The sequence below is a fragment of the Serratia sp. CY56464 genome, assembly GCF_052168435.1.
Lineage (GTDB): Bacteria > Pseudomonadota > Gammaproteobacteria > Enterobacterales > Enterobacteriaceae > Serratia > Serratia marcescens.
In genome coordinates, this window is record NZ_JBJNMV010000001.1 from 2138017 (window position 1) to 2193743 (window position 55727).

Here is a 55727-nt window from a genome sequence, read left to right on the forward strand (position 1 = left end):
ATCGCGCCCGAGGGAATCTACGCCCAGCCAGTGCACCAGCGAAGGCCCCTCATTCAGCCGGTCGTAATCGAAGTAATTTTCCGCATCGAACGGCGCCAGATAAGGCGCCAGCAGCGCCGCCGCAATCAGCAGCAGCACCAACAGGCCGGCGACCAGCGCCGCCCGCTGACGGCGAAAACGCCGCCAAAACTCACCCCACGGCGTGCGTACCGCGTTAGGGTCGATAAGCGGCATCGCCTTCAGTGCGGCGTTGCGCCGCCAATGCTTAATCATGCCGCATCCTCATTGGTAACGAATCGCCGGGTTGATCGCCGCGTACAGCATATCCACCAGCAGGTTGATCAGGATGAACTCCAGCGAGAACAGCAGCACCTCGGCCTGGATCACCGGGTAATCGCGCATCTCCACCGAATCCACCAGCAAGCGCCCCAACCCCGGCCAGTTGAATACCTTCTCCACCACGATCGAACCGCCGAGCAGGAAGCCGAACTGCAGCCCCATCATGGTCACTACCGGTATCATCGCGTTGCGCAGGCCATGCTTCATCACCACCACGCTTTCCCGCACGCCCTTGGCGCGCGCGGTGCGCATGTAGTCCTCCTGCAACACCTCGACGAACGAAGCGCGGGTGAAGCGCGCCATCACCGCCGCCACCGCCGCCCCCAGGGTGATCGAAGGCAGAATGTAGTGCCGCCAGCTGTCGGCGCCCACCGTCGGCAGCCACCCCAGCTCGACCGAGAACACCTGCATCAGCAGCATGCCGAGCGCAAAGGCCGGGAACGAGATCCCCGACACCGCCAGCGTCATGCCGAGGCGATCCGGCCAGCGGTTGCGCCACACCGCCGACACCACGCCAATCGCCAGACCGAACGCCACCGCCCACAGCATGCTGGCGACGGTCAGCCAGAAGGTCGGCATAAAGCGCGAGGCGATCTCTTCGCTCACCGGGCGCTTGGACACCATCGAGATGCCGAAGTCGCCCCGCAGCGCGTTGCCGAAGAAGTGCGCGAACTGCTGCGGCAGCGGCTTATCCAGCCCCAAATCCTTGCGCACCAGCTGCACCACCGCCTCGTCGGCCTCCGGCCCCGCCGCCAGCCGCGCCGGATCGCCCGGCAGCAGGTGGACGAACAGGAACACCAGCACCGCCACAATCAGCAGCGTCGGGATCAGACCCAGCAATCGTTTCAGAAAATAATTGAGCATCTCATTCCTTCCCCCGCCCGCCGCCGTCTGGCCGCAGGCGGGGATGGGCGCCTTATTTCAGATCGGCGTTATCAAAGTTGAACGAGGTATCCGGCATCACGTAAAAGCCGCTCAGCTGTTTGCTGTTGGCCGACAACAGACGTTCGGTCGCCAGGAAGATCCAGGGCGCGTCGGCCCAGATGCGATCCTGCGCGTCCTGATACAGTTTCTGCTTCTCGGCGCGATCGGTGGTCGCCAGCGCGTCGGTCAGATCCTTGTCCACCTGCGGATTGCTGTAGAACGCGGTGTTGAACTGCTTCGGCGGCGCCGCCTGGGTAGAGAACAGCGGCGACAGCGCCCAGTCCGCTTCCCCGGTCGAGGCCGACCAGCCGGTGTAGAACAGCCGCACGCCGGTGTCTTTCACCCCGACGCTCTCCACCTGCGCCGCGCGCTGCCCGGCGTCCATCGCCGTCACCGTCACTTTCACCCCCACCTGCGCCAGCTGCTGCTGGGTGAACTGCAGCACCTTCTGCGCGGTGCTGTGGTTGTGGGAAGACCACAGCGTGGTGGTGAAGCCGTTCGGGTAGCCGGCCTCTTTCAGCAGCTCGCGCGCCTTGGCCGGATCGTACGGCCACGGCTTATAGCGGGCGGCGAAATCGATCGCCGGCGGCACCGGTCCTTCCGCCGGCACCGCGTAGCCGGCGAACGCCACCTTGATCAGCGCATCCTTATTGATGGCGTAGTTCAGCGCCTGGCGCACCTTCGGGTTATCGAACGGCTTTTGGGTGACATTCATGCTGATGTAACGCTGCAGGATCGATGGCGCGGCCACCACGTCCAGCTTGGCGTTGCCTTCCAGCACCTTGGCCTGCTCGTAAGGGATCGGGAAGGCGAAGGTCGCCTCGCCGGTCTGCAGCATCGCCGCGCGGGTGTTGTTATCCACCACCGGGCGCCAGGTGATGCTGTCGAGCTTCGGCAGCCCCGGCTGCCAGTAGCCGTCGAACTTCTTCACCTTGACGAAATCGGTCTGGTTCCAGGTCACGAACTGATACGGCCCGGTGCCCACCGGGTGGAAACCGATTTCCTTGCCGTATTGCTTCAGCGCCGCCGGGGAGATGATCGCCGCCGCCGGGTGCGCCAGGTTGTTGACGAACGCCGAGAACGGCGCCTTCAGCACGATCTTCACCGTATTGGCGTCCACCGCTTCGGTTTTGTCGATCATCTTGAACAGGTTGTAGCGCTTGAGGTGGCTGTCCGGGTTGCTGGCGCGATCGAGGTTGATCTTCACCGCTTCGGCGTTGAACGCGGTGCCGTCGTGGAATTTGATGCCCTGGCGCAGTTTGACGGTGTAGGTCAGGCCGTCTTTGCTGACCTCATAGCTGTCCGCCAGCACGTTTACCAGCTTCATGTCCTTGTCGAAGCCGAACAGCCCCTGATAGAAAGACTTGGCCACCGCCTGCGACAGCGTGTCGTTGGCGTCGTAAGGATCGAGGGTGGTGAAGTTGGAGGCCACGGCGATCACCGCGTCCTTCGCCGCCCAGACCGGGCCGGTTCCCGCCGCCAGCAGTACGGCGGCCAACAGCGCATTGCGTTTGAATGTGTGCTTCATGTCGCTTGTCTCTCCTGAGGTCTTTAAAAAGCACCGGCGATCGGGTGGCGGGCGACAAAGTGCCCGGCGCCAACCTGCACCAGCGGTGCGGTAACGGGTTCATCGCCCAGTGCGCGCACCGGGCTGGGGATCTCATCGGCCGGCAGCGGCTGCCGTTTGTGAGCATGTGCGGGATCGGCCACCGGCACCGCCGCCATCAGCTTGCGGGTATAGGGGTGCTGCGGATTGTCGAACACTGCCTGCCGCGGGCCGATCTCGACGATCTGCCCGAGGTACATCACCGCCACCCGGTGGCTGATGCGCTCCACCACCGCCATGTCGTGTGAAATGAACAGAAAAGCGATGCCGAACTCGCGCTGCAGATCGAGCAGCAGATTGACGATCTGCGCCTGAATCGATACGTCCAGCGCCGAGACCGCCTCGTCGGCGATCACCACTTTCGGGTTCAGCGCCAACGCGCGCGCGATGCAGATGCGCTGACGCTGACCGCCGGAAAACTCGTGCGGATAGCGGCGCGCATGTTCCGGCAACAGGCCGACGCGTTCCAGCAGCCAGGCCACCCGCCGTTCCGCCTCGCGGCCGCGCATCACGTTATGCACCAACAGCGGCTCCATGATGGAAAAACCGACCGTCAGGCGCGGATCGAGCGAGGCGTAAGGATCTTGAAAGATGAACTGAATATCGCGCCGCAGGTGCTGCAGCGCCGATCCCTTCAACCGATCGATTCGCCGCCCGGCGAAGGTAATGGTGCCGCTTTGGCTGTCCACCAGCTTCAGCAAAGAGCGCCCGGTGGTGGACTTGCCGCAGCCGGACTCGCCCACCAGCCCCAGCGTCTCGCCGGGGTAAAGATCGAAACTGACGTTTTCCACCGCGTGCACCCGGCGAGTGACCCGATTGAACAGCCCGCCGCGCAGATCAAAACGCGTGACCAAATGCTCCACCCGCAGGATCGGCGCAGCGTCTGGCGGCACGGTATCCTGCGGCGCGGCATCGCCCTCGCCATCCGGCAGCGGAAACTTCGCCGGCAGCGGCCGATCGGCCATCGCCCCCAGCTTCGGCACCGCCGCCAGCAGCGCCCGGGTATAGGCCTGTTGCGGCGCGGCGAACAGCTCGCGCACCCGATTTTGCTCCACCTGCTCACCGCGGCGCATCACCAGCACCCGATCGGCGATCTCCGCCACCACGCCCATGTCGTGAGTGATGAAGATCACCCCCATCTGCATCTCCTGTTGCAGCACGCGGATCAGCTGCAGGATCTGCGCCTGAATGGTGACGTCGAGGGCGGTGGTGGGTTCATCGGCGATCAGCAACGCCGGCTTGCAGGAGAGCGCCATGGCGATCATCACCCGCTGGCGCATGCCGCCGGAAAGCTGATGCGGGTAGCGCCCCAGCACCTCTTTAGCCTCCGGAATGCGCACCAGGTCGAGCATGCGCAGCGCCTCCTGGCGCGCGCTGCGGTGGTCCATGCCCTGATGCAAACGCAGCGATTCGGCGATCTGCTCGCCGACCGGAAACACCGGGTTGAGCGAGGTCATCGGCTCCTGGAAGATCATCGCCATATCGGCGCCGCGCACCGTGCGCAGCGTGCGCTGCGAGGCGCGCGCCAGATCGAGCAACCCGCCGTCGCGCCGGCGCAGCGTCATAGCGCCGCCGACGATGCGCCCGCCACCCTGCTCCACAAGACGCATCAGCCCCAGTGAAGTCACCGATTTGCCGGAGCCGGACTCACCGACGATCGCCAGCGTCTCGCCGCGATCGAGATCGAACGACAGGTTGCGCACCGCGTCTACGGCGCCGTCCGCTTGAGGAAAGCTGATGCTCAGATCGCGCACCGTCAGCACCCGCTGCGGCGGCAATGACAGCCCGTCGCCGGCGGGCCGGAATGAAACGTCGGTCATACCCCCTCCCGGTGAACGCTTAGCGATAAATCCCGACGGACGGCGCATCGCCGACATAGCCAAAACCGCGGTACATCCCCTCGCTGTTGAACGGCAGCGCGATATTGCCGTGGCGATCGACGGCGATCATGCCGCCGCTGCCGCCCAGCGCCGGCAGCTTCTCCATCACCACCCGATCGCTGGCCTCTTGCAGGCTGAGCCCGCCGTATTCGATCAGGGCGGAGACGTCATAGGCCGCCACGCCGCGCATGAAGATTTCGCCGGTGCCGGTGCTGGAGACCGCCACGGTGGCGTTGTTGGCATAGCAACCGGCACCGATGATCGGCGTGTCGCCCACCCGCCCGGCCTGCTTGTTGGTCATGCCGCCGGTGGAAGTGGCGGCGGCGAGGTTGCCCAGCGCATCCAGCGCCACCGCGCCGACGGTGCCGAATTTGCGATCGGGATCGAGCGGATCCCCGGCCTGCGCCGCGCCGTCGTGATCGAGCAAGACCCGCCCCTGCTCCGCCTGGGCGCGGTGCAGCTGATCAAAACGTTCCTGAGTAAAGAAGAAGTCGGGGGCGACCATTTCCAGGCCGTGGGCGGCGGCAAACTTCTCGGCGCCTTCGGCGGCAAACAGCACGTGTTCGCTGTTTTCCAGCACCGCGCGCGCCGCCAGCACCGGGTTGCGGATATGGCTGACGCCGGCGACGGCGCCGGCGTCGCAGGTGCGGCCGTCCATCACGCAGGCGTCCAGTTCGTGGGTGCCCTGATGGGTAAACACCGAGCCTTTGCCGGCGTTGAACAGCGGGCATTCCTCCAGCAGCCGCACCGCTTCGGTCACCGCGTCCAGCGCGCTGCCGCCCTGCGCCAATACCGCCTGCCCAGCGGCCACGATCTCGGACAGCGCCTGGATATACTGCCGTTCTTTTTCCGCACTCAGCGCCGCCCGGGTAATTGCGCCCGCGCCGCCATGAATGGCAATCACTGGTTTGCTCATTTGCCTGACACCCTGTGTTAATCCCGCCGTTGCGCAGCGAATAAGCTGAACGCGGTATCATTATTATTCAGTCTTTTTCGACTCTATTTAGTCCTACAGTGGAAGTACAGCATAACGTCCACGCCCCGCTTTTAGCGTAGCGCGCTTAGACCATTTCGCACCTTGAAATAGCTTATTGGAATAAAAACAGCAGGTTATAAAAAGCGGTAAACCGCTGACAGTGCGGCTGGGATTATTGGTAACTTCGCGAGAGGAAATAGCGGTAGAGCGTAATGAAATAAACGTTCGCGCTGAGTCACGCTTATTGCGGCGCCCGGCCTGCTGTTTTTGCCCGGCCGGGCGCAGATGATCCGACGATTAAAAACCCGATCCTGGCTGCTGTAAAAAGGCCTCTTCTTCCGGCGTGCTGGTGCGCCCCAATATCGCATTGCGATGCGGGTAGCGGCCGAAACGATCGATGATTGCCTTATGCCGCAGCTCGAACTCCAGCTGGTCGCCGTTATTGAGCTCGGTATATAACACCAGCGCCTGCTGGTGGATCAGCGGCGATTCCGAATGCATGAACGGCAGATAAAGGAAGCCGCGCTGCTCGCGGCTCAGCCGTTCGCACTCCCCGCTGCGGATCGCCTCCTGCGCCAGGACCAGCGCCATGCCGTCGCAGGCGAATGACTGCGGTGTGCCGCGAAACAGGTTGCGGCTGAACTGATCGAGCACGATCACCTCCGCCAGGCGCCCTTCGATGGTGTCGCGCCAGTGCGCCAGCTCCCCCGCCGCCGCCGCCCGCCAGATTTCGCCGAAACGGCTGTGCAGCAGACGATCGAAATCATCGTCCTTTTTGAACCACATCACCGGTTCGATCTCGTCGAACCAGAACTCGATAACCTGTTTATGCATCATGATCCTCCTCTGTTTTTCGCAGTTTATACCCGATCGCCCTGACGCCGCAGTGCGAAAGATGGCGGGCATAACCCGTTCTCCCCCCCGGCGTTCTCTGCCATAATACCCGCACTTTGTCGCTATCATTGCGCACCCTGATTACGGAGTTCCCCTTATGGATCATTGCCATACTTCCGATCTCATTTCCCTGGAGCAAGCGCTGGAAAAAATGCTCGGGCAGATCGCCCCGCTGCAACAGGCCGAATCCGTCGCGCTGACCGCCGCCGCCGGCCGCATCACCGCCGCGCCGGTGGTCTCGCCGCTCGACGTGCCGCCGTTCGCCAACTCGGCGATGGACGGCTATGCGGTGCGCCTCACCGATCTGGCGGCCAATGCGCCGCTGCCGGTCGCCGGGAAAGCCTTCGCCGGCGCGCCGTTCGACGGTGAATGGCCGGCCAACAGCTGCGTGCGCATCATGACCGGCGCGCCGATCCCGGCCGGGGCGGACGCGGTGATCATGCAGGAGCAGGCAGAAGTGAGCGAGCAGGGCGTGCGTTTTACCGCGCCGGCAGAAGCCGGCCAGAATATCCGTCTGGCGGGTGAAGACATTCGTCGAGGCGCGAGCGTGTTGCCGGCCGGCGTGAAGCTGGGTGCCGCGCAGTTGCCGCTGCTGGCTTCGCTCGGCGTCGCCGAAGTGCAGGTGATGCGTAAGCTGAAGGTCGCGGTGTTCTCCACCGGCGACGAGCTGCAGCCGGTCGGCCAGCCGCTGCAGGCGGGCCAGATCTACGACACTAACCGCTTCGCGGTGCGCCTGATGCTGGAGCAGATGGGCTGTGAAGTGCTCGATCTCGGCATTATCCGCGACGATCGCGATGCGCTGCGCGACGCCTTCACACAGGCGGACAGCCAAGCCGATGTGGTGATCAGCAGCGGCGGCGTCTCGGTCGGCGAAGCCGACTACACCAAACAGATGCTCGATGAACTGGGCCAGGTCAGCTTCTGGAAGCTGGCGATCAAACCCGGCAAACCGTTCGCCTTCGGCAAACTGGGCCACGCCTGGTTCTGCGGCCTGCCTGGCAACCCGGTTTCCGCCGCCCTGACCTTCTACCAACTGGTGCAACCGCTGCTGGCGAAGCTGGCCGGCCACAGCGATTGGCGCCTGCCGCCGCGCCTGCGCGCCCGCGCGCTGACGCCACTGAAGAAATCGCCGGGCCGCCTCGATTTTCAGCGCGGCGTGTTCAGCAGCAACGCCGCGGGCGAACTGGAGGTGAGCACCACCGGCCACCAGGGCTCGCACGTCTTCAGCTCCTACAGCCAGGGCAACTGTTTCATCGTGCTGGAGCGCGAACGCGGTTCGGTGGCGGCGGGTGAAACGGTGGAGATCGAGCCGTTCAACGCCCTGCTGAGGAGCTGAACATGTTGCCGGAATTGACCGACGCCGAAGCGCTGCGCTACAACCGCCAGATCGTGCTGCGCGGCTTTGACTTCGACGGCCAGGAGAAGCTGAAGGCCGCCCGCGTGCTGATCGCCGGGCTGGGCGGGCTGGGCTGCGCCGCCGCGCCATATCTGGCGGCGGCCGGGGTCGGCCATCTGGTGCTGGTGGATTTCGACACCGTCTCGCTCTCCAATCTGCAGCGCCAGATCCTGCACCGCGACGATCGCATCGGCCAGAGCAAAGTCGCCTCCGCCAGGCAGGAACTGAGCGCCATCAATCCGCATATCCGCATCGACGCCATCGACGGCCGTCTGGAAGATGACGCGGTCGCGGCAGAGATCGCCGCCTGCGATCTGGTGCTGGACTGCACCGACAACGTGGCGGCGCGCGACGCGCTGAACCGCCTGTGCCACGCGCAGCGCAAACCGCTGGTTTCCGGCGCGGCGATCCGCATGGAAGGCCAGCTCAGCGTGTTCACCTATCAGCCGGGCGAACCCTGCTACCGCTGCCTGAGCCGGCTGTTCGGCGACAGCGCCCTCACCTGCGTCGAAGCGGGCGTGATGGCGCCGCTGGTCGGCACCATCGGCACCCTGCAGGCGATGGAAGCCATCAAGCTGCTGGCCGACTATGGTCAGCCGCTGCGCGGCAAGTTGTTAATGTTCGATGCGATGAGCATGCAGTTCCGCGAAATGAAACTGCCGAAGGATCCGCACTGCGAAGTGTGCGGCCGGGAATGACGGATAAAAAAAGGGCGGGATAATTCCCGCCCTGATGCGTTGCCGCGAGGGTTATACGATGCCCTGGCTGCGCAGATAGTCTTCGTAGTTGCCGGTAAAGTCGATCACCTTGTTCGGGGTGATTTCCAGAATCCGCGTCGCCAGCGAGCTGACGAACTCACGGTCGTGGGAGACGAAGATCAACGTGCCTTCGTACATCTCCAGCGCCATGTTCAGCGATTCGATGGATTCCATATCCAGGTGGTTGGTCGGTTCGTCCATCACCAGAATATTCGGGCGCTGCATCATCAGCTTGCCGAACAGCATGCGGCCCTTCTCGCCACCGGACAGCACCTTCACTTTCTTCTTGATGTCGTCCTGGCTGAACAGCAGACGGCCCAACACGCTGCGCACCGCTTGCTCGTCGTCTTTTTCCTGCTTCCACTGGCTCATCCAGTCGAACACGCTCAGGGTGTCGTCGAACTCGTATTCGTGATCCTGCGCGTAGTAACCGATACGGGCGTTTTCTGACCATTTCACGGTGCCACTGTCCGGCTGCGCGTCGCCCACCAGCGTTTTCAGCAGGGTGGTTTTACCGATGCCGTTGGCGCCCAGCACCGCGACCTTCTCGCCCACTTCCACCATCAGGTTCAGCTTGCTGAACAGCGGGCCATCATCGAAGCCCTTGGTGAGCGCTTCCACTTCCAGCGCATTACGGAACAGCTTCTTGTCCTGCTCGAAGCGGATGAACGGGTTCTGGCGGCTGGAGGCTTTCACCTCTTCCAGCTGAATCTTGTCGATCTGGCGAGCGCGCGAGGTGGCCTGCTTGGATTTGGAGGCGTTGGCGCTGAAGCGGCTGACGAACGATTGCAGCTCATTGATCTGCGCCTTCTTCTTGGCGTTGTCCGCCAGCAGACGCTCACGCGCCTGGGTGGCGGCGGTCATGTATTCGTCGTAGTTGCCCGGATAAACGCGCAGTTCGCCATAGTCCAGATCCGCCATGTGGGTGCAGACCATGTTCAGGAAGTGACGGTCGTGCGAGATGATGATCATGGTGCTGTTGCGCTCGTTGAGCACGTTTTCCAGCCAGCGAATGGTGTCGATGTCCAGGTTGTTGGTCGGTTCGTCGAGCAGCAGGATTTCCGGATCGGAGAACAGCGCCTGCGCCAGCAACACGCGCAGCTTCCAGCCCGGCGCGATTTCGCTCATCGGGCCGTAGTGCTGCTCCACCGGAATACCCACGCCGAGCAACAGTTCGCCGGCGCGCGCTTCGGCGCTGTAGCCGTCCATTTCGCCGTAGGCCACTTCCAGATCGGCCACTTTATAGCCGTCTTCTTCGCTCATCTCCGCCAATGCGTAGATGCGGTCGCGCTCTTCCTTCACCGCCCACAGTTCGGTGTGGCCCATGATCACGGTATCCAGCACGCTGTACTGCTCAAAGGCAAACTGATCCTGACGCAGTTTACCCAGGCGCTCGTTCGGATCGAGGAACACGTTGCCGCCGCTCGGCGCCAGATCGCCGCCGAGGATTTTCATAAAGGTGGACTTGCCGCAGCCGTTGGCGCCGATCAGGCCGTAACGGTTGCCGCCGCCGAATTTGACAGAGATGTTTTCAAACAACGGCTTGCTGCCGAACTGCATGGTGATGTTGTTAGTGCTTAACACAGCGCTCGCTCTTTATACATAGGGAATGTGATTTGGCGCGCATTATGCCACAACGGGGTGCAGAGATCGCGGGAAGTTTCGGTGACATTTTGAGCATCTGCGGCATCCGATCCTTTTCACAGGCAGCATGGCTGAATTAACGCGGCGGGAACTTCGCGGCAATCATCGCCGCCGTCGGCTGCACGCCGCCCAGGCTCCATTGTTCAGGCGCATGTTCATCGATTCGGACCCAAACCGACTGCCTGAACGCCGGATCGCCTCGCCCTTCTATCTCTACCAGCAGTTCGGTAATGCGGGACAGCAATTCGCTTTTTTGCCGTTCATCCAGCATGCCTTTCACCGTTTGCACATTAACAAATGGCATTATACTCTCCTTGAATATAGTTAAGTCTAAAAACAAGACTTAGATTAGCGAAGGAAAATGCCCATGTCAAAATCTCCCGATCTCCCTACCGTTTCTCTTGCCCTGTGCGGGCTGGCACAGGCCGCGGATCTGCTTGGCGATCGCTGGACGTTGCTGATCCTGCGCGAATCATTCTACGGCGTCCGCCGTTTTGAAGAGCTGCGCGAGAATATCGGCGCTTCGCGCCAGGCGTTGAGCAACCGTCTGAATGCCATGGTAGAACAAGAACTGTTGGCCAAACGCGCTTACCGGGAGCCGGGCGAGCGCGAACGACATGAATATGTCTTGACGGACAAGGGGCGCAGCCTGGGGCCCATCCTGGTTGCGCTGATGGCGTGGGGCCACCGGCATATTCTGCATGACAGCCCCCACGTTCAACTGGTGGATAAACGCAGCGGGCTACCGGTGCAGCTGGCATTTATCGATGCGCAGACCCGCGTGGTGCCTGAAGACGCGCTGCAAATGTCGGCCGTTGAGCGCCCCCCGGCCTGACTTACTCATTCTGGTCTACGCTTGATACCAGACTGATTTAGGACAAGGAAGCTGAACCATGCCACACCTCTATAACACCGCGCTGCTGATCGGCGCCGCGCTGAGCGCCATCGCCGCCCTGCTGCATATTTGGGTGATCGCCGCCGGGCCGCGCGGCTATCGGCTGTGCGGCGCCGGCGATCGCTTCATTAAGGCGGTGGAAGCGGGTAAAAAGTTCCCGGCCGTCGTCACCGCCGGTATCGCGCTGGTGCTGTTTATTTGGGCGCTGTATGCGCTATCCGGCGCGGGCCTGATCGCGCCGCTGCCGCTGCTGCGGCCCGCGCTATTTATCATCACCTTTATCTATCTGCTGCGCGGTGTCGCCGGCCCCTTCGCCCTGCGCGATACCGGCCGCAGCCAGCGTTTTATCGTCGTCAGCTCGCTGATTTGCCTCGGCTTCGGACTGGTGCATCTGCTGGGGATGACGCAGCGCTGGAGTGCGTTGGCGTAACGCCCTGTTGCTGCAGGACGGCGATAAACGCCTGCGCGGCGGCGCTGCGGTAAGCGTCTTTACGCTGCAGCAACACCGCCTGCCGAGCCGGCATGGCGTTGGCCAGCGCCACCTTTTTCAACTGCCGGTTCTCGCGCGCAATCGCGGCCGGCAGCAGCGTGGCGAGCTGCCCGCGCCGCACGATCTCGACAATGGCGCCCAGCGCATTGGCCTCCACCGCCACCTGCGGCCGAAATCCCAGCTGTGTGCAGTAGCGATCGATAAACTGCCGCGTGGCGAAGTCGCCGCTCAGCAAGGCCAGCGGCAGATGTTGCCACTCCGCCAGCGTCAGCGGCCGACGCCGCGCCGCCAGGGGATGATCGGCGCCGACCATCAGTTCCAGCGTCTCACTGAACAACGGCATGGCTTCTACCTCCGCCGACTGCGCCATCTCGAAGGCGATCCCCAGATCCAGTCGATCCTGCGCCAGCAGCGCCTCGATCCGCTCTTGCGCCATCTCCTCAATGCTCAGCGTAATCCCCGGGTAGCGGCGGTAGAACGCATCGATCGCCGGCCCCACCAGATAGGCGGTGAACGTCGGCGTCATCGCCAGCCGCAAATGGCCGCGCGCCAGCGTCGCCACGTCATGGATCGCCCGCGCGCCGGCGTCCAAATCCTGCAGCGCCAGCCGCGCATAGCGCATCCACGCCTCACCGGCGTCGGTCAGGCGCACGGCTCTGCCGCTGCGATCGAACAACGGCGCTCCCAGCGTATCCTCCAACTGTTTGATCTGTTGGGAGAGCGTCGGTTGCGAGACGTGCAGCGCTTCGGCGGCGCGGGTGAAGTTGCCCTGTTCGGCAACGGCCAGAAAATAACGGATGTGTCGCAGCAGCATAGCGCCCCAGCTATTAGTAAAACCTATAGCCGACATTATAAATGGGTCTTAGACCCTATAGCCAGAAGCGTTCATCATGCCGCCATCGCATAACGACACCCAATGGAGAAACGGATGAAAGAGGTGATTGAAGGCTTCCTGAAGTTCCAGCGCGAAGCCTTTGTTGAACGCACGGCGCTGTTTCAGCGGCTGGCGACCCGCCAAAACCCGCGCACCCTGTTTATCTCGTGTTCCGACAGCCGCCTGGTGCCGGAGCTGGTCACCCAGCGCGAGCCGGGCGATCTGTTTGTGATCCGCAACGCCGGTAACATCGTGCCTTCTTTCGGCCCCGAACCCGGCGGGGTGACCGCCTCGGTCGAGTACGCCGTCGCCGCACTGGGCGTGGCAGATATCGTGATCTGCGGCCACTCCGACTGCGGCGCGATGACCGCCATCGCCACCTGCCAGTGCCTGGATCACCTGCCGACGGTGGCCGGCTGGCTGCGTTACGCCGATTCCGCCAAGGCGGTCAATCAGGCTTATCCGCATGCCTCCGACGAGGCGCGGGTCGCGTCGATGGTGCGCGAGAACGTCATCGCCCAGCTCAACAACATCAAAACGCACCCTTCCGTCGCCCTGGCGCTGGATCAGGGCCGCCTGGCGCTGCACGGCTGGGTCTATGACATCGCCAGCGGCGCTATCGAGGCGCTGGACGGCGAAACCCGCCGCTTCGTGCCGCTCGCTACCCATCCCGAGGTGACCGCCACCCCGGCGATCGCCCGTTTTTAAGCCGACAATAAGGAGCTAACATGACACACTCTCTGCACAACGCCGCCCCGCGCGAAGCGCTCACCGACACCATCATGGCCGCCAAGATCCGCCATAACCTGACGTTCGAAGCGCTGGCCGAGGGCACCGGCCTCAGCCTGGCGTTTGTCACCGCCGCCCTGCTGGGGCAGCACGCGCTGCCGGAACCGGCGGCGCGCACGGTGGCGGCCAAGCTGGGGCTGGACGAAGAGGCGGTGCAGCTGCTGCAAACCATCCCGCTGCGCGGCAGCATTCCCGGCGGCGTGCCGACCGATCCGACCATTTATCGCTTCTATGAAATGCTGCAGGTCTACGGCTCCACGCTGAAAGCGCTGGTGCACGAGCAGTTTGGCGACGGCATCATCAGCGCCATCAACTTCAAGCTGGATATCAAGAAGGTCGCCGATCCGGACGGCGGCGAACGCGCAGTGATCACCCTGGACGGCAAATACCTGCCGACCAAGCCTTTCTGATTGGCCTTGCGCCGGCGGCCCGCGTCGCCGGCAAATTGACAGCCAACCGGCCATTGGCTACATTAACTGCGCTGAAACGCCGCCCTGGCGTTTTTCACTGCCCGAGGCCTGTATGTTGGAGATTGTAACCACCCGATAGTCGCTTCCTTGCCGTATGGCGAGGGACTCTGACGTATCCGACGCGCGTTTGCGCGGGGATGCGCGTATCTGGGGTTATTACAGGATCTCCCAACATGAACATTTCCAAAGCGGAACAACGCGTGCTGCACGTGTTGGCCAAAGGCGGCTATATCGCCTTCACCCGCAACGACGCCGGTCGCGTCACCCACGTCGAATGCTACACCCGCGAAGGGCTCGGCCTGGCCGACTGCTCGCTGGCCGTTTTCACCAAGCTCAAAACCAAACGCCTGATCCTCTCTCGCCAGGGGCGCCCTTATCGCGTCACCTTCGCCGGGCTCAAGGCCGTGCGGGCGCAGCTGGACAACCGTTAATCATCGATACCGGCCGGGCAGGCAGTCCGGTCGGTTCAGCGTTTTTAATCAGGATACAACCATGAACATCACGTTACGCCACGAAACGCCGGCCGACGTCGGCGCCATCACCACCCTGACCGCCGCCGCGTTCCTGCACGCCGAACACAGCAGCCACACCGAACAGTTTATCGTCAATGCGCTGCGCGCGGCGGGAGCCCTCACTCTGTCGCTGGTCGCCGAGCAAAATGGCACACCGATCGGGCACGCGTCCGTCTCGCCGGTCGTGCTCAGCAACGGCGCCGCCGGGTGGTACGGGCTGGCGCCGGTGTCGGTGCTGCCGGCCTGTCAGAACTTGGGGATCGGCAGCCGGCTGATCCGCCAGCTATTGGCCGAACTGCAAGAACGGCATGCCGCAGGCTGCGTGGTGCTGGGCGATCCGAACTATTACGGCCGTTTCGGCTTCCAGGCGCAAAGCGCGCTGACCCTGCCGGGCGTGCCGCAAGACTACTTCCGCGCCATCGCCTTCCAGGGCACGCTGCCGTGCGCGGAGGTCGCCTTCCACAACGCGTTTAACGCCGAAGCCTAACCCTGTTGCCGGCGCCGTCATGGCGCCGGTTTTTCAGTCCCGTTCGCCATAACGCAAGACGGTCATCCCTTCCTCTTCCGCCGGGGGAACAAAGTACTGCGCCAGGCGCTCAAACTCCGCTTCGCTCAGTGTAAACGGGTGCTCGCCGCGCGCGTTTCTCAGCGTTATCCGGCTCAGGCACTGCGCATGGCTGGCGTCGAGAAAATGCAGGCAGTGCGCGACGCCGGCCTCCTCCGCCAACGCTTTGGCCCAACGCCGCCTGTCCGGCGTATTCATCGGGAAATCGAGCGCCACGGACCAACCGCCGCGCAGCAGCTGAACGAGGTGCCCGCCAAGCGCCCGCCGCAACCGGTCGGAACAGCGCGCATAGTCTTGCAGGCTGGCCATCTCCTGTTCATACAGCGTCGCCAGCCAAGCATCTTCGACCAGCAACAGCGTTTGCGGTTGCTGCGCCAAACGCTGCGCCAGCGTCGATTTGCCTGCGCCGGCCTTGCCGCACATCAGGTGTAAAACTGCAGGGTAGGTTTTCATGCCGTTCTCCGGTCATTGCCGGAAGGGGATAAAAAAACCCGTCTTGCCGGCGGGTTTTTTATTGGCGACACACGCGCTATCCCACCACACGAAGCATGGTGATAATAATTTGCGCGAATGGGCGATAGGATCTTTTCATAACTAAGGAATATGACAACCGTGCGCCGTTGTCAATTCGCCGTCATCAATCCCTGTTCTCGCACAAACTCGGTGAATAAACTCACTTTCTGCTGCAGATGCCGGCGCGTCGGGTAAACCGCGAAAACCTGATGCACGTCGGCAATCTGTTCAGGGAACAGCCGCACCAGTCTGCCGGCGGCGATTTCGGGATCCGCCACGAACGACGGCAGCGAACCGATGCCCAGTCCCGCCATCAGCATATCCCGCAGCATCAGGCTGTTGTTGGCGATCAGCCGGGGAGTGAACGTCACGCTCAGGCTCTCCTCGCCGGCGGTGAACTGCCACTGCCCCGGCTTTTCCGCCAGGGAATAGGCCAGACAGCTGTGTCGCTGCAATTCATTGGGCGTTTGCGGCACGCCGTGCTGCGCCAAATAGCCGGGCGCGGCGCAAATTCGCTGGTGCACTTCACCCAGTGCCCGGGCACTGAGGGAAGAATCCGGCAGTCGGCGGCGAATGCGCAAGGAAATATCGAAACCGGCCGCCACCACGTCCAATACCCTGTCGTCCAGCGTCAGTTCCACCTGCAGCTGCGGGTAGCGTTGCATAAACGGCGGCAGCAGCGGCGACAGCACCGTCAGGCCGAACGAGAGCGGCGCATTGACCCGCAGCGTGCCGGAGACCTGCTGCGCGCTGGCGGCAACCGTCTGCTCCAGCGCGTCGAACTCGCCAAGCAACCGGCAGGCTTCCTGGTAATAGAGCTGCCCGGCTTCGGTCAGGCTCATGCTGCGGGTGGTGCGCACCAGCAACAGCGTCCCCAACCGACTTTCCAACTGCTTAATCTGCTTGCTCAACGCCGCCGGCGTGATCGCCAGATCCTCCGCCGCCTTATAGAAACTGTTGCGCTCAACCACGCGGCGAAAGGCGCGCATCGTCAGTAGCACGTCCATATTATGTCCTGCTAGTTAATTATAAATTCAATAAAACACAGATTATTAACCCCAACAACCTCAGTAGACTTTATCCAACCGCTTCCCTGAGTGGTAAGTGAATTTAATCTACTGATAATCATGGAGTTAATAATGAAAAAGACCCTGTTCGCCCTGATGCTCGGCCTGAGCGCCGCCACCGCCCCCGTCGCCGCGCTGGCGCAATCCCCCGCCGCCGATAGCCGCCAGGCGGGTTATGTGCAACCGCTGACCGCCGACAACAGCCTGTTGCTGCTGGTCGATCTGCAGGACATGTTCGGCATGACCATTTCCTCTATCGATCAAACCAATCTGGTGAATAACGCCGCCGGCATCGCCAAGGCCGCCAAGGTGTTCAACGTGCCGACCATTCTGGCCTCGGCCAACGCCAAAAGCTTCGCCGGGCCGGTATTCCAGCAGGTGACGCAGGCACGCCCGGACCTGCAGGTGTACGATCGCACCGCCATCAACGTCTGGCAGGATCGGCGCGTGGTGGATCTGATCAAACAATCCGGCCGCAAGAAAATCATCATCGGCGGATTGTGGACCGCCAGCTGCGTGATGCTGCCGGCGCTGTCCGCTCTGGGCGAGGGGTATGAGGTTTATATCCTGTCGGACGTCACCGGCGACATTACGCCAGACAGCCAAAACAACGCCATGCAGCGCCTGATACAGGCGGGCGCCACGCCCATCAACTGGGTGGCGTTGATGCTGGAATGGCAGCAGGACTGGAGCCGCAAAGCCACGGCGGGAGGCGTATTGCAGATCGCCCGCGACCACGGCGCCGCCTGGGGGATGGGCGCCAGCTACGCCGGGGCGATGAAGGTGGGCAGCGAAGCGAAATAACGGACGAAGAAAGCCCGCCGCCGGCGGGCTTTTTTCAGGTGCGGTGATAGCCACGGCTATCCTGCGGCGCCTGTTCGCGGCTCTCCAGCCCGTAGTCCCGCACCACCTCCGCCACCCGCAGCCGGTACTGCGCCAGCACCTCGCCACGGCCGCACGCCTGCGCCGCCCGGTGCTGTTCGAGATTGCGCCACTGCTGCACCGCCGCCTCGTCGCGCCAGAAGGAGAGCGACAGCAGGCGCGCAGGATCAGCCAGGCTTTGAAAACGCTCGATGGAAATGAATCCGTCGATCTGCGCCAGCAGCGGCTTCAGCGCCGCCGCCAACTCCAGGTAAGTCTCCCGCTGCCCGTCGGCGGCCTGCAGTTCAAAAATCACGGCGATCATCCTCGTCTCCTCTCAACGGTAAAATTCCGGCACGCGCGCATTGTAAGAATGGCGCCCAACGCCCGCTCATCAATATCCAGCGAACGCAGACACACAGCACCAGAATGCGATAGCCACAGGCTAGCGATGGACGCGCAGTCATACTTCGTCTAACCTCGAAGTATGCATAACATCGAGATAGAAGCTCGTTTAGCGGCGCTGAGCGCTGCCATCGCTGACCGCACCCGGGCGCGCATGCTGTGCCTGTTGATGGACGGGCGCGCCTACACCGCCACCGAGCTCAGCGCGGCGGTCGAGGTCGCCCCGTCTACCGCCAGCGCACACCTGGCGAAACTGCTGGAGCAGCGGCTGATTGCCTGCGTCAAACAGGGGCGCTACCGCTATTTCCGGCTGGCCGGGCAACCGGTGGGCGCAGCGCTGGAAGGCCTGATGGCGCTGGCGGGCGTGCCGCGCCCGTCGGTGAAGAGCAGCACGCCTACCTCGCTGCAGTATGCTCGCACCTGCTACGACCATATGGCGGGCGAGGTGGCGGTGAAGCTGCACGATCGGCTGCATGCGCTGAACTGGCTGACCGGCGAAGCAGACTACCGGTTAAGCGACGCCGGTCAGGCCGCGCTGACGCGGCTGGGCGTCGATTGCTCGCCCGCCCCCACCCGCCGCCGCTTCGCCTGCGGGTGCCTGGACTGGAGCGAACGCCGATCTCACCTCGGCGGCGCGCTGGGCGCAGCGCTGTTGGCCGTCTTTATCCAACGCGGCTGGATCCTTCGCCGGCTCGACAGCCGTGAGCTGCAGCTGCCCCCCGCCGGTAAAAAAGCGCTGGCCGCACATTTTGACCTCACGGTGTAACCCGGCGACAGGGTAGTTTTACTGCAATACTCTAGGGGTACGCTTAAGCGACCCCGCCAACCCGAGGAGTTTCCATGCTCGATTCCACCCAATTCCCGATCGTCAAACGCTGGCCGGCTCAACATCCGGAACGGCTGCAGCTCTACTCTCTGCCGACGCCGAACGGCGTCAAAGTGTCCATCATGCTGGAAGAGATCGGCCTGCCTTATGAAGCGCACCTGATCGACATCGGCAACAACGAGACCTGGACGCCGGAATTCCTGGCGCTGAACCCGAACGGCAAGATCCCGGCGATCATCGATCCCGACGGCCCCGGCGGCCGGCCGCTGCCGCTGTTCGAATCCGGCGCCATTCTGCTCTACCTGGCGGAAAAGAGCGGCCGTTTCCTGCCGCAGGATCCGGCGCAGCGTTACGAAACCATTCAGTGGGTGTTCTTCCAGATGGCCGCCGTCGGCCCGATGTTCGGCCAGCTCGGTTTCTTCCATAAATTCGCCGGGCGCGAATATGAAGACAAGCGGCCGCTGGAGCGCTACAAAAACGAATCGAAACGCCTGCTCGGCGTGCTGGAAACGCGCCTGGAGGGCCGCGACTGGATCATGGGCGCGGAGTACACCATCGCCGATATCTCGCTGCTGGGCTGGGTGCGCAACCTGATCGGCTTCTATGAGGCGCGCGAACTGGTGGCGTTCGACAGTTTCCCCCGCGTCGCACAGTGGTTGGAGCGCGGTCTGGCGCGGCCGGCGGTGCAGCGCGGGCTGGCTATTCCGGCGCGCACGGCCTGAGACGCCAAACGGGGTGGCCGCCGGGCCATCCCGCCTTTCGCTGTCATAAAATTGTCATCCCTCTGCTCTACTCTCCTTACGTAACAATTTGATGTTATTTATATTGTTGTATTACGACAAGGAGCTTACCCCATGCAACCTGCTGTATCCCTGCTCGCCGGCGCCGTGCTGTCCGCCCTGCTCTGTTCCTCCGCCATCGCGGCGGAAACCTCGCCCAATGCTGATGGCCTGACCGAGCGCGCCGCACGCGGCAACCTCGCCGAGCCGGGCGGAGCCCGTCGTCTGGCCGGCGATCAGACCGCCGCGCTGAAGGCGTCGCTGTCGGACAAAACGGCGAAAAACGTGATACTGCTGATCGGCGACGGCATGGGGGATTCCGAGATCACCGCCGCGCGCAACTACGCTGAAGGCGCAGGCGGTTACTTCAAGGGCATCGACGCCCTGCCGCTGACCGGGCAATACACCCACTACTCGCTGGACAAGAAAACCCGCAAGCCGGATTACGTGACCGACTCCGCCGCCTCCGCCACTGCCTGGACCACCGGGGTGAAAACCTATAACGGCGCGCTCGGCGTGGACGTGAACGGTAAAGATCAGCCGACGCTGCTGGAGATCGCCAAGGCGGCCGGCAAGGCCACCGGCAACGTCTCCACCGCCGAGTTGCAAGACGCTACGCCGGCGGCGCTGGTGTCGCACGTCACCTCGCGCAAATGCTACGGCCCGGAGGAAACCAGCGAGAAATGCGCCGCTAACGCACTGGAAAACGGCGGCCGCGGCTCCATTACCGAGCAGTTGCTGAAGACCCGCGCCGACGTCACGCTGGGCGGCGGCGCGAAGTCCTTCAACCAGCTGGCGAAAAGCGGCGAATGGCAAGGAAAATCGCTGAAAGATCAGGCGGCGGCGCAGGGTTACCAATGGGTGAGCAACGCGGATGAGCTGCAGGCCGTTACGTTGGCCAACCAGCAAAAACCGCTGCTGGGCCTGTTCGCCGACGGCAACATGCCGGTGCGCTGGTTGGGGCCAAAAGCCAGCTATCACGGCAACCTCGACAAGCCTGCGGTAACCTGCGAAAACAACCCGGCGCGCACCGCGGCCACGCCAACGCTGGCGGCGATGACCGAAAAAGCGATCGCGCTGTTGAAAGATAACCCGAACGGCTTCTTCCTGCAGGTCGAGGGCGCGTCGATCGATAAGCAGGATCACGCCGCCAACCCGTGCGGGCAGATTGGTGAAACCGTCGATCTGGACGAAGCGGTGCAAAAAGCGCTGGCCTTCGCCCGCGCCGACGGAAACACGCTGGTGATCGTCACCGCCGACCATGCGCACTCCAGCCAGATCGTCGCCGCCGGCGCCAAAGCGCCGGGCCTGACCCAGCTGCTGACCACCAAAGACGGCGCGCCGATGACCCTCAGCTACGGCAACTCGGAAGAAGAATCGCAGGGGCACACCGGCACCCAATTGCGCGTCGCGGCCTACGGCCCGCACGCCGCCAACGTGGTGGGATTGACCGATCAGACCGATCTATTCTTCACCATGCGCGATGCGATGGGCATCCAGTAACCGCCTGCCGCACGATGGCCGCCCGCAACGGCGGCCATTTATTATTGGTTACCGATAGGTATTTGCAATTTAACCGCAATTATTGTGTGATAACGAAATAACGTTTAATTGCGCGACAATTAACCCCCTAAAATAACGCGGTTATACGGCCTCTCCCCCCTCTTTGTTTATTACTGCGACAGCAACCGGCCTATTTTTGCTTATATTCATTTTTTTTAGTTACAAAAGTAGTTTTTAACATTCTCGCAAACAATAATACCCCGCCAGTAACGTGAACCGATCAATTTGCATCCGGACGGCCTGCAATAGTTCACTTTTCGTTAAATACCCTATTAACAAAAAGGCATTATCGCTGCCTATCGGCTCACGCCGGGCGGTCGGCTTCATTATTTTCCAGGGTAACTCCCGCTAAATTCTTTCACCTGCAATGAGTAGAATTTACACACAAGAGATTTAATTCAATGAGAAAATTACTCGTCCTGATTTTCAGTCTCAGCCTGTTTGGCGTTACGCAGCAGGCGGCGGCTGAAGAGAAGAATAAAACCGTCGACGTGGTGTTGATCGGCGGCGGCATCATGAGCGCCACCTTGGGTACCTATCTGCATGAGCTGGAGCCGACCTGGACCATCGACATGTATGAGCGCATGAACGGCGTGGCGGAAGAGAGCTCCAACGGCTGGAACAACGCCGGTACCGGCCACTCCGCCTTCAGCGAAATGAACTACACGCCGGAAAAAGCCGATGGCACCATCGACATCAGCAAAGCGGTGAAGGTCAACGAGTCTTTCGAAATCTCCCGTCAGTTCTGGTCTTATCAGGTGAAAAACAATGTCCTGAAAGATCCGAAATCCTTTATTAACAGCGTGCCGCACATGAGCTTCGTGTGGGGCGACGACAACGTCAACTTCCTGCGTAAACGCTACGCGGCGCTGCAGCACAGCACCCTGTTCCGCGGCATGGAATATTCCGAAGACCCTGCGCAAATCAAACAGTGGGCGCCACTGGTGATGAACGGCCGCGATCCGGCGCAGAAAATCGCCGCGACCCGCATGCCGCTGGGTACCGACGTTAACTTCGGCGTGATCACCCACCAGCTGGTTGACGCGCTAAGCGCCAGCGACAAGTTCAAGCTGAACCTGAGCCACGAAGTGCGCGACATCAAACGCAACGCCGATCAGACCTGGAGCGTGACCGTTGCCGATCTGAACCGCGACGGCAAAGAAACCACCGTTAACGCCAAATTCGTGTTCATCGGCGCAGGCGGCGCGTCCCTGACCCTGCTGCAGAAATCTGGCATCCCTGAAGCCGACGGCTACGGCGGCTTCCCGGTCGGCGGCCAGTTCCTGGTCACCACCAACCCGGCGATCGCCAACCAGCACCTGGCCAAAGTGTATGGCCTGGCCAGCGTAGGTTCGCCGCCGATGTCCGTGCCGCACCTGGATACCCGCATGCTGGACGGCAAGCGCGTGCTGCTGTTCGGGCCGTTCGCCACCTTCTCCAGCAAGTTCCTGAAGAACGGTTCGCTGTTCGATCTGATGCACTCGCTGAGCACCTCGAACCTGATGCCGATGACCCACGTCGGTCTGGATAACTTCGATCTGGTGAAATACCTGGTCGGCCAGCTGATGATGAACGACGACGATCGCTTCGCCGCGCTGAAAGAGTACTTCCCGGACGCCAAGCAGGCAGACTGGAAGCTGTGGACCGCAGGCCAGCGCGTGCAGATCATCAAGAAAGACGCGGATAAAGGCGGCGTGCTGCAGTTCGGCACCGAAGTCGTCAGCTCTGAAGACGGCAGCATCGCCGCTCTGCTGGGCGCTTCGCCGGGCGCTTCCACCGCTGCGCCAATCATGCTGCACCTGATGGAAACCGTGTTCAAAGACAAAGTGGCGACGCCGGAATGGCAGAGTAAGCTGAAAGAGATCATCCCGTCCTACGGCCACAAGCTGAACGGCGATATCGAGATGACCAACAAGATCCGCGGTTACACCAGCAGCGTACTGGGTCTGAACTACATTGAAGTGAAACCAGAAACTAACTGATTTTCCGTCACTTCCTACTGAAAAGGCCGCTTTATGCGGCCTTTCTTTTATCTCCCTGCCATTCAAAGAGCATTTTTGGCCACCTTTTTACCCCCGGTTTACCCTTGCGTAACGGCGCACTCACGCCTATTATCAAAGAATATACTTGGATAATTAAGCTAAGTCACTGTGACCTGAATGTCGTTTTTGCGGGAGAACTAAAACCATGGATCGCGTCAATATCATTCACGATTTACTAGACTGGATTGAAACTCATCTGGATCAGCCGCTGCTGCTGGATAACGTCGCCGCCAAGTCGGGCTACTCCAAATGGCACCTGCAGCGCATGTTCCGCAGCACCACCGGCCACGCGCTCGGCAGCTATATCCGCGAGCGGCGCCTGTCGCAGGCGGCGCAGGCGCTGCGCTCCACCCCACGCCCGATCCTGGATATCGCCCTGCAATACCATTTCGACTCTCAGCCTTCGTTCTCGCGCGCCTTCAAGAAACAGTTCGGCAAAACCCCAGCAGTGTATCGCCGCACCACCCGCTGGGACGTCGCAGAATGGCCGGCGCAGCCGATAGAAATGCAGGCCGAACCGCGCCATGATGCCCCTACGCTGCCCCGTTGGTACGCCGGCAAACCGCCGGAAGGCGTTTGCACCAGCTGGATGGGGCTGCGTTAATCAGCGCGGTATAAGGCACAAAAAAGGGTTCAGTTCGCGAGAACTGAACCCTTTCTTTTATTGACCAGGCACCGAATTATTTGAAGGTGACGTCAATATTCGCCGATGCGCTGAACGGCCCCACTTTCGGGTTGGTGCTCAACCATTTCAGGCTGGCCATAAAGTTCTTTTCAACGATGGTGCCGTTGACCAGGCCCAGATCGACCGGGCTGTTCATCATGATCGGCGTATTTGGCGTCGCCGCCTGCGAGATCAAAATACCGAAGCCGCTGTCGCTGGTCGGCAGGATCACGCTGTTATCCTGCAGCGGATAAGTGCTGCTGAAGCTGGCCTGCAGCGTCTCCCCCTGGCAGTCCTGTCCGGTCGTCGGATCGGACATATTGGCGGCCACCGAGAACGGCACCTGCTTCTCGATTTTGCCCACCACCGCATTCTGACGCGGGATAGTGCCGAAGTTCACCGTCGAACCGTTGTTGGCCACCACGGTGATTTTCGGGTTGCAGGAAATAAACTGAATGTTGCCCAGCCCGGAAATGTAGGCGTTAAAGTTGCTGTTCGGCGTGCCGTTCAAGCCGCCGACGCCATCAACCTGAAATACCGAGTACGAGTTGTTGTCGTTGATCTTGCCGCCGGCCGGCGGCGCCTTGCCGGTTGCTTTAATATAGATGGCGTAAGACACGGTTACCGTCAGCGATCTGGCCGGAGACAAACAACGGCTGCCCGAACGGCGGCATTCCGTGCCGGGACCGACGTCCTGACGTGCGCCTTTAGTCGGTTTGACATCGATCCCCTGATAAGTGACACCCACTTCGATCGAATTATGGATCTGACTCATCCGGGACTGCGGATCCCAGTACAGGTAGGCATTTTCCCCTTTCGGGTTGTTCCAGTCATCCGTACATTGGAAGGTCGAGGTAAAGGTCTGCGAACGCCACAGCAACGCGCCCGGCGCGGTATTGGCGGTCGACACCTTGATGGCTTTATCCAGCACGATATCCTGGCGAATGCTGCCGTTCTGCTTACACGACAGCGCATAGCTGCTCTGCGAAAACGCGCCCAGCGTGACCAGCAGCCCAGCCGCCAACCCGAGATTCTTGTGCTTTAACAAAGAAGACATATCCTTTCCTTTTACGGTTTTCCGCAGGTCAGCGAAAGTTCCTGATAACCCATTAGCTGTTCGGTCGCCGCTTTCAATTCCGGCACCACCAGTGAGCAGCTTTCGCCCGCGTCGTTGCCCCATTTCACCAGCAGGCGATCCCCTGCGGAAGCCCCTGAAATATAAATATCGCCGTTGGTACCGACAGTACCGTTGTTCTTGCCGTCCGCACTGAAGACGTTGGCGCCAATCGGCGGTACGCTGCCGTCGGCCATCTTGCTGTGTACCAACAGGCTTTGGCCCGTGTGCGTTTCAAATTTCACGCGGGTGATTGCGCCGTAAGTCGGCACCACGTCTCTCGCCGCCATTGGGATATCCAGGCCGTTGCCGATATCTTCGGTGCGCAGCGCCACGCGGTTATGGCGGTATGGCGACGCAGAGGTCATCACCGCGTAACCGAAGCGGTCGATGGCGACACCCGGTTGGTTTTCGATACGAACGCCCTTGGCGTCTTTGGCTTCCACCAGCACAAACGTATTCTGCAGCGGCTGGGTCAACGTCACGCCGCCGGAGTGTGCGACGATGCCGCCCGCCACGCCCAACGAAGACTGCTGATAATCTTTGCTGTAGCTATAACCGGCATTGATGGTCCCCATGCTGCCCTGATAACCGACGTTGGCCGAGCTGGTTTGGCCCGAATAACGATCATGACCGCTTTGCACCGCATAGTTCAAGCGGTTGTCATCCAGCGCGGTGCCGCTCAGGCCGGCGCTGTAGGTATTGCCGCTCTGCTTGCTGTGGCCGGCGTTGAAGCTGGCGGTCATGTCCGACGAATCCTTGCTGAAGAAGCTGAACGGAATCGATACGGTCAGGTTGACGCTGCGGTCTTTATAGCCGTAGTTGCTGCGGCTGTCCTGATAGAAGACGCCATAGCTGATATTTTTATAGCTGCTGTTGAAACCGGTTTGTACGGTGCGGTCTTCGCCGGATCCGCCCCAGTAAGACTGGTTGCTGACGTTGGCGTACAGCGTCGAATTACCGGCGATGCGCTGGTTGACAGACAGCTCAACACGTTGGCGTTTGTTGTTGAAACGGCTGGTGTAATAGCTGCGACGGCGAGATTCCGCCCAGTCCGGCACGCCCAGGTTGCGATCGTTTTGATCGTAGTAATCGTTACGGTAATAACCGTTCTCATAGCGTTCGCGCTCGGCAACCGCATCGGAGAAATCATAATAGCCGGAGGTCGAGTAACGGTAACCGGCAATGCGGAATTCCGTCCCCCAATCGTTGAGCGACTTGGAATACAGGAAACGGAAACTCTCCCCCTGCTTGTCATCGCCGTTCACCAGGTTGGTGTCGGAATAGGACATATCAAAAGAGACAGCCCCCCAGTTCCCCAAGTTTTTACCGAGGCCCACGACCGCTGAACGGTAGTTTTCCGCCACCAGCACGCCACCGTAAGGCGTGATGTCATACGCCATACCGTGCGACAAGGTGCCTTGGACAAACTTGGGCTGATAGCGGCTGGTGCCATCGTGGTATTTACCGGCGGTCAGCTGATAGTTCCAAATCCCTTCGCGCAGCATGTTCGGCACCGAGGAGAACGGCACGACGAAAGAGGTTCTCGAACCGTTGGCTTCGATAACCGTCACGTCCAGGTTACCGCTCAGGGTGCTTGGGAAAATGTCCGTCAGCGCAAACGGCCCTGGCGGCACGTTGGTGCTGTAAATGGTATAGCCGTTCTGACGCACTTCAACGCGCGCGTTGGTCGTCGCCACACCGCGCACCACCGGCGCATAGCCGCGCTGGCTTTCCGGCAGCATGTCGTCGGCGCTGGACATCTGCACACCGCGGAACTGAATGCTGTCGAAAACATTGTTATTAGTGTTGGTCTGGCCGATCACCAGACGGCTGCGCAGAGAAACGATGTCCGTTTCCGCCCAGCTGGAAATGTTCTTCCAATGCGTACCGGCGCCCGACTGTTGGTTCAACGTCGAGTTGTTGCGCAGGCGCCAATCGCCAATATTGAGGCCATTATTAAGGCTCAGGAAGTAATAGTCGGAAGTCTTGTCGTTCTGGTTGTTGCCGTAGCGGTTATGAGTGCCGCTAAAGTTATAGTTAACAAAGCCGGCATTGATGCCGCGATCGTAAACTTTCGGCGAAATGGCGCCTTGCGGGCGCGGGATCAGAAACACCTGCGGCACTTCCAGATCCATACGCTGTACGGCGGCGTCATAGCTCAGCTTGGCGCCGGAGATCTGTTGTGGCAATGCGTAGCATTGCGCGGCACCGGCGGTGGTCAGATCGCCGGGCAGCTTTACGCCGTAATCCTGGTAGTCCACCGCCGTCAGGCACGGCGCTACCGGAGAGTCTTTGGATTCTTTCTTGAACTCGATTTCGCGGTGATCGATACGCTGCCCGTTGAGATAGATATCAAACGGATATTTACCCGGCAGAATATCATCCCCGCTGGCCAACGACGCCACCTGGGCGATATTGTCATCGCCATGGATGAAGGAGGTGTTGAACTGCTCCTCCGCCATGGCCATCTGTGAGAATGAAAAAGGCACAGCAGAAAAATAAATTACACCATTAATCAGCTTCACCAAACGTTTTGGCGCGAGGGTTGTTATTCTTTTGTGTGCCATTTCTTTCATTCCTTGAAGTGCTTCAAATCAATTCAGTGCGACGTTTTTAATCTCGGTGTGACCGCCATAGTCGTTGATATAGGTAAACGACATAGTGTTGGCTGATTGCGCCCCCTGAGGCAGGGAGATGCGCAGGCTGTCGTGTGGCTTGACCATGTCGGCGTTCACTTTCCAGCTCTTGCCGCCGCTCTTCAGGTTCAGCACGCCCAGCGTGACGAACAGCGGGCCATCGTTAGTCACGACTAAATTGCCGCCCTGGCGCTTCCACTTCAGCGCTTCCGCCTGCTGTTGCAGGTTGGTTTTCAACGAATCCGGGCGATAGAACAGTTTGATACGGGTACGGATCGCCACCTGCAGCACGTTATCTTGCTTAGGCGTTGGCGGAATTTCCTGTACGTTGACCCAGAGCAGAGATTCTCTGTCCTGCGGCAAACCGCTGCCGGAATAGATAAAACGCAAAATGGCGTCTTTCTTGGCAGCCAGCTTCAAAATGGGTGGCGTCACCACGATCGGCAAATTCTTAGGCATCTGGCTTGCATCGCCAGTATCCAGCCAGGTTTGCACCATGTAGGTATCGTCGCTGTCATTGCTGATTGAGAGCGATGCGGATTTACTTGCACTGTTATAGATGACACGCGTCGCATCAACCTGAATGCCGGCAAAGGCATTAACAGAGAATGCGAATAAAATACCAGTCAGAATTTTTTTCATCGGAATGTCTCAACTCTCAAAATTTAGCCATCCTTGGCCAATAACTCTATCTATCCTGCCAGCGAATTATTTGTATTCGATGGTGAAGGTAGCGTTAGAGTTTGCCTGACCGGCAGTTACCAGATCCTGGAAGGATTTGTAACGAGCGCGCAGGTTGAAAGTCGCAGCGCCTGGGTTATCGCCATCAGCAGCAACGGTTACGGTAGCTGGGGTAGCCACTTCCTGAGAGATTGGCAGAGTAGAACCGTTGTTATCCAGAATTTCAACGCCAACGCCAGTCGCGCCGCCAGTTACAGCCAACAGCTCTGGGTGGCCGGCTGGGGTGTTACCGTCGAAACGCAGGGTGTAGTTACCCGCTTCACATTTCTCCAGGCTGATATCGAAAGCTTTAGCACCGCTGGTAGAACCGGCAGTTGGGAAAGCGGTGGTAGGATATTTACCCAGGTAAACTTCTTTATTCTGGTCTTTATCAACAACTTTACAGGTGGACTGTACAATTTCACCGGTGAATTTAACGTTGCCGTTTGCTGCCATTGCGTTGGAAGCAGTTGCAGACAATACCAGGGCAGCCAAAGGCAATAATACTTTTTTCATTTCCAGCTCCATAGAACAATAAAATAATCGATTCAGTGGCGGGCTTATATATATATTGCCGCCACTGAGCATACACTCAGCGATAGCACTCCCTTGCTGAAAAGGAGCGTTGCCTCGATGAACTCATTGCCGGACGAAATATAGACTAAGCATATTCTTAATGTTAAATCGTTTAAAACATTCATAAGCCCCCTCTTGATAGGAATAAACTATCGGCGGATACCTATCGATCGATGTTGACGATTCATATGAATAGGAATAATCTGTGTTTGGGAAAGCTGCAGAGTTCAAGATTTTGCGTTAAGGCCTGAAAATCAGAATATTATCCCGAATATTTACACTTAGTAACATATTGCGACGTTTGGACTTTGGCACGAATTACGCGTTTAATGGTCTGTCGACACGTTTCGGCCATCCTGACGCTTTAAATAAGAAATTTACCAATAAACCTGGAGTAACTTTCTTTTTAACCATTTAAAATCAACAAGTTAAATATCAATCCAAGGATTGGGAAATGAGCGGTTCTTTCAGAGAGAAAAATAACGGCATTAATTATGTTTTTCAGCCAATGTTCGCGAAATCGGGACAATTGCTGGCCGTTGAATGTCTGTCTCGCTTTACGTTTAATAGCGAATACGCCCATTTTTCTCCTGAACAGTTCTTTCGTCACGCCGACAGCGCAACCCGGATTGAGATTTTGATGGATCAGATCAATCTGATCGATAAATACAAACACTGGTTTCATGAAAACCAAGTGATAGCCACTTTGAATGTTGACGATTATTCCCTGCAATCGCTGGCGAATACTCACTTTGCCGAAAGAATTAATGCCCTGCGCTGTATTCATTTTGAGATCAGCGAGAATTCAACCCGGCTGGTGAAAGATCGCGTGCACGGCGATCCGTCATTGAATAGTTATTCATTTTGGCTCGATGATTTTGGTTCTGGCTATGCGGGTTTTTCCGCGTTGTACAACAGCCAGTTCCGCTTCGTTAAGCTCGACCGTTTTTTGCTTTGGGACTTTATGAAAAAGTCCGGCGGCGAGGGCTTGATGCGCGCGTTACTGCGCTTCTTTTACCTTAATCATTACAAGGTAATTATCGAAGGAGTTGAAACTCCCGAACACAAGAAATGGCTGGATGAAATGCCATATTACGCACTGCAGGGAAAGCTGTGGAAGGAATCCAGCATCAAGGATTTGAACTCGCTTCTTACAGCTGAATACTTTTAACTCGGTATTGGTGTTTGCCCTATGTCTAAAAACAACGTTCTTGTGATTAGTGAGTGTAAGTACAGCTATGTTGGCCTGTCGGTGCTGCTGAAGAAACACTACGGCGCGTACGATATCCGCCTGTTTTCCGATTTCATGCATGGCGGCGCCAAAGCGGAGAAGATCACCAAGCACGATATCGCGCTGATTTTCACCTCGCAAAACCTGGAACAGAGCGTCAACGTGATAGAAAGCCTGGTGTCCCTGCACCAGCAATACAACAGCAAGACGCGCCTGCTGGTGTTCTATGACGACGAGCGCGTAGTGAAACTGCTGTCGATCCTGGGGATTTCCGTTGAGTTGGTTTCTACCCGCATTCCGCTTTATTCGCTGCAGGAAAAAATCCAGCGGCTGCTGGAAAGCAAGGAACCGGGCGGCATCCGGGTGCAGAAAACCCGCGAGCTCAGCCCGGCGGAAAGCGACGTGATCTTCAATCTGCTGCGCGGCGACAGCCTGCTGCACATTGCGGAAAAACGCGGCACGCACCCGAAAACCATCTTCTCGCAAAAATACAGCGCGATGAAAAAGCTGCGGCTGCGCAGCATGAGCACCATCTTCGTCGCCGGAAAATAAATATCTTGGCTTGTTGCGCGGCACGCCGCGCGGCAACCCCCTTCCGCCAGGTTAAATTAATGTAACAACCGGCGACAAAGCAGAAACAGACACACAACATCCTCTCCTGTTGGTTACGATTTGCACACGGATTATCCGTGAGTCATGTCGTGTGGATTAAAATAAACATCAGGAGATGTTATGAAGTCGTCCTTATTCAGCCGCTATACCTGCTTTGTGCTGAGCATCTTGCTCACCCTGGTTTTCTTGATCATGATGCACAACCATCCGTGGTTCTGGCTGCCGGCCCTGGCCTGCGGTTGCCTGATGGTGCTGGGTATCTACGATCTCACGCAGCAGCGCCACGCCATCTGCCGCAACTACCCGATCATCGGCCGCCTGCGCTTCTTCTTCGAGTTCATCCGCCCGGAACTGCGCCAGTATTTCCTCGAGCAGGATAATGAAGAGATCCCGTTTTCGCGCACCCAGCGCACGCTGGTGTATCGCCGTGCGAAAAATGAGATGGGTGACAAACCGTTCGGCACCCTGCTGGACGTCTACCAAACCGGCTATGAGTGCATCGGCCACTCCATGCGGCCGGTGGAAGCCGCCGACCCAACCAGTTTCCGCATCACCATCGGCGGCGCCGATTGCCGCCAGCCCTACTCCGCGTCGATCTTCAACATTTCGGCCATGAGCTTCGGCGCGCTCTCCGCCAACGCCATCCGCGCGCTCAACCTCGGCGCGGCCAAGGGCAACTTCTACCACGACACCGGTGAGGGCAGCATCAGCCGCTATCACCGCGAAAACAACGGCGATCTGGTGTGGGAGCTGGGCAGCGGCTATTTCGGCTGCCGCACCGCCGACGGCCATTTCGATCCGCGCCGCTTTGCCGAACAAGCGCAAAGCCCGCAGGTGAAAATGATTGAAATCAAGCTCAGCCAGGGCGCTAAACCCGGCCACGGCGGCATTCTGCCGGCGAAGAAGGTGGATGCGGAAATCGCTGCCACCCGCGGCGTGCCGGAAGGCGTGGATTGCATCTCGCCGGCTTCGCACAGCGCCTTCACCACCCCGCTGGAAATGATGCAGTTCATCCAACAGCTGCGCGAGCTGTCAGGCGGCAAGCCGGTCGGTTTCAAGCTGTGCATCGGCCACCCGTGGGAGTTCGTCGCCATCGTCAAGGCGATGCTGCACACCCGCATCCTGCCGGACTTCATCGTGGTGGACGGCAAGGAAGGCGGCACCGGCGCCGCGCCGCTCGAACTCTCCAACTATATGGGCATGCCGCTGCGCGAAGGGCTGCTGTTCGTGCATAACACGCTGGTGGGCTGCGGCCTACGCGACCAAATCAAGATTGGCGCCAGCGGCAAGATCATCAGCGCCTTTGACATCGCCAGCGTGCTGGTGCTCGGCGCCGACTGGGTGAACTCGGCGCGCGGCTTTATGTTCGCCGTCGGCTGCATCCAGTCGCAAAGCTGCCACACCAACCACTGCCCGACCGGCGTCGCGACGCAAGATCCGCTGCGGCAAAAGGCGCTGGTGGTGCCGAACAAGGCGGAACGCGTCTACCACTTCCATCAAAATACGGTGAAAGCGCTGGCGGACATGCTGGCGGCGGCCGGCGTCAGCCGCCCGGAGCAGCTGACCTCGCACCATATGCTGCGCCGCATCACGCCGACCGAGATCAAGGTGTACGCCGATATCTATTACTACCTGGAGCCCGGCGCGCTGCTGCAGCCGGAGATCAAAAGCGAGTTCTACGCCCGCATGTGGCGCATGGCGACGCCCACCAGTTTCGATCAGGCGATCTCGCTGCCGGCGGCATAATGGGATAAGGGATAAAAGAGAGTTGCCCCCTCGCCTTGGGGAAGAGCATATGGAGAGGGGTTGCTTGCTACGGCGGCCCTCCCCCTCAACGGCGAGAGGGCGTGTCGGTTACTGCTTGCGCACCGGCGCATCGCCGGCGACGTAGTAGTCGGCGGTGCTGCGCGGCAGCGGCGTGCGCTGGCGAATGCGATCGGCGATCTTCTCGGCGATCATGATGGTGGTGGCGTTCAGGTTGCCGGTGATGATCAGCGGCATGATTGACGCATCCACCACCCGCAATCCTTCCATGCCGTGCACCCGGCCCTGGCCGTCGACCACCGCCATTTCGTCTTCGCCCATCTTGCACGAGCAGGACGGGTGGAAGGCGGTTTCGGCGTGCTCGCGCACGAAGGCGTCCAACTGCTCGTCGGTCTGCACCTCCGGCCCTGGGCTAATCTCGCGGCCGCGGTATTCGTCCAAGGCCGGCTGCGCCATGATTTCGCGCGTGATGCGGATAGCGTCGCGGAACTCCTGCCAATCCTGTTCGGTCGCCATGTAGTTGAACAGAATGCTCGGATGCTGGCGCGGATCTTTCGATTTCACCTGCACCCGGCCGCGGCTCGGCGAACGCATCGAACCGACGTGCGCCTGGAAGCCGTGCTCTTTCACCGCGTTGCTGCCGTTGTAGTTAATCGCCACCGGCAGGAAGTGATACTGAATGTTCGGCCAGGCGAACTCTGCGCGGCTGCGAATGAAACCGCCGGCCTCGAACTGGTTGCTGGCGCCGATGCCGGTGCCGTTGAACAGCCACTCCGCACCGATCTTCGGCTGGTTAAACCATTGCAACGCCGGGTACAGCGACACCGGTTTCTTGCAGGCGTACTGCAGGTACATCTCCAGGTGATCCTGCAGGTTTTCCCCCACCCCCGGCAGATCGTGCACCACGTTGATGTCCAGACTTTTCAGCAGCGCCGCCGGGCCGACGCCCGAACGCTGCAGAATTTGCGGCGAGGCGATGGCGCCGGCGCACAGCAGCACTTCGCGGCGCGCTTTGGCATGGGTCAGCTGATTGCTGTCGCCCTGCAGATAGTTGACGCCCACTGCGCGCTTGCCCTCGAACACGATATGGTCGGTCAGCGCATGGGTGACGATCTTCAGGTTCGGCCGTGAACGCGCCTGATCAAGATAACCGCGGGCGGTGCTGGCGCGGCGCCCTTTCGGCGTCACGGTGCGGTCCATCGGGCCGAATCCTTCCTGCTGGTAACCGTTCAGATCGTCGGTGCGCGGATAGCCCGCCTGTACGCCGGCTTCCACCATGGCGTGGAACAGTTCGTTGTTGCCGGCCTTCGGCGTGGTGACGCTCACCGGGCCATCACCGCCGTGGTAATCGTTCGGGCCGATATCGCGCGTTTCCGCCTTGCGGAAATACGGCAGACAGTCCAGATAGGTCCAGTCTTCCAGACCCGGCGCCTTGGCCCAGTTGTCGAAGTCCATCGCGTTGCCGCGAATGTAACACATGCCGTTGATCAGGGATGAACCGCCCAGCCCTTTGCCGCGGCCGCATTCCATCCGGCGGTTGTTCATGTGCGGCTCAGGATCGGTTTCATACGCCCAGTTATAGCGGCGGCCCTGCAGCGGAAACGCCAGCGCGGCCGGCATCTGGGTACGGAAATCCATCCGGTAATCCGGGCCGCCGGCTTCCAGCAGCAGGACGCTGACGTCGGCGTCTTCGGTCAATCGGGTGGCTAACACGTTGCCGGCGGAACCGGCACCGATAATGATGTAGTCAAATTCCATTCATTATCTCCTAAATATTCATATGCCTGAATGATGCGAATGGCTTGAATTCCGCATGCTGAATATATCAAGGCAGTTTTGGATGCAAAAAAAGGATATATCCCCTATGGATTTCGAGTTACAGCTAGGCGGCAAGGGCGCAGAGCCCCAGGAGCTTACTCAAGTAAGTGACTGGGGTCTGCGCTCGCAGCCAACAACGCTGTAGCTTGAAAGACGACGGGGATAGTTAAAATACCGAGGCGTATTCGCCCAGCTCGACCTGCACCGATTTGATCTGGGTGTAGTGCTCCAGCGTGGTCAGGCCGTTTTCGCGGCCGACGCCGGACTGCTTATAGCCGCCGACCGGCATTTCCGCCGCCGACTCGCCCCAGGTGTTGATCCAGCAAATGCCGGCTTCCAGCTGGTGGATCACGCGGTGCGCGCGGGCCAGATCGTGGGTCACCACGCCCGCGGCCAGGCCGAAGGTGGTGTCGTTGGCGCGGCGCACCACTTCCTCTTCGCTCTGGTAGCTGAGGATGCTCATCACCGGTCCGAAGATCTCTTCGCGCACGATTTCCATGTCGTCGCGGCAGTCGCTGAATACCGTCGGCGCCACATAAGCGCCCTTGCCGAATTCGCCGTGGGTGACGCGTTCGCCGCCGCACAGCAGGCGCGCGCCGCTGTTTTTGCCGCTCTCGATAAAGCGCAGCACCGATTCCATGTGCGCGAAGCTGACCAGCGGCCCGAAGTTGGTTTGCGGATCGGTCGGATCGCCGAGGCGAATGCGTTTCACGCGCTCGAGAATTTTCGCCTCAAACTGCGCCTGCAGCGCCGCCGGCACGAAGACGCGGGTGCCGTTGGTGCACACCTGGCCGGAACTGTAGAAGTTGGCCATCATGGCGATATCGGCGGCGCGATCCAGATCGGCGTCGTCGAAGATAATCAGCGGCGACTTGCCGCCCAGTTCCATGGTGACTTCCTTCAGCGTCGAACCCGACGCGTTGGCCATCACCTTCTTGCCGGTTTTCACCCCGCCGGTGAAAGAGACTTTGGCGATGCCCGGATGGTCGGTCAGGTACTGCCCCACCTCCGCGCCGCTGCCGGTCACCACGTTGAACACGCCGTCCGGCAGGCCGGCTTCGGTGTAGATTTCCGCCAGCTTCAGCGCCGTCAGCGACGTGACTTCACTCGGTTTGAAAATCATCGCATTGCCCGCCGCCAGGGCCGGCGCGGACTTCCACAGCGCGATCTGAATCGGGTAGTTCCAGGCGCCGATGCCGGCCACCACGCCCAGCGGTTCGCGGCGTGTGTAGACGAACGAGGTATCGCGCAGCGGGATCTGCTCGCCTTCAATGGCCGGGATCAGGCCGGCGTAGTACTCCAGCACGTCGGCGCCGGTGACGATGTCCACCGCGGTGGTTTCCGACATCGCTTTACCGGTATCCAGCGTTTCCAGCGCCGCCAGCTCATCGTTGCGCTCGCGCAGAATATCCACCGCGCGACGCAGGATGCGCGAACGCGCCATCGCCGTCATCGCCGCCCACACCTTCTGCCCGCTGGCCGCGCTGGCCACCGCACGATCGACGTCTTCAGCGCCGGCGGACTGGACTTCAGCCAGAACTTCGCCGTTCGCCGGATTAATGGCGTTGAAGGTTTTTCCAGCGGTGCTGTCTACATAGGCGCCATGAATATAGAGCTTCTGCAAGCCAAAACGGGACATAGGATCTCCTTGAGTTAGCCTCCGGGCGGCGTTTGCCCCCGGAGTTGGAACGTGATGTATTCGGTCGTGAGCGCCAGCGCCTGCGCCTGATTGAACGCCGAACCGCGCAGCGCGCTGCGCAGCCACAGCCCATCGATCAGCGCCGCCAGCCCCTTGGCCGCCAACCGCGCCTGCGGCTGCGGCATGACGCGGCGAAACTCGGCGCACAGGTTGGAATAAAGCCGGCGGCCGTTCACCTGTTGCAGCCGGTTGAGCTGCGGCTGGTGCAGGCTGCTGGCCCAAAAGGCCAGCCAGGTCTTCATCGCCGCGCTGTTGATCTGGCTGTCGTCGAAGTTGCCGGCGACGATCGCCTGCAGCCGCGCCGCCGGGCTGTTATCGGTGAGCGCCTGCAAACGCAACTTCACCGCCTCGCCCAGATGGCTGATCAGATAGTGCATCGTGGCTTCCAGCAGGCCGTTCTTGTCCTTGAAATAATGGCTGATGATGCCGTTGGAAACGCCGGCCCGCCGCGCGATCTGCGCGATGGTGGCGTCATGCATTCCCACTTCGTTTACCGCGGCGAGCGTGGCATCAATCAACTGCTGCCTTCTGATTGGCTGCATTCCTACCTTTGGCATATTTCGACTCTCACAAAACCGACTTCGGCCTTATCTCAGCGGGCAAATTTCACTGCCGTTTCGCCCGTGATTCAGGTCATCATGAGGACTATTAAACTTTTTTTTGATTGAACGTTCAATAAAAATTGCATATATTTTATTGCCGCCTGGTTAAAAATTTGTACTATCTGGTTGTGGAACTGGCTGATTTTTGTGAGGTAATTAACGAATCTGACCAAAATCAGTGGCTGTAAGCGGTTCCCGCCGCGAAGCGCTCCGGTGCTTCAGCAACAGGCGAAAGCGGCGTTACTCAGGCCATTCCCATGGGGATGGTCGCCGCCTTCATTCGCCCGTTTTCCGGCGGCGCCAACGCGCCCCGAAATGCGGAGCGGCACGATTTTACTCAGTTCAGAGGATGACGATGACAACACGCGAAACCTCCTCCAAACCGCAGCAGGACCGCCTCAACCCTGTGGTTTTCTTCACCTCGGCGGGGCTGATCCTGGCCTTCTCGCTGATGACCATCTTTTTCACCGACTTCTCCGGGCAGTGGATCACCCGCACGCTGAATTGGGTATCGACCACCTTCGGTTGGTACTACCTGCTGGCGGCGACGCTGTACATCGTGTTCGTGGTGTTTATCGCCGCCTCGCGCTTTGGTTCCATCAAGCTCGGGCCCGAGCAGTCCAAGCCGGAGTTCAGCCTGATGAGTTGGGCGGCGATGCTGTTCGCCGCCGGCATCGGCATCGACCTGATGTTCTTCTCGGTCGCCGAGCCGGTGACCCAGTACATGATGCCGCCGGAAGGCGACGCGCAAACGCTGGAGGCCGCGCGCCAGGCGATGGTCTGGACGCTGTTCCACTACGGCCTGACCGGCTGGTCGATGTATGCGCTGATGGGCATCGCCCTCGGCTACTTCAGCTATCGCTACAATCTGCCGCTGACCATCCGCTCGGCGCTGTACCCGATCTTCGGTAAGCGCATCAACGGCCCGATCGGCCACAGCGTGGACATCGCCGCGGTGCTCGGCACCATCTTCGGCATCGCCACCACGCTGGGCATCGGCGTGGTGCAGCTCAACTACGGCCTCAAGGTATTGTTCGAGATCCCGGAAAACCTGACGGTGCAGGGCTCGCTGATTCTGCTGTCGGTGATCATGGCCACCATCTCGGTGACTTCCGGCGTCAATAAGGGCATCCGCATCCTGTCCGAGCTGAACGTGCTGCTGGCGCTGGGTCTGATCCTGTTCGTGTTGTTCTTCGGCGACACCGAATTCCTGCTCAACGCGCTGGTGCTTAACGTCGGCGATTACGTCAACCGCTTTATGGGCATGACGCTCAACAGCTTCGCCTTCGATCGGCCGGTGGAATGGATGAACAACTGGACGCTGTTCTTCTGGGCCTGGTGGGTGGCGTGGTCGCCGTTCGTCGGCCTGTTCCTGGCGCGCATCTCGCGCGGGCGCACCATTCGTCAGTTCGTGGTCGGCACGCTGATCATACCGTTCGTGTTTACCCTGCTGTGGCTGTCTATCTTCGGCAACAGCGCGCTGTACCAGATCATCCACGGCAACGCCGAGTTTGCTCAGGAAGTGATGCAGTTCCCGGAGCGCGGCTTCTACAGCCTGCTGGCGCAATACCCCGGCTTCACCTTCAGCGCCTCGGTGGCCACCATCACCGGCCTGCTGTTCTACGTCACCTCGGCGGACTCCGGCTCGCTGGTGTTGGGCAACTTCACCTCGCGCCTGGCCGACATCAATAATGATGCGCCGAACTGGCTGCGGATTTTCTGGTCGGTGGCCATCGGCCTGCTGACCATCGGCATGCTGATGACCGACGGCGTGCCGGCGCTGCAGAAAACCACGGTAATCATGGGCCTGCCGTTCAGCTTCGTGATCTTCTTCGTGATGGCCGGGCTGTATAAATCGCTGCGGGTGGAAGACTACCGCAAGGCCAGCGCGCTCAGCACCCTGGCGCCGGTGCCGGTCTCCAGCCACGACGTGCTCAACTGGAAACAGCGTCTGTCGCGGGTGATGAACTACCCGGGCACGCAGTACACGCAGAAAATGTTGGATAAGGTTTGCCGTCCGGCGATGCAGGACGTGGCGCGCGAGCTGGAGTTGCGCGGCGCGAAAGTGGAGTTCAGCGAAGTGCCGCCGACCGAAGACGAACGCCTGAACCACCTGGAGCTGCTGGTGCACCTGGGCGAGGAACAGAACTTCATCTATCAGATCTGGCCGATGCGCTACTCGGTGCCGGGCTTCACCTACCGCGCCCGCTCCGGCAAGTCGCACTACTACCGGCTGGAAACCTTCCTGATGGAAGGCACCCAGGGCAACGACCTGATGGACTACAGCAAGGAACAGGTGATTGGCGATATCCTCGACCAGTATGAGAAGCACCTGAACTTCCTGCACATTCATCGCGAAGCGCCGGGGGGCACCCTGACCTTCCCGGATATGTGACGGTCAATCAATAACGAGAGGGCGTAGCCAGGCTACGCCCTTTTTTATGCCTGCTCGGCCGGCAAATCGGCTTTCAACAGCACCAGGGAACCGGCCAGCAACACCAGATCCTTGATTAAAAAGCTGGTGGCGCCGGCCATGGCCGGAAAACCGCCGGCGGAGGGCTCCCAGGCGCCCGGCGTGGAAAAGATCAGCGTCAGCGTGGTCAGGTAGGTCACCGTCGATCCGATCGCCCCCAGCAACCCCAGCCGCCGCGACCAGAATCCCGCCAGCAGCAGCAAACCGAAGCTCCACTCGGCGACGCCCAGCGCATAGCTGGCGCCGCGGATGCCGAACGCCTGGTGCATCCAGCTCAGCAGCGGGCTGTTGCCGATCAGTGGCACCAGTCCCTGCGCTTCGTAATCAAACCACTTGGCGTAGCCGAAGGCGGCGAAGATCACCACCAGCGCCGCGCGCATAAAGATAACGTCCCCGTTCGAGCGCCGAAAGCGCCTCAGCCATGTCGCCAACATCGTCCTCTCTCCTTATGTTGCCCGCGGCCGCCGCGGTTTGCCGCTTGCGGCCGCGGGGTACGGCGGCTTACTGCCCCATCGCGTCCTTTTTCATTTCGTCTTTCTTCATGCCGTCTTTGGCCATACCGTCTTTCGCCATGCCATCCTTTTTCATGGCGTCTTTCCCCATCTTGTCTTTCTTCATGCAGTCCTTGCCCATGCACTCTTTCTTCATCCCATCTTTCGCCATGCCGTCGTGCGACATCTGGCTCATGCCGTCCTTTTTCATCGCGTCTTTGCTCATGCCGTCCGCGGCGTTGGCGCCGGCCACGCCCAGCATCAGCGCGCTGCACATCATCATTGCGAATAACTTTTTCATGGTATTTCCTTCCGTCATGTCAAAGGCACCGGAGTGCCGGAGAATGGCCGGCGGCCGCCTCAGCTGCCGCCAAACCAGTTGTAACCCTGGTCTTCCCAGTAACCGCCCGGGAAGCGGTTGGTGACCTCGATCACCTGAATGTGCTTCGGATTCTTGTAGCCCAGCTTGGTCGGCATGCGCAGCTTCATCGGGTAGCCGTACTTGCGCGGCAAGATCTGGCCGTCGTAGGTCAGCGCGATAATCGTCTGCGGATGCAGCGCGGTGGCCATGTCGATACTGGTGTAGTAGTCGTCGGCGCATTTGAAGCTGACGTAGCGGGCGCTCAGATCCGCGCCGATCGCCTTGAGAAAGGTGGCGAACGGCACGCCGCCCCACTTGCCGATAGCGCTCCAACCCTCGACGCAAATATGACGCGTCACCTGGCTGACCTGCGCCATCCGATGCAGCTGCGGCAGGCTCCAGGCGCGCTTGTCCTGCACCAACCCCGCCACCTCCAGCCGATAGTCGTCGCCGTTGATGTCGGGCGCGTCCTCCTCGGCGTAAAAGGCGTTGAACGGGAATGGCCGGGTGATCATCGACTCCGGGTAGACCGGCGCCAAACGATCGCCGTTGAACAGCCAGCCCTGCACCCGATCGTTGAGGCGCGAAATGCGGCTCAACGCCTGCTCGACGTTGGCGTTGCCGCTGAGATCGCAGCCGGTAAGCATGGCGATACCGCCCAACGTCAGGCCGTTGCGCAGAAAGCGGCGGCGGGATGACGCGGTCAACAAGCGTTGCGCTTCTTTGACGATCGCCTGCCCTTCAACGATCGTCATGATTTGTTTATCCTTTTCCATCATTCACTCCTTAGCGTCCGCGCAGCATGGCCAACAGCGTGCGGGGCACCAGCGCCACCATCACCAGATGGATCGCGACGAAGGCCACCAGCGCCGACATGGCGAAAAAGTGGATATAGCGCGCCGCTTCATAGCCGCCGAGCAGCGTGCGCAGCAGTGGAAACTGCACCGATTTCCACAGCACCAGTCCGGACAGCGCGCTCAGCACGCCAAGGAGCATCACCGACAGATAGGCCACGCGCTGCACCATGTTGTAGTGGCGCAGATCGGCGTGCTGCAACCGGCCGCGCAACGCCGCGCCAACATCGGCGAGAAACTGCTTCGGGCTGAGCGGCCAATATTTGCGTTTGAAACGCCCGCTGGTCAGGTTAAGCAGCAGGTAGCACAGCCCGTTGACGCCAAACAGCCACATGCCGGCGAAGTGCCACTGCAGCGCGCCGCCCAGCCAGCCGCCGAGCGTCAGCTCGTTGAAAAAGCTGAAGTTGAACAGCGGCGAGGCGTTGTAGATGCGCCAGCCGCTGGTCACCATGATCAGCATCGCCAGCGCATTCAGCCAATGCGTTAACCGCAGCCACAGCGGATGTACGGTCTGTCGTTGTTCCGGGGTGAGAGTGAGGCTCATAACGATTCCTGCCAGCTAACGATGCGATGAACCGAGTATTCCCCGGATTTGTTCCCCAAGACCTCACGCAGAGTTAAATAAAATGTGATAACTCCGCCGATGGCGGTTGTGTAGACTTCAGAGAGAATCGGGCAATCAGCGGTAATGAGAATGGACAAGCCAAAACGAATTTTGATCGTCGAAGACGACGGCGACATCGCCGAGCTGCTGCAGCTGCATCTGCGTGACGAGGGTTACGCCATCAGCCACGCCGCCGACGGCAATCAGGGCATGGCGATGCTGGAACAGGGCGGCTGGGACGCCTTGATCCTCGATCTGATGCTGCCGGGCGTGGACGGATTGGAGATTTGCCGCCGGGCGCGCACCATGACGCGCTACACGCCGATCATCATCACCAGCGCGCGCTCCAGCGAGGTGCACCGTGTGCTGGGGCTGGAGCTGGGCGCCGACGACTATCTGGCCAAACCCTTTTCCATGCTGGAGCTGGTGGCGCGGGTCAAGGCGCTGTTTCGCCGCCAGGAGGCGATGAGCCGCAACCTGCGCATGGACGCCGGCGCGCTCAGCTTCAACGATCTGACCATCGATCCTATCGCCCGCGAGGTGCGCCTGCACCAACAGCCGATCGAGCTGACGCCGCGCGAATTCGACCTGCTGTACTTTTTCGCCCGCCACCCGGGCCAGGTGTTCTCGCGCCTCAGCCTGTTGAATCAGGTCTGGGGCTATCAGCACGAAGGGTATGAGCACACCGTCAACACCCATATCAACCGGCTGCGCATCAAGATTGAGCGCAATCCGGCGGAACCCGAGCGCATCCTCACGGTGTGGGGCATGGGCTATAAATTCGCGGCCGCGCCGCAAGAGTGAGCCATGAAAAACCTTACGTTAGCGCAGCGCCTCACGCTGATCTTCGCGCTGCTGATCGTCATCGGCTGCGCCTTTTCCGGCTGGATGCAGGTGCGCAGCAATACCCAGTACAGTCAGGCGGTGATCCAGCGCCTGTCCGGCAACCTGGCGCAGCATATCGCCGACAGCAATCCGCTGCTGGGGGTGAACGGGCCGGATCCGCAGGCGGTGCACACCCTGTTCGACCAACTGATGGCGGTGAACCCCAGCGTGGAGGTTTATCTGCTCGACAAACAGGGCGCAATCATCGGCAACGCCGCGCCGGCCGGGCATCTGAAACGGCAGCGGGTCGCGCTGCCGCCGCTGCAGGCGCTGCTCGATGGCGCGCAGATGCCGGTGTACGGCGACGATCCGCGCAGCGCGGACGGGCGCAAGGTGTTCAGCGTTGCGCCGCTGAAGGTCGACGGCCGGGTCGAGGGCTATCTGTATGTGGTCTTGCTCGGTGAAGAGTACACGGCGCTGGCCAGCAACGCCCAGTTCAACTCGGCGGTCAGGATGGCGCTGTGGACCTCCGGGGTGATGGTGCTGTTCAGCCTGCTGGCCGGCGGTTTCGCGTTTTACTGGGTCACTCGCCCCATCCGGCGCCTGACCCGCCAGGTCAATGCGCTGGACAGCGGCGGCATCGAGGCTGTGCAGGCCTACGCAGCGCTGCCGGCGGCGCCGGCCGGGCGCGACGAGGTCAGTCAGTTGCAACAGGCCTTTCACCGCATGGCGCAGCGTCTCGCCGAACAGTGGCAAACGCTGGCGCAGCAGGATCGGCTGCGGCGCGAATTCATCGCCAACGTCTCGCACGATCTGCGCACCCCGCTCACCTCGCTGCACGGTTATCTGGAAACGCTGTCGGTCAAGGCCGCCACCCTGAGCGACACCGAACGGCGCCGCTATCTGGAGATCGCGCTGGCGCAGAGCCGCAAGGTGGGCAAGCTGGCGCAGGAGCTGTTCGAGCTGGCGCGGCTGGAGTACGGCGTGGTGAAACCGCAGAAAGAACCCTTCTCCCTCAGCGAACTGCTGCAAGACGTGTTCCAGAAGTTCGAGCTGGCGGCGGAGGCGCGCAATCAGCGGCTGCACGCCGACATCGCTCCCGGCATTCCACCGGTGTTCGCCGATCTCAGCATGATTGAGCGGGTGCTGACCAACCTGCTGGACAACGCCATTCGCCATACGCCGCCCGGCGGCGACATTGGCGTGCGGCTGTGGCGGCAGGAAGGTCGGGTGATGGTGCAGGTCAGCGACAGCGGCCCCGGCATTCCGCAGACGCTGCGCGCCGATCTGTTCGTGCGGCCGTCGATCCTGAGCGGCGCCCGACGCCCCGCCGGCGGGCTGGGGTTAATGATCGTGCGGCGCATTCTGCAACTGCACGACAGCGACATCCAACTGATTGAACAACCGCAAAGCGGCGCCTGCTTCCGCTTTGCCATTCCGCCGCGTGAGTCCGGCACAACGGTTATTGCGCGAGCGGGAACCGCAGGCTGAAAATGAGGCTGGCGGCAGACGCGCGCCCGGTACATTCGGCGCGCACCTCACCGCCGTGCAGCGTCATGATAGCGCGTACGATAGACAGCCCGAGGCCGCTGGCGTGGCTGCCGGCGCTGCGCGCGGGATCGGCGCGGTAGAAACGATCGAACAGTTTTTCCAGCTGTGCCGGCGCGATCGGCGGCCCCTGATTGATGACCTGCACCCACCAGGCATCGGCGCGCCGTTCAGCCCGCAGGACGATCAGGCTGTTTTCGTCGGCATAACGCACCGCGTTGGCCACCAGGTTGCTCAGCGCCCGCTGGAACAACATCGCGTCCGCCTTCAGCTCGCCTTCCCCCTCGCAGCTCAGCGCGATGCCGCGTTCTTCCGCCAGCCCTTCGAAGTAATCCGCCACCCGCCGCAGCTCTGCCGCCACATCCAGACGACTGTAGTTCAGCGCGGACTGCGCCTCACCGGCGCGCGCCAGAAACAGGATGTTTTCCACCATGCGCGAAATACGCTCCAGCTCATCCATATTGTCCGACAATAGGGTTTCGTACTCCTCCACGCTGCGGGGTTGATACAGCGCCACCTGACACTGGCCCATCAACGCGCCCACCGGGGTGCGGATCTCATGGGCCAGATCGGCGGAAAACTGCGTCAGCCGCTGATAACCTTCATTCAACCGATCGAGCATCGCATTGAACGAACGGGTCAGCTGCTGCAATTCCTTCGGCGCCCCCTGTTCGCTGAGGCGCGTCGACAATGTATTGGGCGCGATCTGCGACGCCTGCGCCGCCATGCGCCATAGCGGCTTCAATCCCCGGCGCATGACCCCATAGCCCAGCAGCGCAATCAGCAGGAAAGCCACAATGACCGCCGCGACAATGCGCCACAGGTAACGCGCCAGCATCTTCTGCTCGTTGACCATCACGTGCGCGGCGGAGATCTGCAGCAAACTGCCGTCTTCCAGGCGCACCATCGCCGACGCCGCGCGCAGCGGCACCCCCTGCGCCGTTTCCCCGCCGCGCACGGCGGCCAGCGTCTGCGCCTGTTCGGGCGGCATCGGCGCGATCGGCGGCAGGGCCACCCTGGCCGGATTCACATTGATGAGCGGCTTTTGCCCCGGGATTTGGAAAATCAGCACGTCCTGTTCATTGCCCAGCATATTTTCGAACAGGCCGTTATTGGCGGTCAGACGCGCCAAAGGAAAGCGCTGCCCCAGTAAATGGCGGAAATACTCGATGCGCCCGGTCACCTGCAGATCGCTGCGGAGCATCATTTCCTGACGCATGGCGCCGAACAGATACCAGCCCGTCCCGCTCACCACGCAGGCGGCCACCAGCGCGAACAGCATGGCGGTGCGCAGCGTCAGCGACACCGGCCGACGTGAAGCGCGGGCGTTCACGAGCGCGGCTCGCAAACATAGCCGATGCCGCGCACGCTGTGGATCAGCTTGACGTCGAACGGCCGGTCGATTTTGGCGCGCAGGCGTTTGATCGCCACGTCAACCACATTGGTGTCGCTGTCGAAATTCATGTCCCACACCTGAGAGGCTATCTGCGTGCGCGACAGCACTTCGCCCTCGCGCCGCACCAGCAGATGCAGCAACATGAACTCCTTGTTGGTCAACGGGATCACCTGATCCTGGCGCACCGCCCGGCGGCGCAATACGTCCAACTGCAGATCGGCGATGGCGTAATGATCGGCTTCGCGCGCCGGCCCGCGGCGCAGCAAGGTGCGCAAACGCAGCACCAGCTCGGTAAAGGAAAACGGCTTGATAAGATAGTCGTCCGCGCCCAGCTCCAGACCGTGAATGCGATCCTGCACGCCATCGCGGGCGGTGAGAAACAGGATCGGCACGTCGCTTTTCTTGCGCAATACCTCGATGATCTGCCAGCCGTCCAGCCCCGGCAGCATCACATCGAGCACGATCGCATCGTAGTCCTGCTCCAACGCGCGAAACAGCCCATCGGTGCCGGTGCGCGCCAAATCGACGCCGTAGCCCGCCTCACCCAGCCCTTTCTTCAGGTAATCCCCTGTGCCGATATCGTCTTCAACAACCAGTATTCGCATGCTCGCCACCTCGTTACGTCTGCAAAAATACTAGCAGTTTCGGCGGACAAACTTGATGACATTAATGTCATCAAACGGCCATGGCGCTGACCCAGTAGGTCAACCATGCTTAACCGGCAAACTCATTTCAGGAGAACGTTATGATTACCCGTCATCGTATAGCCGGTTTATTGTTATCCACATTACTGCTGTCCAGCGGCTTGGCCGCCGCCGCCCAACCGCCGGGCAAGGTGATTGCGCCGCTGCGCGGCACCATCAGCCAGGTTGCCGACGGCAATCTGCAACTGACCGATCGCAAAGGCGAGACACTCAGCGTCAAGCTGAACGATCAGACCAAAGTGCTCAGCGTTTCCAAAGCCACGCTGGACGACATCAAACCGGACAGCTTTATCGGCACCGCCGCCGTGCCGCAGCCGGACGGCACGCTCAAAGCGCTGGAAGTGCACGTGTTCGCCGCCAGCCTGCGCGGCACCGGCGAAGGGCATTCGGCTTGGGAATCCGCCGACGGCAAAGTGGACACCATGACCAACGGCACCGTCGGTAAACTGCTCAAATCCAACGGCCGCACCCTGACCGTCACCTACGGCAACCAGCAGAAAACCGTCGTCGTGCCGGAAGACGTGCCGATCGTGACGCTGGATCCGGGCGATCTGAGCCTGCTGAAACCGGGCGTGCACATCGTGCTGTTCTCCGCCGTCAACGATAAGGGCGAACGCATCGCCACCCGCATTTCCGCCGGCAAAGACAGCACCGTGCCGCCGATGTAACCGGAGGAAAGCCATGAAAACCAACGCGTCGCGGCCGGTGCATCGCTGGCCGGTTCGAATCACTCATTGGATCAACCTGTTCGCCATGGTGTGCATGTTCATGAGCGGTTGGGAAATCTACAACGCCTCGCCGCTGTTCGATTTCCGCTTTCCGCCGCAGATGACGCTGGGCGGTTGGCTGGGCGGCGCGATTGGTTGGCATTTGGCGGTGATGTGGCTATTGGCGCTCAACGCCGTCTGCTATCTGCTGTGGAGCCTGTTCAGCGGTCATTTTCGCCGCGATCTGTTGCCGCTTCGCATCGGCGCGCTGCGGCAGGATATCTGGCTGGCGTTGACGCTGCGCCTGCGCCACCGGCATGGCCACTATAACGCCATTCAGAAACTGATGTACCTCGGCGTACTGGCGCTGGGTCTATTGCTGGTGCTGTCCGGCCTGGCGATTTGGAAGCCGGTTCAGCTGCAGGGATTGGTCGCGCTGTTTGGCGGCTTCGATTTCGCACGCTACGTGCATTTTTTCGCCATGGCCGGCATCGGCCTGTTCGTGGCGATCCACGTCTTTATGGTGGCTGTCGTGCCCAAAACGCTGTGGGCGATGATAACGGGTGGCAAACATGAATGAGAAAAAACAGCGGGCAGCCGCGCCGACGCTGGAACCGGACCAAAAAAAGCAGTTGGTCAATCTGCAACGCCGGCTGATGTTGCGCTCCGGGCTGACGCTGGGCGGCATCGCCATGCTCACCGGTTGCAACCTGCAAGACGGCGATCGGGTGGATAAGGTGCTGTGGGCCATGTCGCGCTGGAACGACCGGGTGCAGGCCTGGCTGTTCAGCGGCCAGCGGTTGGCGCAAACTTACCGCCCCGATCAGATTACCCAGCCTTTCCCCTTCAACGCGTTTTACCCGGAATACAACGTCCCCGAGATCGATCTTGCCGGCTATCGGCTTGAGGTCGCGGGGAAAGTGGAGAAAAAAGCGCCCTGGACGCTGGAACAGCTGCAGCGGCTGCCACAGCAAAGTCAGATCACGCGTCTGATCTGCATTGAGGGCTGGAGCGCCATTGGTCAATGGGGCGGCGTGCCGCTGCGCACCTTTCTGCAGCACGTCGGCGCGGATCTGAATGCCGGTTACGTCGGCTTCAAATGCGCCGATCGTTACTACGCCAGCCTCGACATGGCCACCGCGCTGCACCCGCAGACCATCCTGGCGCTGGATTTCGGCGGCAAGGCGCTGCCGGCGGACTATGGCTACCCGCTGCGGCTGCGCGTGCCAACCAAACTGGGGTTCAAAAACGCCAAACATATCGCCGCGATCTTCGTCAGCGACGTCAATCCGGGCGGCTATTGGGAGGATCAGGGCTACAACTGGTTCAGCGGCATTTAGTTTTGCGCAGCGCTGCGCACAACCCTCATCGGCGGCTGGAGGATTGTCTCCGTCGCGATTAATAATCTGTTCGTCACAAAGGGGATAACTATAGGAAAAATAATAGTAAAAAGGATTTTATCATGGAGATTGATGTGAGGGAGATCAATGCACGACCTGTCACGGAGTATAGATACCGAATAACGGTTTATAAAAAAGCCAGCAGCGTTGCTGCGTATTACCTTGATTTTAAAAAAGCGACGTTAAGGATGCGTCAATGGCTTATTGGGGCTTATCCTGCCTCGGAAGTATTGGACAATGCTTACGTCATGGAACTGTACGATGTAAGAGCATTGGAAAACCGCGCCGAAGTAACCAGATCCTTATTTGATACCTATACCAGGATGGCGTACACCCGATATGAACGAGAACAACTCTTCATTAATGGCATCGGCCTGGCGATCGTCACTTTTGTGGCGCAATACCAAGCAAGATTGGTTTTCAGTGTACCGCTCAGGCCAGCGCTAGCCAGAATTTATGACTCGCTCTTGAAAAAACACGCGCATCGCGTACATTATTTGTACAACCAAGAGCTTATTGAGGACGGATTATATGTCATCGAAATCCCGCCTGTTGACGGCAGAATCTCACCCAACCCCTATGAGCATAAAGGAACAGCACCAAAAAGAGATGCAAGCCTTCCACGAAGAATGGGCTGAACAAAGGCGCCGCGAATGGCGTGAACGCGGCGGCATTGAAGCAAGTGAAGCGCCCGCACGTGGCATCGATACCGAGCTTTCATCCTGATTCCGGTTCGTTCTTATTCTTCTTCTCCCGCCGTCAGCAATGCAATCCCCGCTTGCTCAATGGCCTCCCGCGCGGCGGCGGGCAACCCTTCGTCGGTAATGACGGCGTCAAAGGCAGCGATCGGCAGCGCCAGGTAGGTCGCGACCTTGCCGTATTTGGACGTATCGCTGAGCAGAATGCGGCGGCGGCTGGCCTCGACGATGGCCTTCTTCACCATCACCTTGTCTTCGTTCGGCGTCGACAGGCCGCGCATGCTCCACGAAGAGGCGGAGATGAACGCCAGATCGATAAACAGACCGCGCAGCGCCTGTGCCGCCGCTTCGCCGACGCAGGAGCGGTTTTCCCGGCACACGGTGCCGCCGGTGTGGATGATTCTGCACTGGCTGTGTTCGATCAGGAAGCCGGCGATGACAAAGTCGTTGGTCACCACCGTCAAATCGTCACGTTCACCGATCTGTTTCGCCAGCGCCAGCGTGGTGGTGCCGGCATCCAGATAGATACAGCTGCCGGCGGGAATTTGCCGCGCCGCCAGCCGGCCAATGGCGAGTTTCTGCCGGCTGAACATCCCCTCTTTGGCCTGGTGCGAAGGTTCGCTCGCCACCCGCTCGGGCGCCTGCACGCCGCCCGAGACCGACTGCACCGCGCCCTGTTCCTCCAGCTTTTGCAAATCACGGCGGATCGTCATGTGCGACACCCCCAGCCGTTCGGTCAGCTCGGCAATGCTGACGACGCCGCGTTCGGATACCAGCGCAAGAATTTGTTGATGGCGTTCTACAGGTATCACGGTTCCCTCTCGTTGCTGCGGTGATAATAATTGTGATTTTACGTCAATTTTCGTTCGCCGATAGCCCTAATTTTTCGCGGCGTGACGACGCGCGCAGTTAGGCCAGGCAAACATAAACTTATTTAAAAACATAATAGTAATGTTGATACTGGCCAGAAATCAGGCGAAAAATTCGTTTCACACATTGTTAATTATTGTGATATCGATCGCGGATAAACCGTCGACAAGCGCTTACATTTAACACAACAAAACAAATTATCACTAAAATTAACAGGAGTGCAGTATGACACACCCAGGGAATTATGCCGTCTGCATCATCGGACTGGGCGCGATGGGCATGGGCGCGGCGCGTTCGTGCCTCCGCGCCGGATTGACCACCTACGGGGCGGACCTGAATCCGCAGGCGCTGGCGACGCTGCAACAGGCTGGCGCGAAACAAGCGTCTACCAACGCGTGCGACTTCGCGGCCGAGCTGGACGCCGTGCTGCTGCTGGTGGTGAATGCCGCCCAGGTGAAGCAGATCCTGTTCGGCGAACAAGGCCTGGCGCCAAAGCTCAAGCCAGGCACCGCGGTGATGGTCTCTTCGACCATTTCCGCCGATGACGCCAAACAGATCGAGCAACGGCTGCTGGACTACGGGCTACCGATGCTGGACGCGCCGGTTTCCGGCGGAGCGGCCAAGGCGGAGGAAGGCCAGATGACGGTGATGGCCGCCGGCGCCGACGCCACCTTCGAGCGTCTGCAACCCGTGTTGGACGCCATCGCCGGCAAGGTTTACCGCATCGGCGAGACGATCGGTCTGGGCGCGACGGTAAAAATCATCCATCAGCTGTTGGCCGGCGTGCACATCGCCGCCGGAGCGGAAGCTATGGCGCTGGCCGCCCGCGCCGGCATCCCGCTGGACGTGATGTACGACGTGGTCACCCACGCCGCCGGCAACTCCTGGATGTTCGAAAATCGCATGCGCCACGTGGTCGACGGCGACTATGCGCCCAAATCGGCGGTGGATATCTTCGTCAAGGATTTGGGGCTGGTGGCGGATACCGCCAAGGCGCTGCACTTCCCGCTGCCGCTGGCCTCTACCGCTTTTACCATGTTTACCGCCGCCAGCAACGCCGGCTACGGTAAAGAAGATGACAGTGCGGTAATCAAAATCTTTGCCGGCATCGATCTGCCGCAGAAAAAGGAGGCGCTCTGATGCTGCTTGGCGTAATCGCGGATGACTTTACCGGCGCGACCGACATCGCCAGTTTTCTGGTGCAAAACGGCCTGCCGACGGTGCAGCTGAACGGCGTGCCGCAAGACGAAACCCAGATCAATGCACAGGCGGCGGTCATCAGCCTGAAATCGCGTTCCTGCCCGGCAGAACAGGCGGTCGAACTGTCGTTGCAGGCGCTGGCCTGGTTGCAAAAACAGGGCTGCCGCCAGTTCTACTTCAAATACTGCTCCACTTTCGACAGCACCGCACAGGGCAATATCGGCCCGGTGACCGACGCCCTGCTCACCGCGCTGGGGGAAAATTTCACGGTTGTCTCACCGGCGTTGCCGGTAAACGGCCGCACGGTCTATCAGGGCCACCTGTTCGTCGGGGAACAGCTGCTGTCTGAATCCGGCATGCGTCATCACCCGGTCACGCCAATGACCGACAGCAACCTGCTGCGCCTGATGGAATCCCAGGCCGCCGGGCGCTGCGGGCTGGTGACGGCGGCGGAAATGGATCGCGGCGCCGAGGCGGTCAGCGAGAAGCTGCGCCAACTGGCCCAGGAAGGCGTGCGCTACGCGGTGCTGGATACGCTCAACGAGCGGCATCTGCTCATCCAGGGTGAAGCGTTGAAAACGATGAAGCTGGTGACCGGCGGTTCAGGCCTGGCGATCGGCCTGGCGCGGCAATGGGCGCAAAGCGGCGATCGTGCGGCAGAGGCGGCCGGCGCGCCGCAGGGGGAAAAGGCAGCAGTGCTGTCGGGTTCGTGTTCTGTGATGACTAACCGGCAGGTGGCGCACTATCGCGAGCGCGCTTCGGCGCAGGCCATCGATATCGACCGTTGCCTCGAACCGCAGGCACGCGCCGCCTACGCCGCCGAGTTGGCGCACTGGGCGCAGCATCACGCCGGGGAGGCGCTTGCCCCGCTGATCTACGCCACCGCGGCGCCGGAAGCGCTGCAGCAAACGCAACGGCAGCACGGTAGCGCCGCCAGCGAGGCGGTGGAGGCGTTGTTCGCCGAATTGGTGGTGCAACTGCGCCAGTTGGGATTCAGCCGCTTTATCGTCGCCGGCGGAGAAACCTCCGGCGTGGTCACGCAGGCGCTGGGCATTCGCGGCTTCCATATTGGCCCCAGCATTTCCCCCGGCGTTCCCTGGGTGCGCGCCAGCGATCGGGCGATTTCCCTGGCGCTGAAATCAGGCAATTTTGGCGATGAAGCCTTCTTCGCGCGCGCGCAAACGGAGTTTCCAGTATGACCATGACCATCGAACAACAGGCGCGCGAAGAGATGGTGCGCCTCGGCGCCTCGTTTTTTCAACGCGGTTACGCCACCGGTTCCGCCGGCAACCTCTCGCTGTTGCTGCCGGACGGCGCGCTGCTGGCGACGCCGACCGGCTCTTGCCTGGGCGAGCTGCAGGCCGATCGCCTGTCTAAAGTGAGCCTGAACGGCGACTGGCTCTCCGGCGACAAGCCGTCGAAAGAGATCAGCTTTCACCGAGCGCTGTATCTGAACAATCCTGAATGCAAAGCGGTGGTGCACCTGCATTGCACCTACCTCACGGCGCTCTCTTGCCTGCAGGGGCTGGACGTCGACAACGCCATCAAACCGTTCACCCCCTATGTGGTGATGCGCGTCGGCAAGGTGCCGGTGGTGCCCTACTATCGCCCCGGTGACGAAAGGTTGGCGCAGGATCTGGCTCGCCTGGCGCCGACCCACCGCGCCTTTTTGCTGGCCAACCACGGGCCGGTGGTGACCGGTAAAAACCTGCGAGCGGCGGCGGACAATGCCGAAGAGATGGAAGATGCGGCGCGGCTGATCTTCACCCTTGGCGATCGTCCGATCCGCTATTTGACCGATGATGAAATTGCCGAATTACGGAGCTGACCCATGCCTAAATTTGCCGCCAATTTATCGATGATGTTTACCGAGGTGCCGTTCCTCGATCGCTTCACCGCCGCTGCCGAACAAGGCTTCAGCGCGGTGGAATTCCTGTTCCCTTACGAACATCCCGCCGAGCTGTTGGCCGAAAAGCTGCGCGAACACGGCCTGCAACAGGTGCTGTTCAATACCGCGCCCGGCGATGTCGCCGCCGGCGAATGGGGACTGGCGGCGCTGCCGGGCCGCGAGCAAGATGCGCGCGCTGATATCGATCGCGCGCTGGCCTACGCCATCGCCCTTTCCTGCCCCTGCGTGCACCTGATGGCCGGCGTGGTGCCCGCGGGCGCGGATCGGCAGCGTTATCTCGACACCTTTATCGCCAATGCGCGCTATGCCGCCGACGCCTTCGCCCCGCACGGCGTCAAGGTGCTGATCGAAGCGCTCAGCCCACCGATCAAGCCCGACTACCTGTTCGCCAGTCAACATCAGGCGGCGGAAGCGGTGGCGGCGATCGAGAGACCGAACGTGTTCATCCAGTTCGACTTTTTCCACGCGCAGTTAGTGGACGGCAATATCAGCGGGCTGCTGGAAACGCTGGCCGGGCGCTACGCGCATATCCAGATAGCCTCGGTGCCGGATCGTCATGAACCGGATGAGGGCGAACTGAATTACCCGTGGCTGTTCGACAAACTGGATGCGCTCGGCTATCAGGGCTGGATCGGTTGCGAATACCGCCCGCGTGGCGACACCGCCGCCGGACTCGGCTGGCTGAAGCCTTACCGCTAAAGCCGCACGCCGACACCAGGAAAACGATTTTATAACAATGAAACGCACCCGTATCGCCACGCGGCGATCGCGGTGCCCAACGCTTACCCAACGAAAGGCTTTTTTCATGTCTACCTCTCTGCTGTTGCTGATTGCCGTACTCGGCGTGGTGCTGCTGTTATTGATGGTGATCAAGGCGAAGGTGCAACCCTTTGTCGCGCTGTTGGTGGTCAGTCTGCTGGTGGCGTTGGCCAGCGGCATTCCGACCGGTGAAGTGATGAAAGTGATGACCGCCGGGATGGGCGGCGTGCTTGGCTCGGTGACCATCATCATCGGTCTGGGGGCGATGCTCGGGCGCATGATCGAACACTCGGGCGGCGCCGAGTCGCTGGCGCAACGCTTCAGCCAGGGGCTGGGGCCGAAACATACCGTCGCCGCGCTGACCCTCGCCGCATTTATCCTCGGCATTCCGGTCTTCTTCGACGTCGGCTTTATCATTCTGGCGCCGATTATTTACGGCTTCGCCAAGGTCGCCAAAGTGTCGCCGCTAAAGTTCGGCCTGCCGATGGCCGGCGTGATGTTAACGGTACACGTCGCGCTGCCGCCGCACCCCGGCCCGGTCGCCGCCGCCGGCCTGCTCAACGCCGACATCGGTTGGCTGACCATCATCGGCCTCGCGATCTGTATTCCGGTCGGCGTGATCGGCTATTTCGCCGCCAACTACCTCAACCGCAAAACCTATCCGTTATCGATAGAGGTGCTGGAACAACTGCAGCTGGCGGCGCCGGAGCCGCGGCCGGAAGATCACGCGCCGCTCAGCGATCGCATCAACCCGCCCGGCGCCGGCCTGGTGGCGGCGCTGATCGTCATCCCGATCGCCATCATCATGCTCGGCACCGTCTCCGCCACGCTGTTGCCGGCAGGCTCGGCGCTGCGCGATGCGCTGTCTCTGCTGGGGTCGCCGGCGGTGGCGCTGATGATAGCCCTGCTGCTGGCCTTCTACTTCCTGGCGCTGCGCCGCGGCTGGAGTCTGCAACACGCCAGCGACGTGATGGGCGCCGCGCTGCCGACCGCCGCGGTGGTGATCCTGGTGACCGGCGCGGGCGGCGTGTTCGGCAAGGTGTTGGTGGAATCCGGCGTCGGCAAGGCGCTGGCGGAAGTGCTGACGGCCATCGGCCTGCCGCTGGTGCCCGCCGCGTTTATCATTTCTCTGGCGCTGCGCGCTTCGCAGGGTTCCGCCACCGTGGCGATCCTGACCACCGGCGGCCTGTTGTCGGAAGCGGTCAGCGGGTTGAATCAGCTGCAGCTGGTGCTGGTGACGCTGGCGACCTGTTTCGGCGGACTGGGGCTTTCCCACGTCAACGACTCCGGTTTTTGGATCGTCACGCGCTATCTGGGGCTGTCGGTGGCCGATGGCCTGAAGACCTGGACGGTGCTGACCACCCTGCTCGGCCTGAGCGGCTTTCTGTTCACCTGGCTGTTGTGGCTGGCGGTGTGATTTCTCTGGCATACTGAACGCCGTTGTTTTTCATCGCCTTTCACCCTGTGCAGGAGCAGCAACATGACCGTAATCAACACCGCGCCAACGCTTATCACCGAACGCCTGCGGCTGGACGCGCACACGCTGGACGACTTCGACTCGCTGGCCGCGCTGTGGGCCGATCCGCTGGTGGTGCGCTATATCGGCGGCACGCCGCGCGACCGGGAAGACTCCTGGGGGCGCCTGATGCGCTACGTCGGCCACTGGGCGCTGCTGGGATACGGGTATTGGGCGGTGCGTGACAAACAAAGCGGCGAGTATCTCGGCAGCATCGGCTTCTCCAACTTCCTGCGCGACATCACCCCGGCGCTCGACGCGCCGGAAATGGGCTGGACGCTGGTGAGCTCGGCGCACGGCAAAGGCTACGCCACCGAGGCGCTGCGGGCGGCGCTGGCCTGGGGTAAGACGCACCTGCCGGGCGCGCAAACCGTCTGCATCATCTCGCCGGAAAACCAGGCCTCGCTGGCGCTGGCGAAAAAAGTCGGCTTTAGCGAAAGCCACCGCAGCGAGTATCACCAGAGCCCGATCGTCGTGATGCATTGCCCGCTTTGAATGCCTAAGCGCGTTGCACCGTCAACGCCGTCTGAATGAAGTTGTCCCGCAGCGCGTCGGCGCGCTGCGGATCCCAGGCGATACCGACCTGCCACTCCGTCTCCTCGCCGCTCAGCGGTAAAATGTCGATACCGGCCGGCGCGATATGCGTGATGCTGTGCGGCAGCAGCGCGACACCGACGCCGGCGGCAACCAACGCCAACAACGTTTGGATATCACCGGCCTGCTGCACCACATTCGGCACCAACCGGTGAGCGGCGATAAACCGCAGCGACTGATCGCTCAGCCCGCGCCCGCGTTTGGGCGTCAGCTGCAACAGCGGCAACTGATTGAAACGCGCCATCAGATCGTCGGCGCGCAGCGCCAGCGCGCCCGGCGCGGCCAGCACCAACCGATCGCTCAGCAATGCC

57 protein-coding genes (2 of these 57 only partly in view) are annotated in these 55727 nt (G+C 60.8%); 30 read left to right on the forward strand and 27 right to left on the reverse strand.

The window, feature by feature from the left end; genetic code table 11:
- From gsiD to ACJ8KE_RS10375, 6 genes are all read right to left on the reverse strand, one after another.
- Positions 1–273: the 5' end (the start) of a glutathione ABC transporter permease GsiD gene (gsiD, locus tag ACJ8KE_RS10350; RefSeq protein WP_016928457.1), read on the reverse strand. Its footprint begins 636 nt before the window's first position; only the first 273 of its 909 coding nucleotides appear in the window; the start codon lies at positions 271–273; its stop codon lies beyond the left edge, outside the window.
- A 9-nt stretch (positions 274–282) separates the two neighbouring features.
- Positions 283–1203, reverse strand: coding sequence for a glutathione ABC transporter permease GsiC (gene gsiC, locus ACJ8KE_RS10355; protein ID WP_016928458.1), 921 nt, complete (start codon positions 1201–1203; stop codon positions 283–285).
- Positions 1204–1255: 52 nt separating this feature from the next.
- Positions 1256–2791: a glutathione ABC transporter substrate-binding protein GsiB gene (gsiB, locus tag ACJ8KE_RS10360; RefSeq protein WP_016928459.1), complete on the reverse strand. Its 1536-nt coding sequence runs from the start codon at positions 2789–2791 to the stop codon at positions 1256–1258.
- A gap of 23 nt (positions 2792–2814) precedes the next feature.
- Positions 2815–4689, reverse strand: a complete 1875-nt coding sequence (locus ACJ8KE_RS10365) for a dipeptide ABC transporter ATP-binding protein (protein WP_016928460.1) — start codon at positions 4687–4689, stop codon at positions 2815–2817.
- 19 nt (positions 4690–4708) lie between these two features.
- The gene (locus ACJ8KE_RS10370) at positions 4709–5665 is read right to left on the reverse strand and encodes an isoaspartyl peptidase/L-asparaginase family protein (protein WP_016928461.1); all 957 of its coding nucleotides are present in this window, start codon (positions 5663–5665) and stop codon (positions 4709–4711) included.
- Positions 5666–6022: 357 nt separating this feature from the next.
- Positions 6023–6559, reverse strand: coding sequence for a DUF924 family protein (locus ACJ8KE_RS10375; protein WP_038629078.1), 537 nt, complete (start codon positions 6557–6559; stop codon positions 6023–6025).
- A gap of 157 nt (positions 6560–6716) precedes the next feature.
- On the opposite strand from ACJ8KE_RS10375, the gene moeA reads away from it, so the two are divergent.
- Together moeA and moeB are read left to right on the forward strand one after the other, a co-directional pair.
- Positions 6717–7955 carry a molybdopterin molybdotransferase MoeA gene (moeA, locus tag ACJ8KE_RS10380; protein WP_239441729.1) on the forward strand — a complete coding sequence of 413 codons (1239 nt, stop codon included), beginning with the start codon at positions 6717–6719 and terminating at the stop codon, positions 7953–7955.
- Positions 7956–7957: 2 nt separating this feature from the next.
- Complete coding sequence (gene moeB, locus ACJ8KE_RS10385) at positions 7958–8713, forward strand: molybdopterin-synthase adenylyltransferase MoeB (protein ID WP_089184386.1); 756 nt, start codon at positions 7958–7960, stop codon at positions 8711–8713.
- 51 nt (positions 8714–8764) lie between these two features.
- On the opposite strand, the gene ACJ8KE_RS10390 is transcribed toward moeB, so the two are convergent.
- The gene (locus ACJ8KE_RS10390; protein WP_028127944.1) at positions 8765–10357 is read right to left on the reverse strand and encodes an ABC-F family ATPase; all 1593 of its coding nucleotides are present in this window, start codon (positions 10355–10357) and stop codon (positions 8765–8767) included.
- Between the two features lie 136 nt (positions 10358–10493).
- On the reverse strand, positions 10494–10721 hold the full coding sequence (locus ACJ8KE_RS10395) for a tautomerase family protein (RefSeq protein WP_033650586.1): 228 nt from the start codon (positions 10719–10721) through the stop codon (positions 10494–10496).
- 63 nt (positions 10722–10784) lie between these two features.
- Between ACJ8KE_RS10395 and ACJ8KE_RS10400 the strand changes: the two genes are divergently transcribed.
- Together ACJ8KE_RS10400 and ACJ8KE_RS10405 are read left to right on the forward strand one after the other, a co-directional pair.
- Positions 10785–11252 carry a winged helix-turn-helix transcriptional regulator gene (locus ACJ8KE_RS10400; protein ID WP_123867675.1) on the forward strand — a complete coding sequence of 156 codons (468 nt, stop codon included), beginning with the start codon at positions 10785–10787 and terminating at the stop codon, positions 11250–11252.
- A gap of 58 nt (positions 11253–11310) precedes the next feature.
- Positions 11311–11742 (forward strand): hypothetical protein, encoded by a 432-nt coding sequence (locus tag ACJ8KE_RS10405; protein ID WP_079450980.1) that lies wholly within the window; start codon positions 11311–11313, stop codon positions 11740–11742.
- Here ACJ8KE_RS10405 and cynR read toward each other — a convergent pair.
- Complete coding sequence (gene cynR / locus ACJ8KE_RS10410) at positions 11666–12616, reverse strand: transcriptional regulator CynR (protein ID WP_442517231.1); 951 nt, start codon at positions 12614–12616, stop codon at positions 11666–11668. The genes ACJ8KE_RS10405 and cynR overlap by 77 nt on opposite strands.
- 114 nt (positions 12617–12730) lie before the next feature.
- Between cynR and ACJ8KE_RS10415 the strand changes: the two genes are divergently transcribed.
- From ACJ8KE_RS10415 to ACJ8KE_RS10430, 4 genes are all read left to right on the forward strand, one after another.
- Positions 12731–13384 carry a carbonic anhydrase gene (locus ACJ8KE_RS10415; RefSeq protein ID WP_421131196.1) on the forward strand — a complete coding sequence of 218 codons (654 nt, stop codon included), beginning with the start codon at positions 12731–12733 and terminating at the stop codon, positions 13382–13384.
- A gap of 20 nt (positions 13385–13404) precedes the next feature.
- Positions 13405–13875 carry a cyanase gene (gene cynS / locus ACJ8KE_RS10420; protein ID WP_004939029.1) on the forward strand — a complete coding sequence of 157 codons (471 nt, stop codon included), beginning with the start codon at positions 13405–13407 and terminating at the stop codon, positions 13873–13875.
- A gap of 233 nt (positions 13876–14108) precedes the next feature.
- On the forward strand, positions 14109–14366 hold the full coding sequence (locus ACJ8KE_RS10425) for a YjhX family toxin (RefSeq protein ID WP_004939031.1): 258 nt from the start codon (positions 14109–14111) through the stop codon (positions 14364–14366).
- A 61-nt stretch (positions 14367–14427) separates the two neighbouring features.
- Positions 14428–14934: a GNAT family N-acetyltransferase gene (locus tag ACJ8KE_RS10430; RefSeq protein WP_442517232.1), complete on the forward strand. Its 507-nt coding sequence runs from the start codon at positions 14428–14430 to the stop codon at positions 14932–14934.
- A gap of 33 nt (positions 14935–14967) precedes the next feature.
- Here the strand turns inward: ACJ8KE_RS10430 and ACJ8KE_RS10435 are convergent, their stop codons facing one another.
- Together ACJ8KE_RS10435 and ACJ8KE_RS10440 are read right to left on the reverse strand one after the other, a co-directional pair.
- Positions 14968–15465 (reverse strand): AAA family ATPase, encoded by a 498-nt coding sequence (locus ACJ8KE_RS10435; RefSeq protein ID WP_143778761.1) that lies wholly within the window; start codon positions 15463–15465, stop codon positions 14968–14970.
- Positions 15466–15635: 170 nt separating this feature from the next.
- The gene (locus ACJ8KE_RS10440; RefSeq protein WP_049299836.1) at positions 15636–16532 is read right to left on the reverse strand and encodes a LysR family transcriptional regulator; all 897 of its coding nucleotides are present in this window, start codon (positions 16530–16532) and stop codon (positions 15636–15638) included.
- A gap of 132 nt (positions 16533–16664) precedes the next feature.
- On the opposite strand from ACJ8KE_RS10440, the gene ACJ8KE_RS10445 reads away from it, so the two are divergent.
- Entirely contained in the window at positions 16665–17396 is a 732-nt protein-coding gene (locus tag ACJ8KE_RS10445; protein WP_048796067.1) for an isochorismatase family protein, read from the forward strand.
- A 34-nt stretch (positions 17397–17430) separates the two neighbouring features.
- Here the strand turns inward: ACJ8KE_RS10445 and ACJ8KE_RS10450 are convergent, their stop codons facing one another.
- Positions 17431–17778, reverse strand: coding sequence for an antibiotic biosynthesis monooxygenase family protein (locus tag ACJ8KE_RS10450; RefSeq protein WP_116403713.1), 348 nt, complete (start codon positions 17776–17778; stop codon positions 17431–17433).
- Positions 17779–17940: 162 nt separating this feature from the next.
- Here ACJ8KE_RS10450 and ACJ8KE_RS10455 point away from each other — a divergent pair, with 162 nt between their 5' ends.
- The 5 genes from ACJ8KE_RS10455 to ACJ8KE_RS10475 all read left to right on the forward strand — a co-directional run bounded on the left by ACJ8KE_RS10455 (position 17941) and on the right by ACJ8KE_RS10475 (position 23672).
- Entirely contained in the window at positions 17941–18624 is a 684-nt protein-coding gene (locus ACJ8KE_RS10455) for an ArsR/SmtB family transcription factor (protein WP_442517233.1), read from the forward strand.
- Positions 18625–18698: 74 nt separating this feature from the next.
- The gene (locus ACJ8KE_RS10460) at positions 18699–19406 is read left to right on the forward strand and encodes a glutathione S-transferase N-terminal domain-containing protein (RefSeq protein ID WP_016928477.1); all 708 of its coding nucleotides are present in this window, start codon (positions 18699–18701) and stop codon (positions 19404–19406) included.
- A gap of 132 nt (positions 19407–19538) precedes the next feature.
- Complete coding sequence (phoA, locus tag ACJ8KE_RS10465; RefSeq protein ID WP_033640903.1) at positions 19539–20966, forward strand: alkaline phosphatase; 1428 nt, start codon at positions 19539–19541, stop codon at positions 20964–20966.
- A gap of 461 nt (positions 20967–21427) precedes the next feature.
- Positions 21428–23008 carry a malate dehydrogenase (quinone) gene (gene mqo, locus ACJ8KE_RS10470; RefSeq protein WP_016928479.1) on the forward strand — a complete coding sequence of 527 codons (1581 nt, stop codon included), beginning with the start codon at positions 21428–21430 and terminating at the stop codon, positions 23006–23008.
- Positions 23009–23213: 205 nt separating this feature from the next.
- Entirely contained in the window at positions 23214–23672 is a 459-nt protein-coding gene (locus ACJ8KE_RS10475; RefSeq protein WP_004939075.1) for a helix-turn-helix domain-containing protein, read from the forward strand.
- Between the two features lie 76 nt (positions 23673–23748).
- On the opposite strand, the gene ACJ8KE_RS10480 is transcribed toward ACJ8KE_RS10475, so the two are convergent.
- The 4 genes from ACJ8KE_RS10480 to ACJ8KE_RS10495 all read right to left on the reverse strand — a co-directional run bounded on the left by ACJ8KE_RS10480 (position 23749) and on the right by ACJ8KE_RS10495 (position 28721).
- Positions 23749–24789: a fimbrial protein gene (locus tag ACJ8KE_RS10480; protein WP_016928480.1), complete on the reverse strand. Its 1041-nt coding sequence runs from the start codon at positions 24787–24789 to the stop codon at positions 23749–23751.
- A gap of 11 nt (positions 24790–24800) precedes the next feature.
- Positions 24801–27416: a fimbria/pilus outer membrane usher protein gene (locus ACJ8KE_RS10485; RefSeq protein ID WP_028127938.1), complete on the reverse strand. Its 2616-nt coding sequence runs from the start codon at positions 27414–27416 to the stop codon at positions 24801–24803.
- A 27-nt stretch (positions 27417–27443) separates the two neighbouring features.
- On the reverse strand, positions 27444–28127 hold the full coding sequence (locus ACJ8KE_RS10490) for a fimbrial biogenesis chaperone (protein ID WP_016928482.1): 684 nt from the start codon (positions 28125–28127) through the stop codon (positions 27444–27446).
- 66 nt (positions 28128–28193) lie between these two features.
- On the reverse strand, positions 28194–28721 hold the full coding sequence (locus ACJ8KE_RS10495; protein WP_004939088.1) for a fimbrial protein: 528 nt from the start codon (positions 28719–28721) through the stop codon (positions 28194–28196).
- Positions 28722–29235: 514 nt separating this feature from the next.
- On the opposite strand from ACJ8KE_RS10495, the gene ACJ8KE_RS10500 reads away from it, so the two are divergent.
- From ACJ8KE_RS10500 to ACJ8KE_RS10510, 3 genes are all read left to right on the forward strand, one after another.
- Positions 29236–29952 carry an EAL domain-containing protein gene (locus ACJ8KE_RS10500; RefSeq protein ID WP_016928483.1) on the forward strand — a complete coding sequence of 239 codons (717 nt, stop codon included), beginning with the start codon at positions 29236–29238 and terminating at the stop codon, positions 29950–29952.
- Positions 29953–29973: 21 nt separating this feature from the next.
- Entirely contained in the window at positions 29974–30564 is a 591-nt protein-coding gene (locus ACJ8KE_RS10505; protein WP_004939094.1) for a LuxR family transcriptional regulator, read from the forward strand.
- 180 nt (positions 30565–30744) lie between these two features.
- Positions 30745–32370, forward strand: coding sequence for an FMN-binding glutamate synthase family protein (locus tag ACJ8KE_RS10510; protein ID WP_015377182.1), 1626 nt, complete (start codon positions 30745–30747; stop codon positions 32368–32370).
- Positions 32371–32478: 108 nt separating this feature from the next.
- On the opposite strand, the gene betA is transcribed toward ACJ8KE_RS10510, so the two are convergent.
- The 3 genes from betA to betI form a co-directional block, all read right to left on the reverse strand.
- Positions 32479–34146, reverse strand: a complete 1668-nt coding sequence (gene betA, locus ACJ8KE_RS10515) for a choline dehydrogenase (protein ID WP_016928485.1) — start codon at positions 34144–34146, stop codon at positions 32479–32481.
- A 226-nt stretch (positions 34147–34372) separates the two neighbouring features.
- Complete coding sequence (gene betB / locus ACJ8KE_RS10520) at positions 34373–35845, reverse strand: betaine-aldehyde dehydrogenase (protein WP_016928486.1); 1473 nt, start codon at positions 35843–35845, stop codon at positions 34373–34375.
- A 14-nt stretch (positions 35846–35859) separates the two neighbouring features.
- Positions 35860–36462: a transcriptional regulator BetI gene (gene betI / locus ACJ8KE_RS10525; protein WP_442517234.1), complete on the reverse strand. Its 603-nt coding sequence runs from the start codon at positions 36460–36462 to the stop codon at positions 35860–35862.
- 400 nt (positions 36463–36862) lie between these two features.
- Here betI and ACJ8KE_RS10530 point away from each other — a divergent pair, with 400 nt between their 5' ends.
- Complete coding sequence (locus ACJ8KE_RS10530) at positions 36863–38902, forward strand: choline transporter (protein ID WP_004939112.1); 2040 nt, start codon at positions 36863–36865, stop codon at positions 38900–38902.
- A 44-nt stretch (positions 38903–38946) separates the two neighbouring features.
- Here the strand turns inward: ACJ8KE_RS10530 and ACJ8KE_RS10535 are convergent, their stop codons facing one another.
- From ACJ8KE_RS10535 to ACJ8KE_RS10550, 4 genes are all read right to left on the reverse strand, one after another.
- Positions 38947–39414, reverse strand: a complete 468-nt coding sequence (locus ACJ8KE_RS10535; RefSeq protein ID WP_016928490.1) for a YkgB family protein — start codon at positions 39412–39414, stop codon at positions 38947–38949.
- Positions 39415–39481: 67 nt separating this feature from the next.
- Positions 39482–39772, reverse strand: a complete 291-nt coding sequence (locus ACJ8KE_RS10540; RefSeq protein ID WP_016928491.1) for a pentapeptide MXKDX repeat protein — start codon at positions 39770–39772, stop codon at positions 39482–39484.
- Between the two features lie 59 nt (positions 39773–39831).
- On the reverse strand, positions 39832–40608 hold the full coding sequence (locus ACJ8KE_RS10545) for a molybdopterin-dependent oxidoreductase (protein ID WP_049299842.1): 777 nt from the start codon (positions 40606–40608) through the stop codon (positions 39832–39834).
- 10 nt (positions 40609–40618) lie between these two features.
- Positions 40619–41230, reverse strand: a complete 612-nt coding sequence (locus tag ACJ8KE_RS10550; RefSeq protein WP_016928493.1) for a cytochrome b/b6 domain-containing protein — start codon at positions 41228–41230, stop codon at positions 40619–40621.
- A gap of 150 nt (positions 41231–41380) precedes the next feature.
- On the opposite strand from ACJ8KE_RS10550, the gene ACJ8KE_RS10555 reads away from it, so the two are divergent.
- Together ACJ8KE_RS10555 and ACJ8KE_RS10560 are read left to right on the forward strand one after the other, a co-directional pair.
- Positions 41381–42094, forward strand: a complete 714-nt coding sequence (locus ACJ8KE_RS10555) for a response regulator transcription factor (protein WP_016928494.1) — start codon at positions 41381–41383, stop codon at positions 42092–42094.
- Positions 42095–42097: 3 nt separating this feature from the next.
- On the forward strand, positions 42098–43606 hold the full coding sequence (locus ACJ8KE_RS10560) for a sensor histidine kinase (protein WP_079450974.1): 1509 nt from the start codon (positions 42098–42100) through the stop codon (positions 43604–43606).
- Here ACJ8KE_RS10560 and ACJ8KE_RS10565 read toward each other — a convergent pair.
- A complete protein-coding gene (locus tag ACJ8KE_RS10565) occupies positions 43578–44996 on the reverse strand; it encodes a heavy metal sensor histidine kinase (RefSeq protein WP_421131191.1) in 1419 nt (472 codons plus the stop codon). The genes ACJ8KE_RS10560 and ACJ8KE_RS10565 overlap by 29 nt on opposite strands.
- The gene (locus ACJ8KE_RS10570) at positions 44993–45664 is read right to left on the reverse strand and encodes a heavy metal response regulator transcription factor (protein WP_021504273.1); all 672 of its coding nucleotides are present in this window, start codon (positions 45662–45664) and stop codon (positions 44993–44995) included. The genes ACJ8KE_RS10565 and ACJ8KE_RS10570 overlap by 4 nt, the downstream gene beginning before the upstream one ends.
- 140 nt (positions 45665–45804) lie before the next feature.
- On the opposite strand from ACJ8KE_RS10570, the gene ACJ8KE_RS10575 reads away from it, so the two are divergent.
- The 4 genes from ACJ8KE_RS10575 (at position 45805) to ACJ8KE_RS10590 (ending at position 48508) form a co-directional block, all read left to right on the forward strand.
- The gene (locus tag ACJ8KE_RS10575; protein ID WP_442517235.1) at positions 45805–46431 is read left to right on the forward strand and encodes a hypothetical protein; all 627 of its coding nucleotides are present in this window, start codon (positions 45805–45807) and stop codon (positions 46429–46431) included.
- A 13-nt stretch (positions 46432–46444) separates the two neighbouring features.
- Positions 46445–47050 (forward strand): cytochrome b/b6 domain-containing protein, encoded by a 606-nt coding sequence (locus ACJ8KE_RS10580; RefSeq protein WP_048795952.1) that lies wholly within the window; start codon positions 46445–46447, stop codon positions 47048–47050.
- Positions 47043–47810, forward strand: a complete 768-nt coding sequence (locus ACJ8KE_RS10585; protein WP_033640918.1) for a molybdopterin-dependent oxidoreductase — start codon at positions 47043–47045, stop codon at positions 47808–47810. Before ACJ8KE_RS10580 ends, ACJ8KE_RS10585 begins: the two co-directional genes overlap by 8 nt.
- Before the next feature lie 122 nt (positions 47811–47932).
- The gene (locus tag ACJ8KE_RS10590) at positions 47933–48508 is read left to right on the forward strand and encodes a hypothetical protein (RefSeq protein WP_016928501.1); all 576 of its coding nucleotides are present in this window, start codon (positions 47933–47935) and stop codon (positions 48506–48508) included.
- A gap of 101 nt (positions 48509–48609) precedes the next feature.
- Here the strand turns inward: ACJ8KE_RS10590 and ygbI are convergent, their stop codons facing one another.
- Positions 48610–49380 (reverse strand): DNA-binding transcriptional repressor YgbI, encoded by a 771-nt coding sequence (ygbI, locus tag ACJ8KE_RS10595; protein WP_016928502.1) that lies wholly within the window; start codon positions 49378–49380, stop codon positions 48610–48612.
- Positions 49381–49663: 283 nt separating this feature from the next.
- On the opposite strand from ygbI, the gene ltnD reads away from it, so the two are divergent.
- The 6 genes from ltnD (at position 49664) to ACJ8KE_RS10625 (ending at position 55317) form a co-directional block, all read left to right on the forward strand.
- Positions 49664–50578: an L-threonate dehydrogenase gene (gene ltnD, locus ACJ8KE_RS10600; protein ID WP_079449496.1), complete on the forward strand. Its 915-nt coding sequence runs from the start codon at positions 49664–49666 to the stop codon at positions 50576–50578.
- Entirely contained in the window at positions 50578–51837 is a 1260-nt protein-coding gene (otnK, locus tag ACJ8KE_RS10605; protein ID WP_016928504.1) for a 3-oxo-tetronate kinase, read from the forward strand. The genes ltnD and otnK overlap by 1 nt, the downstream gene beginning before the upstream one ends.
- On the forward strand, positions 51834–52466 hold the full coding sequence (gene otnC, locus ACJ8KE_RS10610; protein ID WP_016928505.1) for a 3-oxo-tetronate 4-phosphate decarboxylase: 633 nt from the start codon (positions 51834–51836) through the stop codon (positions 52464–52466). The genes otnK and otnC overlap by 4 nt, the downstream gene beginning before the upstream one ends.
- A gap of 3 nt (positions 52467–52469) precedes the next feature.
- Positions 52470–53246 carry a 2-oxo-tetronate isomerase gene (gene otnI, locus ACJ8KE_RS10615; protein WP_442517236.1) on the forward strand — a complete coding sequence of 259 codons (777 nt, stop codon included), beginning with the start codon at positions 52470–52472 and terminating at the stop codon, positions 53244–53246.
- A 106-nt stretch (positions 53247–53352) separates the two neighbouring features.
- Positions 53353–54723: a GntP family transporter gene (locus tag ACJ8KE_RS10620; protein ID WP_016928507.1), complete on the forward strand. Its 1371-nt coding sequence runs from the start codon at positions 53353–53355 to the stop codon at positions 54721–54723.
- Positions 54724–54786: 63 nt separating this feature from the next.
- Complete coding sequence (locus ACJ8KE_RS10625) at positions 54787–55317, forward strand: GNAT family N-acetyltransferase (protein ID WP_016928508.1); 531 nt, start codon at positions 54787–54789, stop codon at positions 55315–55317.
- A gap of 4 nt (positions 55318–55321) precedes the next feature.
- Here the strand turns inward: ACJ8KE_RS10625 and ACJ8KE_RS10630 are convergent, their stop codons facing one another.
- Positions 55322–55727 carry the end of a LysR family transcriptional regulator gene (locus tag ACJ8KE_RS10630; RefSeq protein ID WP_079450970.1) on the reverse strand. Its footprint extends 467 nt past the window's final position, so the window shows 406 of its 873 coding nt (coding positions 468–873); its start codon lies off the right edge, out of view; it ends in the stop codon at positions 55322–55324.

Coding starts and splice junctions, on each gene's coding strand:
- betB (WP_016928486.1), bottom strand. CDS start 35,845: ATGTCCCGTTTTGGCTTGCAGAAGCTCTATATTCATGGCGCCTATGTA.
- cynR (WP_442517231.1), bottom strand. CDS start 12,616: ATGCTGCTGCGACACATCCGTTATTTTCTGGCCGTTGCCGAACAGGGC.
- ACJ8KE_RS10590 (WP_016928501.1), top strand. CDS start 47,933: ATGGAGATTGATGTGAGGGAGATCAATGCACGACCTGTCACGGAGTAT.
- ACJ8KE_RS10455 (WP_442517233.1), top strand. CDS start 17,941: ATGCATAACATCGAGATAGAAGCTCGTTTAGCGGCGCTGAGCGCTGCC.
- mqo (WP_016928479.1), top strand. CDS start 21,428: ATGAGAAAATTACTCGTCCTGATTTTCAGTCTCAGCCTGTTTGGCGTT.
- ACJ8KE_RS10485 (WP_028127938.1), bottom strand. CDS start 27,416: ATGGCACACAAAAGAATAACAACCCTCGCGCCAAAACGTTTGGTGAAG.
- ACJ8KE_RS10480 (WP_016928480.1), bottom strand. CDS start 24,789: ATGTCTTCTTTGTTAAAGCACAAGAATCTCGGGTTGGCGGCTGGGCTG.
- ACJ8KE_RS10395 (WP_033650586.1), bottom strand. CDS start 10,721: ATGCCATTTGTTAATGTGCAAACGGTGAAAGGCATGCTGGATGAACGG.
- betA (WP_016928485.1), bottom strand. CDS start 34,146: ATGGAATTTGACTACATCATTATCGGTGCCGGTTCCGCCGGCAACGTG.
- ACJ8KE_RS10370 (WP_016928461.1), bottom strand. CDS start 5,665: ATGAGCAAACCAGTGATTGCCATTCATGGCGGCGCGGGCGCAATTACC.
- moeB (WP_089184386.1), top strand. CDS start 7,958: ATGTTGCCGGAATTGACCGACGCCGAAGCGCTGCGCTACAACCGCCAG.
- ACJ8KE_RS10490 (WP_016928482.1), bottom strand. CDS start 28,127: ATGAAAAAAATTCTGACTGGTATTTTATTCGCATTCTCTGTTAATGCC.
- ACJ8KE_RS10445 (WP_048796067.1), top strand. CDS start 16,665: ATGAAAAAGACCCTGTTCGCCCTGATGCTCGGCCTGAGCGCCGCCACC.
- ACJ8KE_RS10625 (WP_016928508.1), top strand. CDS start 54,787: ATGACCGTAATCAACACCGCGCCAACGCTTATCACCGAACGCCTGCGG.
- otnC (WP_016928505.1), top strand. CDS start 51,834: ATGACCATGACCATCGAACAACAGGCGCGCGAAGAGATGGTGCGCCTC.
- ACJ8KE_RS10365 (WP_016928460.1), bottom strand. CDS start 4,689: ATGACCGACGTTTCATTCCGGCCCGCCGGCGACGGGCTGTCATTGCCG.
- ACJ8KE_RS10555 (WP_016928494.1), top strand. CDS start 41,381: ATGGACAAGCCAAAACGAATTTTGATCGTCGAAGACGACGGCGACATC.
- ACJ8KE_RS10545 (WP_049299842.1), bottom strand. CDS start 40,608: ATGGAAAAGGATAAACAAATCATGACGATCGTTGAAGGGCAGGCGATC.
- ACJ8KE_RS10540 (WP_016928491.1), bottom strand. CDS start 39,772: ATGAAAAAGTTATTCGCAATGATGATGTGCAGCGCGCTGATGCTGGGC.
- ACJ8KE_RS10560 (WP_079450974.1), top strand. CDS start 42,098: ATGAAAAACCTTACGTTAGCGCAGCGCCTCACGCTGATCTTCGCGCTG.
- ACJ8KE_RS10495 (WP_004939088.1), bottom strand. CDS start 28,721: ATGAAAAAAGTATTATTGCCTTTGGCTGCCCTGGTATTGTCTGCAACT.
- ACJ8KE_RS10460 (WP_016928477.1), top strand. CDS start 18,699: ATGCTCGATTCCACCCAATTCCCGATCGTCAAACGCTGGCCGGCTCAA.
- phoA (WP_033640903.1), top strand. CDS start 19,539: ATGCAACCTGCTGTATCCCTGCTCGCCGGCGCCGTGCTGTCCGCCCTG.
- ACJ8KE_RS10475 (WP_004939075.1), top strand. CDS start 23,214: ATGGATCGCGTCAATATCATTCACGATTTACTAGACTGGATTGAAACT.
- ACJ8KE_RS10400 (WP_123867675.1), top strand. CDS start 10,785: ATGTCAAAATCTCCCGATCTCCCTACCGTTTCTCTTGCCCTGTGCGGG.
- betI (WP_442517234.1), bottom strand. CDS start 36,462: ATGCCAAAGGTAGGAATGCAGCCAATCAGAAGGCAGCAGTTGATTGAT.
- ACJ8KE_RS10530 (WP_004939112.1), top strand. CDS start 36,863: ATGACAACACGCGAAACCTCCTCCAAACCGCAGCAGGACCGCCTCAAC.
- ACJ8KE_RS10435 (WP_143778761.1), bottom strand. CDS start 15,465: ATGAAAACCTACCCTGCAGTTTTACACCTGATGTGCGGCAAGGCCGGC.
- ACJ8KE_RS10570 (WP_021504273.1), bottom strand. CDS start 45,664: ATGCGAATACTGGTTGTTGAAGACGATATCGGCACAGGGGATTACCTG.
- ACJ8KE_RS10440 (WP_049299836.1), bottom strand. CDS start 16,532: ATGGACGTGCTACTGACGATGCGCGCCTTTCGCCGCGTGGTTGAGCGC.
- ACJ8KE_RS10430 (WP_442517232.1), top strand. CDS start 14,428: ATGAACATCACGTTACGCCACGAAACGCCGGCCGACGTCGGCGCCATC.
- cynS (WP_004939029.1), top strand. CDS start 13,405: ATGACACACTCTCTGCACAACGCCGCCCCGCGCGAAGCGCTCACCGAC.
- ACJ8KE_RS10405 (WP_079450980.1), top strand. CDS start 11,311: ATGCCACACCTCTATAACACCGCGCTGCTGATCGGCGCCGCGCTGAGC.
- ACJ8KE_RS10550 (WP_016928493.1), bottom strand. CDS start 41,230: ATGAGCCTCACTCTCACCCCGGAACAACGACAGACCGTACATCCGCTG.
- ACJ8KE_RS10585 (WP_033640918.1), top strand. CDS start 47,043: ATGAATGAGAAAAAACAGCGGGCAGCCGCGCCGACGCTGGAACCGGAC.
- ACJ8KE_RS10450 (WP_116403713.1), bottom strand. CDS start 17,778: ATGATCGCCGTGATTTTTGAACTGCAGGCCGCCGACGGGCAGCGGGAG.
- ACJ8KE_RS10415 (WP_421131196.1), top strand. CDS start 12,731: ATGAAAGAGGTGATTGAAGGCTTCCTGAAGTTCCAGCGCGAAGCCTTT.
- ACJ8KE_RS10500 (WP_016928483.1), top strand. CDS start 29,236: ATGAGCGGTTCTTTCAGAGAGAAAAATAACGGCATTAATTATGTTTTT.
- gsiB (WP_016928459.1), bottom strand. CDS start 2,791: ATGAAGCACACATTCAAACGCAATGCGCTGTTGGCCGCCGTACTGCTG.
- gsiC (WP_016928458.1), bottom strand. CDS start 1,203: ATGCTCAATTATTTTCTGAAACGATTGCTGGGTCTGATCCCGACGCTG.
- moeA (WP_239441729.1), top strand. CDS start 6,717: ATGGATCATTGCCATACTTCCGATCTCATTTCCCTGGAGCAAGCGCTG.
- ACJ8KE_RS10535 (WP_016928490.1), bottom strand. CDS start 39,414: ATGTTGGCGACATGGCTGAGGCGCTTTCGGCGCTCGAACGGGGACGTT.
- ACJ8KE_RS10375 (WP_038629078.1), bottom strand. CDS start 6,559: ATGCATAAACAGGTTATCGAGTTCTGGTTCGACGAGATCGAACCGGTG.
- ACJ8KE_RS10575 (WP_442517235.1), top strand. CDS start 45,805: ATGATTACCCGTCATCGTATAGCCGGTTTATTGTTATCCACATTACTG.
- ACJ8KE_RS10510 (WP_015377182.1), top strand. CDS start 30,745: ATGAAGTCGTCCTTATTCAGCCGCTATACCTGCTTTGTGCTGAGCATC.
- ACJ8KE_RS10620 (WP_016928507.1), top strand. CDS start 53,353: ATGTCTACCTCTCTGCTGTTGCTGATTGCCGTACTCGGCGTGGTGCTG.
- ltnD (WP_079449496.1), top strand. CDS start 49,664: ATGACACACCCAGGGAATTATGCCGTCTGCATCATCGGACTGGGCGCG.
- otnK (WP_016928504.1), top strand. CDS start 50,578: ATGCTGCTTGGCGTAATCGCGGATGACTTTACCGGCGCGACCGACATC.
- ACJ8KE_RS10425 (WP_004939031.1), top strand. CDS start 14,109: ATGAACATTTCCAAAGCGGAACAACGCGTGCTGCACGTGTTGGCCAAA.
- ACJ8KE_RS10505 (WP_004939094.1), top strand. CDS start 29,974: ATGTCTAAAAACAACGTTCTTGTGATTAGTGAGTGTAAGTACAGCTAT.
- otnI (WP_442517236.1), top strand. CDS start 52,470: ATGCCTAAATTTGCCGCCAATTTATCGATGATGTTTACCGAGGTGCCG.
- ACJ8KE_RS10580 (WP_048795952.1), top strand. CDS start 46,445: ATGAAAACCAACGCGTCGCGGCCGGTGCATCGCTGGCCGGTTCGAATC.